Origin of the sequence: Paenibacillus sp. YN15, from assembly GCF_003285005.1 — a bacterium.
In the GTDB taxonomy this organism is placed as follows: domain Bacteria; phylum Bacillota; class Bacilli; order Paenibacillales; family NBRC-103111; genus Paenibacillus_AR.
Genome location: NZ_QMFA01000008.1, coordinates 115,344 through 173,014, shown reverse-complemented (window position 1 = coordinate 173,014; position 57,671 = coordinate 115,344). Strand labels below are relative to the sequence as shown.

The 57,671-nt window shown below is 53.2% G+C and carries 47 protein-coding genes, 1 tRNA gene, 1 other RNA gene and 1 pseudogene; 40 read left to right on the top strand and 10 right to left on the bottom strand.

The features are described 5' to 3' along the window. Nucleotides 1-22: 22 nt before the first annotated feature. Nucleotides 23-1,588: a glycoside hydrolase family 43 protein gene (locus DQG13_RS09665; RefSeq protein ID WP_113019535.1), complete on the bottom strand. Its 1,566-nt coding sequence runs from the start codon at nucleotides 1,586-1,588 to the stop codon at nucleotides 23-25. A gap of 278 nt (nucleotides 1,589-1,866) precedes the next feature. On the opposite strand from DQG13_RS09665, the gene DQG13_RS09660 reads away from it, so the two are divergent. The 19 genes from DQG13_RS09660 to DQG13_RS09570 all read left to right on the top strand — a co-directional run bounded on the left by DQG13_RS09660 (nucleotide 1,867) and on the right by DQG13_RS09570 (nucleotide 27,749). Next, complete coding sequence (locus tag DQG13_RS09660; RefSeq protein ID WP_113019534.1) at nucleotides 1,867-2,817, top strand: ribose-phosphate diphosphokinase; 951 nt, start codon at nucleotides 1,867-1,869, stop codon at nucleotides 2,815-2,817. Between the two features lie 226 nt (nucleotides 2,818-3,043). Continuing rightward, nucleotides 3,044-4,840 (top strand): tetratricopeptide repeat protein, encoded by a 1,797-nt coding sequence (locus tag DQG13_RS09655; RefSeq protein WP_113019533.1) that lies wholly within the window; start codon nucleotides 3,044-3,046, stop codon nucleotides 4,838-4,840. 66 nt (nucleotides 4,841-4,906) lie between these two features. Next, nucleotides 4,907-5,854: a thioredoxin-disulfide reductase gene (gene trxB / locus DQG13_RS09650; protein WP_113019532.1), complete on the top strand. Its 948-nt coding sequence runs from the start codon at nucleotides 4,907-4,909 to the stop codon at nucleotides 5,852-5,854. A 710-nt stretch (nucleotides 5,855-6,564) separates the two neighbouring features. Then, nucleotides 6,565-7,653, top strand: a complete 1,089-nt coding sequence (locus DQG13_RS09645; protein ID WP_113019531.1) for an ABC transporter substrate-binding protein — start codon at nucleotides 6,565-6,567, stop codon at nucleotides 7,651-7,653. A gap of 29 nt (nucleotides 7,654-7,682) precedes the next feature. After that, on the top strand, nucleotides 7,683-8,558 hold the full coding sequence (gene nifH, locus DQG13_RS09640) for a nitrogenase iron protein (RefSeq protein WP_258525587.1): 876 nt from the start codon (nucleotides 7,683-7,685) through the stop codon (nucleotides 8,556-8,558). Between the two features lie 188 nt (nucleotides 8,559-8,746). After that, nucleotides 8,747-8,887, top strand: coding sequence for a hypothetical protein (locus DQG13_RS31190; RefSeq protein ID WP_220094348.1), 141 nt, complete (start codon nucleotides 8,747-8,749; stop codon nucleotides 8,885-8,887). 129 nt (nucleotides 8,888-9,016) lie between these two features. After that, a complete protein-coding gene (locus DQG13_RS09630) occupies nucleotides 9,017-10,504 on the top strand; it encodes a nitrogenase component 1 (protein WP_113019530.1) in 1,488 nt (495 codons plus the stop codon). Further along, a complete protein-coding gene (locus tag DQG13_RS09625; protein WP_113019529.1) occupies nucleotides 10,488-11,801 on the top strand; it encodes a nitrogenase component 1 in 1,314 nt (437 codons plus the stop codon). Before DQG13_RS09630 ends, DQG13_RS09625 begins: the two co-directional genes overlap by 17 nt. Before the next feature lie 248 nt (nucleotides 11,802-12,049). Beyond that, nucleotides 12,050-13,081 (top strand): glycoside hydrolase family 88/105 protein, encoded by a 1,032-nt coding sequence (locus tag DQG13_RS09620; RefSeq protein ID WP_113019528.1) that lies wholly within the window; start codon nucleotides 12,050-12,052, stop codon nucleotides 13,079-13,081. A 237-nt stretch (nucleotides 13,082-13,318) separates the two neighbouring features. Beyond that, the gene (locus DQG13_RS09615; RefSeq protein ID WP_113019527.1) at nucleotides 13,319-15,634 is read left to right on the top strand and encodes a helix-turn-helix domain-containing protein; all 2,316 of its coding nucleotides are present in this window, start codon (nucleotides 13,319-13,321) and stop codon (nucleotides 15,632-15,634) included. Between the two features lie 174 nt (nucleotides 15,635-15,808). Further along, nucleotides 15,809-16,789, top strand: coding sequence for an ABC transporter permease (locus DQG13_RS09610; protein ID WP_258525586.1), 981 nt, complete (start codon nucleotides 15,809-15,811; stop codon nucleotides 16,787-16,789). Nucleotides 16,790-16,808: 19 nt separating this feature from the next. Further along, on the top strand, nucleotides 16,809-17,684 hold the full coding sequence (locus tag DQG13_RS09605; RefSeq protein WP_113019526.1) for a carbohydrate ABC transporter permease: 876 nt from the start codon (nucleotides 16,809-16,811) through the stop codon (nucleotides 17,682-17,684). Between the two features lie 71 nt (nucleotides 17,685-17,755). Continuing rightward, on the top strand, nucleotides 17,756-19,327 hold the full coding sequence (locus tag DQG13_RS09600; protein WP_113019525.1) for an extracellular solute-binding protein: 1,572 nt from the start codon (nucleotides 17,756-17,758) through the stop codon (nucleotides 19,325-19,327). A 93-nt stretch (nucleotides 19,328-19,420) separates the two neighbouring features. Next, on the top strand, nucleotides 19,421-23,203 hold the full coding sequence (locus DQG13_RS09595; RefSeq protein WP_113019524.1) for a fibronectin type III domain-containing protein: 3,783 nt from the start codon (nucleotides 19,421-19,423) through the stop codon (nucleotides 23,201-23,203). A 151-nt stretch (nucleotides 23,204-23,354) separates the two neighbouring features. Next, nucleotides 23,355-24,302 carry an ROK family glucokinase gene (locus DQG13_RS09590; RefSeq protein ID WP_113019523.1) on the top strand — a complete coding sequence of 316 codons (948 nt, stop codon included), beginning with the start codon at nucleotides 23,355-23,357 and terminating at the stop codon, nucleotides 24,300-24,302. A gap of 62 nt (nucleotides 24,303-24,364) precedes the next feature. Continuing rightward, nucleotides 24,365-25,255, top strand: coding sequence for an RNase adapter RapZ (gene rapZ / locus DQG13_RS09585; protein WP_113019522.1), 891 nt, complete (start codon nucleotides 24,365-24,367; stop codon nucleotides 25,253-25,255). Nucleotides 25,256-25,298: 43 nt separating this feature from the next. Next, nucleotides 25,299-26,279, top strand: coding sequence for a gluconeogenesis factor YvcK family protein (locus DQG13_RS09580; RefSeq protein WP_113019521.1), 981 nt, complete (start codon nucleotides 25,299-25,301; stop codon nucleotides 26,277-26,279). Between the two features lie 6 nt (nucleotides 26,280-26,285). Further along, the gene (gene whiA, locus DQG13_RS09575; RefSeq protein ID WP_113019520.1) at nucleotides 26,286-27,215 is read left to right on the top strand and encodes a DNA-binding protein WhiA; all 930 of its coding nucleotides are present in this window, start codon (nucleotides 26,286-26,288) and stop codon (nucleotides 27,213-27,215) included. Between the two features lie 264 nt (nucleotides 27,216-27,479). Next, a complete protein-coding gene (locus DQG13_RS09570) occupies nucleotides 27,480-27,749 on the top strand; it encodes an HPr family phosphocarrier protein (RefSeq protein WP_113019519.1) in 270 nt (89 codons plus the stop codon). 294 nt (nucleotides 27,750-28,043) lie between these two features. On the opposite strand, the gene clpP is transcribed toward DQG13_RS09570, so the two are convergent. Both clpP and DQG13_RS09560 read right to left on the bottom strand, forming a co-directional pair. Further along, complete coding sequence (gene clpP, locus DQG13_RS09565; RefSeq protein WP_113019518.1) at nucleotides 28,044-28,634, bottom strand: ATP-dependent Clp endopeptidase proteolytic subunit ClpP; 591 nt, start codon at nucleotides 28,632-28,634, stop codon at nucleotides 28,044-28,046. 189 nt (nucleotides 28,635-28,823) lie between these two features. Beyond that, nucleotides 28,824-28,898: transfer RNA gene (locus DQG13_RS09560), tRNA-Arg, on the bottom strand. Between the two features lie 406 nt (nucleotides 28,899-29,304). On the opposite strand from DQG13_RS09560, the gene DQG13_RS09555 reads away from it, so the two are divergent. The 13 genes from DQG13_RS09555 (at nucleotide 29,305) to DQG13_RS09495 (ending at nucleotide 44,319) form a co-directional block, all read left to right on the top strand. Then, nucleotides 29,305-30,324 (top strand): sugar-binding transcriptional regulator, encoded by a 1,020-nt coding sequence (locus DQG13_RS09555; RefSeq protein WP_113019517.1) that lies wholly within the window; start codon nucleotides 29,305-29,307, stop codon nucleotides 30,322-30,324. Nucleotides 30,325-30,409: 85 nt separating this feature from the next. Continuing rightward, a complete protein-coding gene (gene gap, locus DQG13_RS09550; protein ID WP_113019516.1) occupies nucleotides 30,410-31,417 on the top strand; it encodes a type I glyceraldehyde-3-phosphate dehydrogenase in 1,008 nt (335 codons plus the stop codon). A 122-nt stretch (nucleotides 31,418-31,539) separates the two neighbouring features. Further along, the gene (locus tag DQG13_RS09545; RefSeq protein ID WP_113019515.1) at nucleotides 31,540-32,724 is read left to right on the top strand and encodes a phosphoglycerate kinase; all 1,185 of its coding nucleotides are present in this window, start codon (nucleotides 31,540-31,542) and stop codon (nucleotides 32,722-32,724) included. Between the two features lie 199 nt (nucleotides 32,725-32,923). Next, complete coding sequence (gene tpiA, locus DQG13_RS09540) at nucleotides 32,924-33,643, top strand: triose-phosphate isomerase (RefSeq protein WP_397333956.1); 720 nt, start codon at nucleotides 32,924-32,926, stop codon at nucleotides 33,641-33,643. 1 nt (nucleotide 33,644) lies between these two features. After that, nucleotides 33,645-35,186, top strand: coding sequence for a 2,3-bisphosphoglycerate-independent phosphoglycerate mutase (gene gpmI, locus DQG13_RS09535; protein ID WP_113019513.1), 1,542 nt, complete (start codon nucleotides 33,645-33,647; stop codon nucleotides 35,184-35,186). Nucleotides 35,187-35,290: 104 nt separating this feature from the next. Continuing rightward, on the top strand, nucleotides 35,291-36,583 hold the full coding sequence (gene eno / locus DQG13_RS09530) for a phosphopyruvate hydratase (protein WP_113019512.1): 1,293 nt from the start codon (nucleotides 35,291-35,293) through the stop codon (nucleotides 36,581-36,583). A gap of 340 nt (nucleotides 36,584-36,923) precedes the next feature. Further along, entirely contained in the window at nucleotides 36,924-37,649 is a 726-nt protein-coding gene (locus tag DQG13_RS09525; protein ID WP_113019511.1) for a M50 family metallopeptidase, read from the top strand. 189 nt (nucleotides 37,650-37,838) lie between these two features. Continuing rightward, complete coding sequence (secG, locus tag DQG13_RS09520) at nucleotides 37,839-38,072, top strand: preprotein translocase subunit SecG (RefSeq protein WP_113019510.1); 234 nt, start codon at nucleotides 37,839-37,841, stop codon at nucleotides 38,070-38,072. Between the two features lie 172 nt (nucleotides 38,073-38,244). After that, nucleotides 38,245-39,051, top strand: coding sequence for an alpha/beta hydrolase (locus DQG13_RS09515; protein WP_113019509.1), 807 nt, complete (start codon nucleotides 38,245-38,247; stop codon nucleotides 39,049-39,051). Nucleotides 39,052-39,321: 270 nt separating this feature from the next. Further along, nucleotides 39,322-42,408 carry a ribonuclease R family protein gene (locus DQG13_RS09510; protein WP_113019508.1) on the top strand — a complete coding sequence of 1,029 codons (3,087 nt, stop codon included), beginning with the start codon at nucleotides 39,322-39,324 and terminating at the stop codon, nucleotides 42,406-42,408. Between the two features lie 199 nt (nucleotides 42,409-42,607). Further along, nucleotides 42,608-43,087, top strand: a complete 480-nt coding sequence (smpB, locus tag DQG13_RS09505; protein ID WP_113019561.1) for an SsrA-binding protein SmpB — start codon at nucleotides 42,608-42,610, stop codon at nucleotides 43,085-43,087. Nucleotides 43,088-43,349: 262 nt separating this feature from the next. Further along, nucleotides 43,350-43,711, top strand: a transfer-messenger RNA (tmRNA) gene (ssrA, locus tag DQG13_RS09500). A 245-nt stretch (nucleotides 43,712-43,956) separates the two neighbouring features. Beyond that, the gene (locus DQG13_RS09495) at nucleotides 43,957-44,319 is read left to right on the top strand and encodes a hypothetical protein (RefSeq protein ID WP_113019507.1); all 363 of its coding nucleotides are present in this window, start codon (nucleotides 43,957-43,959) and stop codon (nucleotides 44,317-44,319) included. 46 nt (nucleotides 44,320-44,365) lie between these two features. Here DQG13_RS09495 and DQG13_RS09490 read toward each other — a convergent pair whose 3' ends face one another. After that, on the bottom strand, nucleotides 44,366-45,970 hold the full coding sequence (locus DQG13_RS09490; protein ID WP_113019506.1) for a recombinase family protein: 1,605 nt from the start codon (nucleotides 45,968-45,970) through the stop codon (nucleotides 44,366-44,368). 155 nt (nucleotides 45,971-46,125) lie between these two features. Here DQG13_RS09490 and DQG13_RS09485 point away from each other — a divergent pair, with 155 nt between their 5' ends. Continuing rightward, complete coding sequence (locus DQG13_RS09485; protein WP_113019505.1) at nucleotides 46,126-46,500, top strand: hypothetical protein; 375 nt, start codon at nucleotides 46,126-46,128, stop codon at nucleotides 46,498-46,500. On the opposite strand, the gene DQG13_RS31475 is transcribed toward DQG13_RS09485, so the two are convergent. Both DQG13_RS31475 and DQG13_RS31470 read right to left on the bottom strand, forming a co-directional pair. Next, complete coding sequence (locus DQG13_RS31475; RefSeq protein WP_258525595.1) at nucleotides 46,501-46,920, bottom strand: recombinase family protein; 420 nt, start codon at nucleotides 46,918-46,920, stop codon at nucleotides 46,501-46,503. Continuing rightward, nucleotides 46,909-47,349: pseudogene (locus DQG13_RS31470) on the bottom strand (recombinase family protein); the annotation flags it as partial. The pseudogene DQG13_RS31470 and the gene DQG13_RS31475, both read right to left, overlap by 12 nt. A 327-nt stretch (nucleotides 47,350-47,676) precedes the next feature. Between DQG13_RS31470 and DQG13_RS09475 the strand changes: the two are divergent. Further along, the gene (locus DQG13_RS09475; protein ID WP_113019504.1) at nucleotides 47,677-48,735 is read left to right on the top strand and encodes a hypothetical protein; all 1,059 of its coding nucleotides are present in this window, start codon (nucleotides 47,677-47,679) and stop codon (nucleotides 48,733-48,735) included. Between the two features lie 206 nt (nucleotides 48,736-48,941). Here DQG13_RS09475 and DQG13_RS31465 read toward each other — a convergent pair whose 3' ends face one another. After that, nucleotides 48,942-49,064: a hypothetical protein gene (locus tag DQG13_RS31465; protein WP_258525578.1), complete on the bottom strand. Its 123-nt coding sequence runs from the start codon at nucleotides 49,062-49,064 to the stop codon at nucleotides 48,942-48,944. Then, complete coding sequence (locus DQG13_RS09470; RefSeq protein ID WP_113019503.1) at nucleotides 49,057-50,040, bottom strand: hypothetical protein; 984 nt, start codon at nucleotides 50,038-50,040, stop codon at nucleotides 49,057-49,059. The genes DQG13_RS31465 and DQG13_RS09470 overlap by 8 nt, the downstream gene beginning before the upstream one ends. A gap of 146 nt (nucleotides 50,041-50,186) precedes the next feature. Between DQG13_RS09470 and DQG13_RS32020 the strand changes: the two genes are divergently transcribed. Beyond that, nucleotides 50,187-50,468, top strand: coding sequence for a DUF7669 domain-containing protein (locus DQG13_RS32020; RefSeq protein ID WP_483874472.1), 282 nt, complete (start codon nucleotides 50,187-50,189; stop codon nucleotides 50,466-50,468). After that, entirely contained in the window at nucleotides 50,440-51,060 is a 621-nt protein-coding gene (locus DQG13_RS31850; protein WP_113019502.1) for a DUF1643 domain-containing protein, read from the top strand. Before DQG13_RS32020 ends, DQG13_RS31850 begins: the two co-directional genes overlap by 29 nt. 1,090 nt (nucleotides 51,061-52,150) lie before the next feature. On the opposite strand, the gene DQG13_RS09460 is transcribed toward DQG13_RS31850, so the two are convergent. Further along, nucleotides 52,151-52,744 carry a sigma factor-like helix-turn-helix DNA-binding protein gene (locus tag DQG13_RS09460; RefSeq protein WP_146767130.1) on the bottom strand — a complete coding sequence of 198 codons (594 nt, stop codon included), beginning with the start codon at nucleotides 52,742-52,744 and terminating at the stop codon, nucleotides 52,151-52,153. Nucleotides 52,745-53,236: 492 nt separating this feature from the next. Between DQG13_RS09460 and DQG13_RS09455 the strand changes: the two genes are divergently transcribed. The 4 genes from DQG13_RS09455 (at nucleotide 53,237) to DQG13_RS09440 (ending at nucleotide 56,503) form a co-directional block, all read left to right on the top strand. Continuing rightward, nucleotides 53,237-54,334: a hypothetical protein gene (locus DQG13_RS09455; protein WP_113019500.1), complete on the top strand. Its 1,098-nt coding sequence runs from the start codon at nucleotides 53,237-53,239 to the stop codon at nucleotides 54,332-54,334. 196 nt (nucleotides 54,335-54,530) lie between these two features. Then, entirely contained in the window at nucleotides 54,531-55,310 is a 780-nt protein-coding gene (locus DQG13_RS09450) for a PD-(D/E)XK nuclease family protein (RefSeq protein ID WP_181592669.1), read from the top strand. A gap of 130 nt (nucleotides 55,311-55,440) precedes the next feature. Then, entirely contained in the window at nucleotides 55,441-55,749 is a 309-nt protein-coding gene (locus tag DQG13_RS09445; protein WP_113019498.1) for a hypothetical protein, read from the top strand. Between the two features lie 325 nt (nucleotides 55,750-56,074). Beyond that, nucleotides 56,075-56,503 carry a helix-turn-helix domain-containing protein gene (locus tag DQG13_RS09440; RefSeq protein WP_181592668.1) on the top strand — a complete coding sequence of 143 codons (429 nt, stop codon included), beginning with the start codon at nucleotides 56,075-56,077 and terminating at the stop codon, nucleotides 56,501-56,503. A gap of 398 nt (nucleotides 56,504-56,901) precedes the next feature. Here DQG13_RS09440 and radC read toward each other — a convergent pair whose 3' ends face one another. Further along, complete coding sequence (radC, locus tag DQG13_RS09435; protein ID WP_113019496.1) at nucleotides 56,902-57,504, bottom strand: RadC family protein; 603 nt, start codon at nucleotides 57,502-57,504, stop codon at nucleotides 56,902-56,904. Nucleotides 57,505-57,671: the final 167 nt, after the last annotated feature.

Below are 57,671 nucleotides of genomic sequence, written 5' to 3'. Positions count from 1 at the left end.
CTCTGCGGATGAATGCGGAGCCTTACTCTGCTGTCGGCAAATACTCGAACCAGTCGAAATCGGCGGAATTGCCGCTCTTTTGTCCGTGGGAGGTGGCGTACAGGCCCATATAGGCGCCTACAAAACCGCCTGCCACATCAGTGCTCAGGATGGTGCCGTCCGCATCGGCCAGCAGAGTCATCCACTCCATTCCGTCCAGACTATAGGAGAAGGAGTAGGCTTGTCCCCGTGCCTCCACCTTCAAGAAGAGGCGCTCGGCCTCCAACGCTGCGGAAGCCAGCAGCTTATCCTGGCCGCCTCTGCGCTCCATCAGTCGGAGGGACCGTTCCCCGTCGAACATTCCGTACACCATACGGAACTGGTAATTGGCGTTTTGCAGCAGGGCCATTCCTGCGGCTTCTCCCTCGGCTTGAGGGGAGAATTCCATTACGGTGCGGGCGCTGAAGCTCATATGCTGCTGTCTGCGGCAGACGAAGGCGGGATTGGCGCAATCCGCCAGAGTTTCCGGCTTCAGCCGGAGCCGCAGAAAGCCGGGGCGCTCCGCCAGGCTCCAGAAATCGCCCCGGGGCGTGCGCAGGAAGTTCCACGTATCCGCCAGCCGCTCCCCGTCGAAGGGATCAAAGCCGGATACTGCCGGAAACGGATGGGCTGGCAGGCGCGGAGCGGGCATCACCGCTTCCACGATGCCTTTGCCGGGATTGACCACCGGCCAGCCGTCCTCCCATTTCACCGGAACCAGGAAGGTTTCCCGGCCCAGATTGCGGTAGTAGCCGCCGTAAGGGCGGGAGGCCAGGCAAACCATCCACCAATCCCCGTCCTGGGTATCGAAAATATCCGCATGGCCCACATTCACAATGGCCGCTTCCCGGCCCAGATGGCGGTGAGTCAGAATGGGATTGCCCTTGTACCCTTCATACGGGCCGAAAACATGCTCGCTCCGGGCAATCGTCACCGCGTGGGTGAAGCCGGTTCCCCCTTCGGCGATCATCAGATAGTAATACCCCCCGATTTTGTACAAATGGGGGCTTTCCTGGGCATGGGCCACCTTCAGGGCTCCCTGCCACAGACTCCGTTTTTCTCCCGTCAGCTTGCCGGTGGACACATCCAGCTCGGAAATCCAGATATCCATATTCTTGGCATGGACCTGGCCCTCCGGGGGAACCCGGTTGCCGGTGTAATAAACCTTTCTGTCATCGTCGAACAAGAGGGACGGGTCAATGCCCGGCGCGTCCTCCAGCCACACGGGATCGGACCAGGGGCCTGCCGGGTCCTTGGTTGTGACATAAAAGTTATGCTGCTCGCCTTGATTATCGACGAAAGTGGTAATCATATAGAAGATGCCCTGATGGTAACGGATGGTGGGGGCCCAAATGGCCTTGGAGGGCAGAATGCCGTCCAGGTTCAGCTGGGAGGGCCGGTCCAGCACATGACCGAGCTGCCGCCAATGAACCAGATCCCGGCTGTGGAACAGAGGTACGCCCGGAAAATATTCAAAGCTGGAGGTCACCAGATAATAGTCTTCTCCCACCCGGCATACGGACGGGTCCGGGTAAAACCCCGGCAAAATCGGATTTTGGTACGTGGCCATCACTTTATCCTCCCTCGCAAGCCTTCCGAAAGAAGGCGGGTTCATGATTTCTTCCTTATTATAATGCAAAGAAGCTATAAAAATTGGTCTTAGTTTGTTCGTTTTCCGAACAAAGTTATATATTCTTTCCCAATCCGACCGCTGTCAATTTTCGGCGACAGATAGGGAAACATTCACTTTTGAGACTAACAAAAGCGCTCTCCAAGATGTATAATAGAATTGGCCGTTCCACCCGGAAGGTCCATGCCACATTGGCAAAAAAGCTCAGGAGGGTAACCATGATTTCCGAAAACGTGAAAATTTTCTCCGGTTCCTCGAATCCGCAATTGGCGGCGAGGATCTGCGGAGAGCTGGGTCGTCCGCTCGGACGGGTCAAGCTGTCCCGCTTCAAAAGCGGGGAGCATTATTGCTTGTACGAGGAAACCATCCGCAACTGCGATGTGTTCCTGGTCCAAACCTTTTCCCGGCCCATCAACGAACACTTTGTCGAGCTTCTGGTTATGATGGATGCCGCCAAACGTGCTTCGGCAAGGACAATCAACCTGGTGATTCCGTACTATGGTTACTCGAGGCAGGAACGCAAAGCAGCACCGCGGGAGCCCATTTCGGCGAAAATGGTGGCGGATGTACTGACCACGGCAGGAGCCGACAGAGTCATTACTATCGACCTTCATGCGCCGGCCATCCAGGGCTTCTTCAACATTCCGGTGGACCATCTGACGGCATTGGATCTGATCAGCGACTACATCCGCAAGAAGAACATCGTGAATCCCATCGTGGTTTCCCCTGATGCGGGACGGGCTACGACAGCCGAGAATCTGGCGAATATATTGAATGCCCCGTTTGCCATTATGATCAAAAAACGCCCGGAGCATAACCAGTCGGTGATTACCCACGTCATCGGCGAGGTAGAGGGGCGCACCCCGATTATTATTGAAGACTTGATTGACACGGGCACAACCATTGTCAATGTGGTGGAAGGGCTGAAGGAGCGGGGCGCCAATGATGTGCTGATCTGCGCCACCCACCCGGTGTTCTCGCCGCCGGCTCTGGAGCGTCTGGACCATCCGAATATTATGGAGGTTGTGATCACCGACTCCATCGCCATTCCCGAGGAGCATTCCTCCCGCTTCCATGTGCTCTCCGTGGCGGGACTTCTCTCCAACGCCATCCGGATCAATACCAGCGGCGGCTCCATCAGCTCCCTTTTCAAATACGGCGGGGTATAAAAGTTCATTTGTGAAGCGTCCTGGGGCGATTTCAGCCCGGGGCGCTTTTTTTGCAAGCTGCCAGGGCTGGCGTTGCTTTTGCAGATCTCATTTTGGCGGGATATGGAAAGGAATTTCCTGAATCCTCCTGTACAGACTCGCCTTTACTTCCAAATGGCACTTGGCTATACTTGATTTTAGCGGGCACAAGTCCCGTATTGAATGTGAGATCCGGAGGTGCCTTATGATGGGCAAGAAAAAGTGTGTGGCGGCTCCAGGAAACCAGAAGATCATCCCACTGCATATGGATGCCACGTTCTTTTTCGAAAGAGCGGTCCGTTCCCTGGACCGTTACCGGTACGATAAGGCGATCAAGTATTTCCGGCGGGCGGTTGATTACGAGCCGGAGAATCCTGTGAATCACTGCAATCTGGCGGGCATTCTGTCCGAGATTGGGAAATATAGCGAGTCCAATCAGATTCTGCAGCGGATTGTGGATGAGGTTGATCCGACCATGACGGAATGCTACTTCTATATGGCCAATAATTTTGCCAATATGGAGGATTTCGAGGCGGCGGAAAAAGCGATTATCCACTACCTGGAGAATGATGAGGAAGGCCAGTTTGTTCAGGAATCGGAAGAAATGATGGAATACCTGAGCTACGAGCTGGAGCGTCCCTCGGAGCCGGCTTTTATCAAGAGCCGCGAGGGGCTGTTTGAGCATGACAAGGCCCGCAGTCTGCTGGAGCAGGGACAATTCGGCGAAGCGGTGAAGCTGCTGAAGCGGGTGATCAAGAAGTATCCCGAGTTTCTGGCAGCCAAGAATAATTTGGCGTTGGCCTACTATTATATGGGGCATTTCACCAAGGCCATGGAGACCATCAGCCAGGTCCTGGACCAGGAAGAGGGCAATCTCCACGCTTTGTGCAACCTGGCGATTTTCTACCAGAATCTGGGGGACCGGGAGCGGCTGGAGCGGTTGGCGGCTCTCCTGCGCAAAACCTGCCCCTACCATCAGGAGCATGTTTTTAAGCTGGCCACTACCATGGGGATTCTGGGAGAGCATGAAGCGGCTTACCAGCTGTTCCGGCGTCTGACCAAAAGCGGTATATGCGGCGCCCAGGAGGACCCGTCCCTCTACCATTATATCGCGGTGGCATGCGTCAATACGGGACGGTATGCCGAGGCCGAGCGCCACTGGCAGCAGGCTGCCCGGCTGGACCCCGCCTCCAAGATTCCGCCCTTCTATCTGACCATGATGGAGCGGCGGGGAGGTCCTGAGGGTTCTGGTCTTGCCCGGCCTTTCCTAAGCTACCATTACCACCTGCCCTTCGAGGAGCAGTTCCGCTCCATGGAGCGGGAGGAAGGGGAGCTGCTGCCGGAGACTCTCTGCAAGGACCCGCTGGTGCGGTCCTCCTTCTTCTGGGCCCTGCGCCACGGGGACATGGAAACCAAGCTGCAGGTGATTCAAGTCTTTGGCCTGATTGCGGACCATGAGGTGAAGGAAGCGCTCAGTGAATTTCTTCTGGACCCGGTGGAAAATGATTATCTGAAGCGCGTCGCCATGTTTGTGCTGCGGACCATGAAGGTTCCCGGACCCTATTCGGCCATGCTGGAGGGAGAGCTTGCGCAGCATCCCGCCCAGCCTTATGCCCCCGGTCTTCCCGGATGGGAGGAGGCATGGACGGAGGTTCTGGATATGGCCTTCTCCAGCATGAACAAGCGGTATGATCTGGTGCAGCAGCATGATCTGGAAACGCTATGGGTGGAATTCTTAACCCGTGTGCATCCGGCCAAGCCGCGTATGGCGAAGCCCGAGGGCTGGGCTGCGGCGCTGGAGTATCTGACGGCCAAGATGCACCGCCGGTCCGTAACGTATGAAGAAATTGCCGCCCGTTATCAAACTTCGGTGAGTACGGCGCGCACCTGTGTGAAGCATATCGACGATGCCTGCGGTCTCCGGCAGAAGATGAAGGCCATCTATGCGGGAGCCTGCCCGGACAGCGGCTTAAGCGGAGCCGCGGCAACAACAGAGGATCAATAAGGGAAGCATAGGCTTACGATGCCGGGTTTGCCTTACGGCAAAACCATTAGGGAGGATGAATCTACTATGTACAAAAGCATTATCATCGGAACCGGCCCCTCGGGGCTGACGGCCGCCATCTATCTGGCCCGGGCCAACCTGAACCCGCTGGTGATTGAAGGGCCTGAGCCGGGCGGACAGCTGACCACGACCACGGAGATCGAGAATTTTCCCGGTTTCCCGGACGGCATCATGGGTCCGGAGCTGATGGACAATATGCGCAAGCAGGCGCAGCGCTTCGGCGCGGCCTTCAAAAGCGGCTGGGTGAAAGAGGTGGAGTTGGGCTCCCGTCCCTTCAAGATCATCATGGAGGGCGGCGAAACTCTGGAGGCCGAATCGGTGATTATCTCCACCGGCGCCTCCGCCAAATATCTGGGCATCGCCGGTGAGCGCGAGAACGTGGGCCGCGGCGTCAGCACCTGCGCCACCTGCGACGGCTTCTTCTTCCGCGGGAAGAAGATTATCGTGGTAGGCGGCGGCGACTCCGCCATGGAGGAGGCCAACTTCCTGACCCGCTTCGCCACGGAAGTGAAGCTGGTGCACCGCCGCGACGAGCTGCGGGCTTCCAAGATCATGCAGGACAGGGCCCGGGAGAATGCCAAGATCACCTGGGGCCTGAACAACACCCCGTTGGAGGTGCTGGCCGGGGACAAGGGCGTAACCGGGCTTAAGGTCAAGAACAACGCTACCGGACAGGAGGAGGTCATTGAGACCGACGGCATCTTCGTGGCTATCGGACATACTCCCAACACCGGATTCCTGGGCGGCCAGGTGGACACCGACGAGACCGGCTACATCAAGGTAAAGCCGGGCACCACCGAAACCAACATCCCCGGCGTCTTCGCCTGCGGCGACGTGCAGGACCACCGCTACCGCCAGGCCATTACCGCCGCAGGCAGCGGCTGTATGGCAGCCTTGGACTGCGAGAAGTTCCTGGAAGGCAGCATGGTGCATGATTGGAGCCAGAGTTTGTAAGCGACAAGTGGTTAATAAAGCAGCCGCCCGGAGTTTGGGCGGTTTTTTTGCTGAGGGGTGAAAGTGTGGTCCCCCGCAGTTTGTCCCGGGAGGGGACTGGAACAGGTCATGGACGCAAACGGACACAGAAGCCGTTATTGGACGAAAAAACGGGTTTTTTTCAGCTGAGTGGACACCAGAGCCGTTATGTGCCGGAAAAAAGCCGGTTTGGACGGAATGTAAGGGAAATAGCGCATCGTGTGTCCGTGAAATCATCAGAAGCGCATATTTTCGGAAAATAACGGAACCTCAGTCCGAAAATCCTTGCTTCACTGTCGGGCGTCGACGCGTCCAGGGTGTATCCGGGATTGACGCGGACCCCTGACCGAATTTTTTATTTCTCAGCCTGCTTGTTGGGCTCCAGCCGTAGGACGAGGAAAAAGTTACAAATTCTTGAAATGATGGCGCAGGCCTATTTCATGCGTTGACAAACCCGTATCCGTAAGATAAGCTAATATACATTAAAACGCATAAGAATTATCGGAATAATAAGTTGACCAGTTAGCTGGAGACTATTCCCTTCCTGACGGAAGAAGGATTAGTCTCTTTTTCATTTTATATAGATGAAATGAGTTCATGCGCCGGAAAAGGAGGGCAGCGAGCGGATTTACTTATGCTTTTATTGTAATAATTTTACTTAAAGAGAATTTATTGAGAAGAGGTGTGTGGAGATGGCATTTGAGAGAAAAAAGCAATGGGTGATTTTATCCGTCATTGCCGTAATTGGCATCGGCATCGGGACGGGAAGCTATTTTGGAAAAACCAAAAAGGGAATTGATATTGAAGGCGCTGCAGGCTTCAAGGACCTGAAAAGCGCAAGCCTTGATCCGGCCCAATCCGGCAAGCCGGTATACACCATCAAAACGGATACCAAAAAAAATTGCTCCTCCACGCCATGGGTGATTGCCGAGAAAAAGGGCTTTTTCGCTGAAGAGGGGATTAATGTGGAATACACAGGAGAGCTGACCACTGCCCAGGTGCTTCCCTCCATCCTGAACGGCACCAATAATGTGTCCACGGCACATGTCAACCAGATTGCCACCTTCATTGCAGGAGGCGCAAAAATAAAAGGCGTCACCATTGGCGGCTCAGAGCCTGTGGAAGGAGTCGATGACAAGTACCATCACATGAAATACTATGTCAGTCCCAAGCAGGGAGTGAAAACCCTGGAGGAGCTGATTCAAAAGAAAAAGGGTGAAAAGATCACCATCAACGGCACTGTTCCCAGCTGCACCACCTTCATTGCCACCAACGCTTTTGACCACCTTGGCTTTAGCCGGAAGCAAATCCAATTTGTTGCCTTCGACAGTGATACGGCAGCATTGCAGGCCAACCAGCAGGGCAATATTGACATTGTCGGCGTCCATCCCCCGTTTTACAAGCTGGCCAATGATTCCGGTCTGATTGAAATTTTTGACACAGCGGATACCGGGTTGGGAGAAGCAGCAGGAACAACCTTTTATTATTTCACGGAAAAATTTATTAAGGAAAACCCTGAGGCGATTCAAGGCTTCGTCAGAGCGGTGAAAAAGGCCCAGGCCTGGATTGTGGATACGAAAAATGAGGAAGAGGCGATTCAACTGACTGCCGATTATATCGGCCAGCCTGTAAATGCCGTTCACTACTATTACAGCGGCAAGGGGTTTCAGGATAAGCTGATTCAGCCGTGGATCGATGACCTGGTGGTGTCGGGGGCGCTTAAGAAGGATCAGCTGAAGGTATCGGATCTGATTGTCACTGATTTTGATCAAGCAAACTAATAAAATACAGCTAAGCGAGGGCGACTGTCATGACAAAAAAACTGAGGCAAATTGCATTTTACGGGAAAGGCGGTATCGGCAAATCCACCACCTCACAGAATACGCTGGCGCAGCTGGCCACTTCCTTCGGTCAAAAGATCATGATTGTCGGCTGCGATCCCAAAGCGGATTCCACCCGGCTGATCCTGAATACCAAGGCCCAGCAAACGGTGCTTCATCTGGCGGCCGAACGGGGCACCGTGGACGATCTGGAGCTGGAGGATGTGGTCTCCACAGGCTTCGGCGGCATCCGCTGCGTGGAATCCGGCGGTCCGGAGCCTGGAGTAGGCTGCGCCGGGCGGGGCATCATTACCTCCATTAACTTTCTGGAGGAGCAGGGCGCTTATGACGACATGGATTTCATCTCCTACGACGTGCTCGGCGATGTGGTTTGCGGCGGGTTCGCCATGCCCATCCGGGAAAACAAGGCGCAGGAAATTTATATTGTCTGCTCCGGTGAGATGATGGCCATGTATGCCGCCAATAATATTGCCCGGGGGATCTTGAAATACGCTAACAGCGGAGGCGTCCGGTTGGGCGGGCTCATCTGCAACAGCCGCAATACCGACCGGGAGGATGAGCTGATTACGGAGCTGGCCCGCCGTCTGAATACCCAGATGATTCATTTTGTACCCCGCAACAATGTGGTGCAGCATGCCGAGCTGAGGCGGATGACCGTTACCCAGTATAATCCGGGCCATGCCCAAACCGCCCAATACAAGCAGCTTGCGGAGAAGATTCTGTACAATGAGATGATGACCATTCCCACCCCCATCGATATGGATGAGCTGGAGCGGCTCTTGATCGAGTTCGGCGTGGTGGAGGATGAGGAGAAGGCGCTGGAGGAGCAGGAGGTTTACAAATAAGCGGAGGGAACGGGAAGCATTCTGGGGAAGACCAAAAAAGGGATTGATATTGAGGGAGCCATCGGCTTTAAGGACTTGAAGAGCTCAGGGTTTGACCCAGCCAAATCCGGCTCGGAACCAATCACATTGGAGGCGCCCATATTAATACTCTTGCCACCTATATTGCAGCAGGAGCGAAGATTAAGGGTGTGACGCTGGGGGATGTGGACCCGGACCCCAATTCCGATGTTGATCCGAAGTACCGCCATTTGGTGAAAAAGAAGAACGGCGCCAAAATTACCATCAACGGCACCGATCCCAATTGCACCACCCGTGGCTGGATGATTTGATGGCCACGGGACATTTGAAGAAGGGACAATTGGCGGTTGATGATCTGATTACCAAGCAATTCGACGATTGAGTGCAAGGAGAAATCTGGTTACAGCCAGGCCAACATACGGGAGAGGGAGGCTGCACAAATGGCAATTAATTTGAAACGGTCACAGGTGATTATCCGGGAAAAGCGGTTGAAGTCGGTGATAGGGTATAGGGGCAGCATTAAGGATTTGGCGGAAAAATCCCAATCCGGCTGCCTGAAGAACGCCAACCGGGGGTTCAGCCAGGCCACCAACTGCAACTCCGGCTGCGCCCAAGGACACTTGTCCAGCATTACCGATACGGCCATTGTCAACCATGGTCCTGTCGGCTGCGCCGGGGATGTGGCGGGAGCCAATGCGGGCTTTCAATGGGGCCAGCATATCCGGGGCTGGGATAAGAAGAACGTCCAAATTATCAATACCAATATGACGGAAAAAGCAGTGGTGTTCGGCGGGGATAAAATTCTGAAGGAAGCGGTCCACGCTGCCTATGAGCGGTTCCATCCCAGAGTCATCTTCGTTACCACCTCCTGCGCTTCGGGGATTATCGGGGATGATATTGAAGCGACCTTGAAGGATGCGGAGGCGGAGGTGGGGATTCCGGTGGTTCCCGTATTCTGCGACGGCTTCCGCTCGCAAATCTGGGCCTCCGGCTTTGATGCGGCTTTCCATGCTATTTTGACTCGTGTGATCAAACCGCCTGAGAAGAAGCGTCCCGAGGTGGTGAATGTAATTAATTTTACGGCCAGCGGACGGGCGGCGGTGACGGAGATTTTTGGACGGCTGGGACTGGTGCCCCAGTTCGGTATCCCCTACAGCTCCATTGAACAGATTGAGCGGTGGTCGGAATCGGCGGCTACCATCAGCATTTGCGGCACCCTGGGCGGCTATCTGGGGAACGGGCTGGAGCAGAAGTTCGGCGTCCCTTATGTGACGGCCCTCCAGCCCCATGGAATCAACGGCTTTGACGACTGGCTCCGAAAGCTGGGCAATGTGGTGGGCAAGCAGCAGGAGGTAGAGGCGTATTTGGCGGAGCAAAAGGAGCTTGCCGCCCCCGAGCTGGAGGAAATTGAGCGCAAGCTGAAGGGGAAGCGGGTGGTGGTGGGCATGGGCCCCAGCTTTGCCCATAATTATATCCGTTTTTTGGAAGATTTTGGTATGAACGTGGAATGGGGCTTCTCCTGGCATTATGATTCCAAGCATGACCACGGGGGCTGCCCGTCCTGCACCCTGGAGCTGTCCAAGCGGGAGAAGGATATTCCGGTGAGCGTCAGCGACCAGCAGAATCATGAGATTATCAACCTGCTGAAGAAGGTAAAGCCGGATATTTACATCGGCCGGCATCCCGGCCAATCTGTATGGGCCACCAAGGTGGGCATTCCCACCATTATGGTCAGCGACGAATACAGCGCCTTCGGCTATCAGGGGACGATTGATTTTGGGCACCGGATTATTGATACTCTCGCCAATAACAGCCTGGCGGTTAATCTGGCCAAACGGATCAGGCTGCCCTACACCGATTGGTGGTATGATCAGGACCCCTTTACCTTTATGGAAAGCGAGAGCAAAAGCCATGTCACAATCAGTTGAGCAAATCCGCCATGTCTGCGCCCTGGGAGCCTATGAATCGGTGCTGGCCATCAAAAAAGCGGTGCCCATCGTCCACTCCGGCCCCGGCTGCGTCTCCAAGCTGATGATTACCCTGGGAACCCAAAACGGGCATCAGGGCTCCGGCTATGTGGGCGGGCACGCCATTCCCTGCACCAATGCCTCGGAGCATGAGGTGGTGTTCGGGGGCACCAACCAGCTGCGGCAATTGATTACCAATACCTTTGATGTAATCGACGGGGATTTGTTTGTGGTCCTGACGGGCTGCACCTCGGACATTATCGGGGATGATGTGGGGGAGATTGCCCGGAAGTTCAAGAAAGAGGGAAAGCCCATTATCTATGTGGAAACAGGCGGGTTCAAAGGCAGCAATCTGCTGGGGCATGAGCTCCTGCTGGACGCCATTATCGACCAGCTGCTGGAGCCGCAGCCGGTAGAGCAGGGACTGGTGAATGTCTGGTCGGTGGTGCCGTATCAGAATACCTTCTGGGCCGGGGATATTGAGCAGTTGAATAAGCTGCTGGCCTCCATCGGACTGAAGCCCAACGTCATTTTCGGCCCCGACAGCCGTGTGGAGGCGGTGCGGGATATTCCCAAGGCCCAGTTCAATCTGGTGCTTTCCCCGTGGATCGGACTGCGGGCCGCCGAGCATCTGCAGGAGAAGTTCGGTACGCCGTTCTTTCATTATCCCGCTCTTCCTATTGGGCCGACGGAGACGTCGCGGTTTTTGAGAGCGGTAGGGGAATTCGCCGGAGTATCGCCTTCCGTTGTGGAGGGGGTCATCAACCGGGAGGAAAACCGCTACTATTATTATCTGGAAAGGGCGGCGGATACGCTGCTGGAGACCCGGCTCTTGCCCAGGCGGTTCATCACGGTGGCGGACAGTCTGTATGCGCTGGGGATGGCGCGGTTTTTGACCAATGACCTGGGGCTGATCCCGGAGAAGCAGTTTATTACCGAGGATACGCCCCAGCGGTATCAGGACGGGGTGGCGGCGGAGTTTGCCAAATTCAACAACGGCATTACGGCGGAAACGGTATTTTCAAACGACGGGGGCTTTGTGGAGGAGGAGCTGCGGAGGATCAAAATCCGCAGCCGTCCGCTGATCCTGGGCAGCTCTTGGGAGCGGGTGGTGGCCCGGGAACTGAAGGCGTACCAGTTGTCCATTGCCGCCCCCGTAGGCAACCATCTGGTCATGAGCAAGTCCTACGTGGGCTATGACGGCGGCTTGCATCTGACCGAAGATATTTATTCGGTGGTGCTGAACGATTTTATGTGACAGGTATGCCTCGCTATAGGGGCGCGATTAGACGAGAAGGCAGTTCCCGTTGGCGGGGCTGCCTTTTTTGGGTGGGAGGCGTTTATGCCAGCCGTGACGCTTCCTTGATCTTGGGACAGTACGATATCCTCCGACCTTCCGGTCCGGGAAGAACTGGGAATGCGGCGGCTCCAAAAAAATGACGATTGAAACGAAACCGGCTTTTGCTTACAGTTGGAGCCGTACACAATACGGGAGGAGGAACAGGAATGTCGCGCAGCTTGGCTGCAATAATCGGGCAGGTCTCGCAGGCCACAAGGCGGATGCCGATGGCGGAATGGAACTGGAGCGAGGGTGTGGCGCTGTACGGTTTGGTTTCGCTGTGGAAGGCCGCGGATAACGATTCGCTGCTGCAATATTTGAAGGCGTGGATTGACGGGCAGTTGGCGCGGGGCCAGGTGTTTGAAACCGTCAATGCCACGGCGCCATGCTTTTCGCTCATTGAGCTGTATGTGGCTTCCGGGGAGCCGCGCTACGCGGAGATCATCAAGTCCAGGGTGGAATTCCTGCTCCGCCGGGCAGAGCGGCTGAAGAACGGCGCGTTTGAGCATACCCTTGTGGAAACCAGCTTCGGCGGGCAGATGTGGGTGGATACACTGTTTATGGCCGGTCTGTTTCTGGTCAAGGCGGGGCTTCTGCTGGAGGACCGGGAGGCGGTGGAGGAGGGGCTGAACCAATATTTCCTGCATGTGCGCCATCTACAGCAGGAGAATGGTTTGTATTATCACGGCTGGGATGAGCAAAAGAATGGGCCCATCGGCTGCTTGTGGGCGCGGGGCAATGCCTGGGCGGCCATTGTGTCGGCGGAGCTTTTGACGCTGCTCCCGGAGACGGAGCCGGCGCGGAAGCAGATCAGGGCCATTCTCGAGCGGCAGCTGGCAGGCTTGTCGCGTTATCAGGACATCTCCGGCTTATGGACAACCGTCATCGATGTTCCGGACACCTATGTGGAAACGTCCGCCGCCGCAGGCATTGCGTATGCGGTAAAGCGGGCGCTGCGCTTCGGCAACGCGGATGAGGCGTATGGGGAGATGGCCGACCGCGCTGCCCGCGCCGTATTGTCCCATGTGGACTGGGAGGGTGTGCTCCGCGGCGTATCCGCCGGAACGGGGGTACAGAAGCATCCCGGTGAATATCACGTTATTGCCCAGCATCGGGCGGAAGGCTATGGGCAGGGTTTGCTGCTGATGCTGCTGTCGGCGATGCTGGCCGAAAGCGGCAGTATACCCGTAAAGCGGTGATATGGCGGTCTCCCCTCCCCCGATGAACAACCGGTCAGGCGCAAGCCGGTCCGCAATAAATGGATGTGAACCAAAGCCCGGGGCTGTCCCGGGCTCTTGGCCGTGCAATCCGCCTGCCAGGCGCTATGTGAAGCGGCGATATCCGCGTTTACGAAAAGAAGACGATATAGATGAAAACGTTTTTTTGTTATAATAAAGCGGCAAAAAGCCTGCGGAGAGAAGAAGGGGGAGAGTCTTATGGAACTTGTCCGCAAACTGGTCCGGCAGCGACAGCTCGCCTTGCTTTTGCTTCTTTCCATTGTGCCGGTGCTGGGGTTCGGGACGTTCAGCTATTATACGAGCCTCCGGCTGATCGAGGCGGAGGTGAAACGGACCTCCAAGGTGGCCATTGCCCAGATGAAGGAGCAGGTGGACCAGCTGCTCCGGCAGACTGAGGAGGTAACGGGTCAGCTATCGCTGCAGGCGGGAATGCTCCAATTCGTCAAAATCCAAGAGACACCGCTGCTTGGCACTCTGCTGGCGGCCAATGACATCAGACGCGATCTGGCCAATTTCTCGGCCTCGATCCATGCGGTGGATTCGGTTTATCTCTATCACCGGAAGCAGCAGCTCGTACTGACATCGAATGCGCTGCTGGACCTGGACAGCTTTCCCGATACCTCCTGGCTGCCGTCCTTGCGGCAAGCGGCGGCGGAGCGCAAATCCAAGCTGTGGATTACTCCCCGGGCTATCGGCCCCGAGGCAGGCAAAGGCCCGGAGGCGCTCACCTACGTGCTTCCGCTGCCTTACTTCTACGAGGAGCCCGATGCGGCGCTTATCGTCAATGTCAAAGCCGCCGTTATCGCCGACATGATCCGGTCCTTTCCCTTCGACAGCCGGGGCGGCTTGCTTGTCTTTTCGCCCGCGGGGCAGACGATTGTGCAGGCAGGTCAGCTGCGGCTTGAGACACCCGACGCCATCGGCGCCATGCTGGCCGGGGGAGCTGCGGCGGGAGGCAGCCGTCCGGTCAAGCTGGACACGGAGGCCGGAGCGATGTATGTGACCACCGAACGCTCGGCGGCATACGGCTTTCTCTATGCTATGCTGATTCCCGTGGATGCGGCGTCCCGCAACGCGCAGCTGCTCAGGCTATGGATGGTGGCCGCAACGGCGGCGCTTTCCCTGCTGTCGCTGTTTGTCGCCTATTTCAATGTGCGTCAATTCCAAAGCGGCTTGCGGAGAATCTTCCTGACGCTGCGGGGCAAGGGCGAAGCAAACACGGAGGAGGAGCAGGAGCCCTTCGATGCCGACTACGCCGAGGGCTTCGTCCGCATTGAGAAGCGCATTGCCGCGCTGCTCAAGGAAATGGGCGAGGTGCGCTCGCAATGGAAGAGCCAGCTGTCGGTGCTGCGCGACCATTTCCTATTGTCCGCGCTGTTGGGCAACCATGCCGGCATGGACCCGTGGCTGCGCCAGAAGCCGGCGGAGACGACGCTCTTTCCGGACCCGGTTTTCTGCGTGCTTGTGGCGGAGATGGATGCCACCGGCGAGAACGCCCGCTTCCGCAGCGGGGAGGATGCATGGCTGTTCCTGTTCGCCGTGGCCAATATCAGCCAGGAGCTCTTGCGGGACAAATTCGCCACGGAAACGGTCATTTCCCGTCAGCATGTGGCCGTTATTCTGAATATGCCGGAGCATGAGGCTGACCGCGAGGCGGTCCGGGCGGCGGAGAAGATTCGTTTCGCGGTTTCGTCATATCTGAAGCAGACGGTGACCATCGCCGTCGGCAGGCCGGTTGCCGATTTCCGCGAGCTGTCCGTCTCGTATCTGGACGCGCTGCATGCGCTGCAGGAGCATTGGCCGAAGGCGGGAAACGAGGTGGTGCGCGGGGGCCAGGAGCCCCAGGCGCCGGTCTCCGTGCCGTATCCGGCCGAATGCGAAAGCGCGCTGCTGGCGGCAATCCGCGAAGGCGACTGCGGGCAGGCCGCGCGGGAGCTGAATGCTTTCTTCGACGGGCTGAACGGCAGCCGCCTTCCCTTTGCGCTGATCAAAACATATGCCATGCAGCTGCTCGTTTCCGTCATCAGGCTGCTCCAGGAGTACGATCCCGACCTTACGCGGACGTTTCCTGGGCGGAGCCTGTACGCCGAATTTGCCCAATTGAACGCGTCCCCTTCCATGTGCGGCTGGTTCAGCGAAACGGTCATTGCACCGGGAATTGACTTTCTGAACGGATTGAAGCGGCTGCGGATGGAAACGATTATGGAGCGGACAAAAAAACTGATTGAGGAGCGGTACCGGCAGGATTTGTCGCTCCAGCTCGCCGCCGAGCAGCTTGGCATCAGCCCTTCGTATTTAAGCGAGCTGATCAAGCAGCATTGGGGAGAGACGTTCATTGCGTACGTCACCCGCTACCGGATTGGCAAAGCCAAAAGCCTGCTGCTCAAAACCGAGCTGAACATCGCCGATATTGCCGCCGAGATCGGGTATGGCAATGCAACGCATCTCATCCGGGTATTCAAAAAATCGGAAGGTTTGACGCCGGGGGAATACCGCCAGCGCAACCGTTCCTGATGGTCCCCGAAACGCCGCCGCCCTTGAGGCTCCGGCGTTTTTTTCATATTTGCAGGCCACGAAAATGTGATGATTGTGTTGGTATTCCCCGGGCCGTAAGCTAATGACATCGGCAGCCGATAGACCCAGGATATCTTCAAGACACGCAAGGTTGCATAAAGGAGGAGCGAAGTCATGCATAAAGGAGGAGCGGACAAGATGGAAATCCGGAGCGCGCTTCCGGAAGCCCGCAATCCGGGCACGGCAGCCGGATGGCAGCGGCAATGGCGCGTATACAAGCAGCACCGTGCCCTTATCATCATGCTGCTGCCCGGGCTGGCGCTATTTCTGCTGTTCAGCTATGTGCCGATGTACGGTGTTATCATTGCGTTTAAGCACTTTCAGATTACGGAGGGCATACTGGGCAGTCCTTGGGCCGGTTGGGAGAACTTCCAGCGGCTGTTCCAGGGGAACGGCTTTATGAACGCATTGCGCAATTCAGTGGTGATCGCTTTTCTGAAAATGGTGTTTGTTTTTCCGGCCCCCATTGTGCTGGCGCTGCTGCTAAACGAGCTCCGGATCACCTGGTTTCGACGGACGATCCAAACGGTAACGTATTTGCCCCATTTTTTCTCGTGGGTGGTGCTGGCCGGCATCCTGTTCCCGTTTCTGGGCAACGACGGCGGCTTCAACAAGCTGCTGGGTGTGTTCGGCATCCCGCAGCAATTGTGGCTGCTGGAGCCGGACTACTTTTACGGAATGGTAGTGCTCACCAACATCTGGCAATCGGCAGGCTGGGGTTCGATTGTTTACTTTGCCGCGCTGGCCTCCATCGACCCGAGCCTCTATGAGGCGGCCATTGCCGACGGGGCAAGCCGCTGGCGGAGGATCTGGCATATCAGCCTGCCGTCCATCGCCCCCACCGTCATTATTATGTACCTGCTGAACATTGGCCATTTCCTGTCAGTGGGCTTCGACCAAATTTACAACCTGGTGACGTCGCCTACCTCGGGGGTGGGGGAAATTCTCGATACCTACGTGCTGCGCCGGCTGTTGACCATGGATTACGAGCTGGGCACCGCAGCGGGGCTGTTTAATTCCACGGTAGGGCTGGTCCTGGTGCTCATTGCCAATACCCTCGTCAAGCTGTACGACAAGGAGCGGGGACTATGGTAACCGAAAGGAGGTGGATGGGATGAAAGCAACTTGGAGCGAGCGGATCTTCGATGTGCTGAATGCCGCGTTATTGACGGCTTTCGGGTTAACCACGCTGTATCCGCTGCTATACATCATTACATTGTCGCTCAGTACGCCGGCGGATGCGCTGGCCATGAAGTTCTACTGGTTCCCGCTGCATCCTACGCTGATGTCCTACCAGAAGGTCCTGGCTCATCCCGATCTGCTGGCGGCTTACAGCAATACAATCATCCGCACCGGCGTCGGCATTGCCATTTCTCTGACGATGACGGCGATGATCGCTTATCCGTTGTCCAGACGCACGTTTCCGCACCGGAAGCTGATCATGAAGCTGTTCGTTTTCAGCATGCTGTTCAGCGGAGGCACGATTCCGATGTTTTTGCTGGTAAAAAACCTCGGTATGCTGAATACCCTGTGGGCGCTTGTTCTGCCCGGGGCGGTGTCGGCCTTCAATATGATTGTGATGCGCAATTTTTTCGAGAGTATCCCCGGGGAGATCATTGAGTCGGCGCGCATAGACGGAGCGGCGGAAATGCGGGTGCTTCTGCGGATTGTGCTGCCCCTGTCCGTACCGGTTATGGCCGTTATGGCCCTTTGGGTGGGTGTGGCCCACTGGAATCATTGGTTTGATGCGATGATTTACACCCAGGATAACCGGTGGCAGGTGCTGCAGCTGTTCCTGCGCCGAACCGTCGTGGATGCCACGGTGTCGCTGACACCCGGAGAGGATATTAACCGCATCCGCGAGGAGTATACGCCGGAATCATTGAAGGCGGCCACCATTGTGGCGGTGACGCTGCCGATTCTATTTTTGTACCCGTTCATTCAGCGGTATTTCGTTAAAGGCATCATGCTCGGTTCGGTCAAAGGCTAAAGTGGTCCAGCAGCCTGGCGGCCCGCAACCGGCATGCCGAATAAAACCATTTTCATACAGGGGGTTACGGGATGTTTGCAAAAAAAGGGGTAAAAGGGTGGTTATCACTGGCGGCCGTTTGCTCGCTGGCGCTTACAGCGTGCTCCAACGGAGGAGGGGAAGCTGCGCCGTCCACGGCTTCGCCGGGCACGGCAACAACTGCAGCGCAGGCCAAGCCGATGGAGATCAAGTGGATGGTGCCTTCGGCGGATTTGACCGCCAATTCCCATGCCGTGCAAGCTTTGCAGGAGAAATTTAACGTTAAAATCAACTATTATTCGATTCCGCAGGCCGACTACGTGCAGAAACAGCAAATTTTGCTTACCTCCGGCGACGTGCCTGATGTCATGTTCATTTACGATCCCAACCAGCTGTTCAAATACGCCAGTCAAGGGCTGCTTGCCGAGCTTCCCCTCAACACCATCGAGCAGAGCGCCCCCAAAACCAAGGCGGTGCTGGACAGCTTCGCCAAGCAAGGCTGGTTCTATACCAACCTGAACGGCAAAAATTACGGCTTGCCCACTACCTATTTCACGGGCCAATTCAACGCGAAGCAGGGCTGGCGGGTGGACTTGCTGAAGAAGGCGGGCGTGGAAAAAATCCCCGAAACCATCGACGAAATGACTGCCGCATTCGCCAAGCTGAAGCAAATCGGCGTGTACGGCATGTCCACTAACGGCAACTCCTACTACTTGCAGTTCTGGTCCGTATTCGGCGCTTACGGCGTTATGCCGACCCAATGGATGCTGAAGGACGGCAAGGTGGTCAACGGCGCGGTTGTGCCAGAGGCGAAGGAAGCGCTGACGCTGCTGGCGGACTGGTACGCCAAGGGGTATATCGATCCGGAATTCGTCACGGGCAAGGACCTGGACAAAAAGCTGGTGGAGGGCAAAATTGCATATACGCACAATACGAGCATGGCCTCCTTTGACCTGAACAATCCGCAATCAGTGATCAGCTCGATGAAAAAAGCCAACCCGGATGCGGACTTCCTGGTGGCGCCGCTGCCGAAGGGTCCGCGCGGAGAACAGGGCGGCTGGGCATGGGGAACGGCTGGCAGCGCTTTTGCCTTCGGCAAACACATGGAGCAGCAGCCGGAGAAGGTCAAGAAGGTGCTTGAAATTATGGAGGCGATCCGCAACGATGAGCAGGTGTTCCTTGATGCCGCCGTCGGCGTCAAGGGCAAGCATTGGGATTACAGCACACCCTCCGATCCGCAGAGCGGCATCAAGTTTCTTCCCCCTTACGATGACACTGCCAAGCTTGCCACAGAAGGGCTGAGAAACAATTTCGACACACTCTTTGCCGGAGGACCGGCTCCCGTTATTTTCGAGAAGGCGCTGGGCAAAAGCAGCGTCGAGCTCTTGACTCGCTATAACAAGCCGGTCTGGGATATCTTCGGCAAGTCGGACGTATTGCCTTCATCCGGGAAATATTGGGGCGATCTGACCAAGCTGAAGCTGGATGCCTACGTGCAGATTGTGCGCGGCGATAAACCCGTATCGTACTTCGACGAATTCGTCAAGCAATGGAACGACATGGGCGGCGCGCAGCTGGAGAAGGAAGCCAACGAGCTTTACAAGTCGGTGCAGGGTGGCAAATAAGGAACGGCGGAAAACGGCGGCGCGCCGCAGTGCGCTGCCGTTTCCTGTTCCGCCGGAAGCAGGGGCGGGACACCCGGGAAAGGAATGGGAGAAATGGAAGGCAAACCGATTATTCTGAAGGACCGGCTGAATGTGGCCGGATATGCATGGCCTCCTGCGCTGCTCAGCTTTGCCTGGGCGGAGGAGAAGGAAGGGGAGCTGCCGGTCTGGCTGGCAGACGGAGAAGGAGAAGCTGTACCGTTCCAATGGCGGCGGACGGATTCCGGGATGCAGGTATGTCTGGTTTCCGACCTGCCCACAGGAGCCGGGAGAAGATTCGAATGGCACAGCGGAGAGCCGCCTGCATCGGGAACGAAATACGGCCGGGTGGCCGTGGTGCGGGAAAGCGGGTATGCGAAGGCGCATAACGGACGGCTGAACGTGCGGTTCGCCGAGGGGCGGCTGGCGGACGGCCGGCTGTTCGCGCTGTGTTTGGCGGGCTTTGAGGCGGAGGGGGTTGCCCGCATTGACGGGGGCGGCCGCAAGCTGCTTGCTGCAGAGGGCAAGGTTACGGCGGAGGGGCCGGTATTTGCGGAATGTGAATTTGTGTGCCGGTTCGAAGGCGAAGCGGAATACCGCGCCACGGTAACGGCTGCCGCCGGTTTGGAGTACATCGAGCTGCGGGAGCGGATGACCGGCTTTGCCTCTGGCGAAGGTGCAATGCTTCGGATTGAATGGGGTTCGTTTGCCCCGGGGCGGCGGTATGCGAAGCCGCGGGGAACGGAGCCCATCGACCGTTACCTGGACGGAAGCGGCATGCTGCCGTTCCGGCTGAAGCCTTACGATAACGCGGTCTGCTGGCAGCAGGCGAAGGCGGCGGCTTTTAGGGATGAACGGATCGCGGCTGCTGTATTCGTCAAGGACAGCGGGTTCTGGAACGATGGCGGATACGCTTTATGGGGGTCGCCGGAATCGCTGGCGGTTCGCTTCCGGTGGTCGCGGCGCTCCCGGACACTAAGCTGGGAGTATCCCCTGGCGGCGGGAACCCGCTCCACGGCGGTGGCGCTGTATCCGGCGGAACGGGAGCTTGGGGCGCCCGACGGATCGTACGCCGACGGACTGTGGCTGTGGCACGAGTTTCTCTCGCTTAATAAGGTGAAGGATTGGATACTTGACTGGGAGGAAAGGCAACAGGACTATCCGCGGTTGTTTCGTGAGGAGCGGCTGCCGCCGCGGATGCACAACTGGTTCGGCTACAGCACGGTCAAGCCGGCGCCGGAGGATATGGAGGCGGTTGTTGGCCGTTTGTCGTTCTGCCTGCACAGGCCAGGGGAGATGAGCCCTGTGGCGGCGCGGGAGTTTTATACCTGGACAGCCGCCTTCGATCTGGCCGCCCCGGCTATGGCCCCGGACCAGTTCCGCCGGCTGAAGGCCGCCTTTGCGTTTATGGCGTACGCCCATAATGAGGAGTGCTTCATGCCGGTGCTGAATATGCTGGCCGGACATCCCAACTTCCTCGTGGATGTGAGAAGCGTGCCCGCGTTGGCGTCGGCGCTGTTTCCCGGCCATCCCGAAGCGCGGCGGTGGAAGGAGGATTTCGAACGGGCCATGGCGCGGAATGCCAAGTACCATGTGCGGCCCGATGTGGCTTCCTGGGGTGCAAGGGGAGGGAGACATACGGAAAATTTGGCTTGTTACACCCTCTACAATCTGAGGGCCATGCTGAGTCCGGTTACGGCGATCCGGAGAGTGTATGGAGAGCATCCGGTTGCTTATCCCAATTACCTCAAATGGCTGTCCTGGCTGGTGAATGCGCTGACTGCCCCTGTGGAAGGCCGCCGCCATGTTCCCCCCCAGGGCGCCCACGCAGGCGGTCATGTGGATGATTATGCCGCTCCGCTGGAGCTGCGCGTAGCGGCTTTTGGCCTGCGCGCCATTGAGCCGCTGCTGGCGGAGCATCTGATGCGCATAAGCCCCGCCGATGCCCGGGGCTACGCGGAACGGCAGCCGGATACGGACATTTGGCGGGCCGCATACGATGCCCCCTTCGACAGCAATACGGGTACGCGGCCGCCCCTGCATTCGGCGAAGTATACAGGGTACGGCTTCGTTCTGCGGGCTGCGGTGGACGGGACGGCGGAAGCCTCCGTGCACCTGCAGCAGATCGATGAAGGTCCCAACTACCGCTGGGGGCGTTCGGGACAAGGGGGCTGCGGTGTCATCACCTACTATGCGGACGGCAAGCGGCTCAGCTTCAACCGCAAGGAGGATGTAGGGGACGATAACATGGGCGATGTGCAGGCCTGCTGCAATTTCGGCGTTCTGTACGGCCATGAGTTCCGCAGTGTGGGCCGCCGCGAGCTGACCGAGCCGCTGCTGGATTTGGGCTTTGCCCAGTTCGCCTGCGTGTTGGCAGGCTCGTATGCCAGCCCGGCTTATCATTCGCGGAGCGTGCTGATGTCCGGAAGCGACTATATTATTGTCTACGATCAGGTGGGCGACATGCGGGTCAGGGGGCGGTTCGCCTGGTTTGTCCATGAGCGGGAGCCGTTCCCGACCATTTGCCAGCTGAAGCCCGGCGTACCCGGCTATGATGTGGCCCCGGGTATTCCCGCCGAGCTTGGGCCGGGCGCTTACCGCAGCGTCAACGATGGATCGAAGGGAAAATATTATGACGGCAGCGGCCACTTCCTGACGCTGGTTTCCCCCCACCGCAAGGGCGACTACGGCTATTTGCTGGGTGTGGAAGCAACGTCGTACGGAGCCGTTGTGACGCTGAATGACCGGCGGGACTATGTATTCCGCGACGAAGCCGCCGTGGTGTTCGAGGAAGGTGCCATTTCCTTTGCTGGCCATGCAGGCATTATCCGCCTGTACAGCGCGGAGAAGGCGGAAGCGGCTCTGTTCATCGGGTCGCGTATCGGGGCCGCAGGTGTTCTCCTGGAGGTTGCCCACTCCGGTCCTGTGGAGAAATTGGCAGCTGAACTGCCATCCGCCGGCTTCTCCTTCGTCCGCAATGGGGCAGAGCTCAGTGGTGGGTATGCCGGTTGCGGCGGGGTCGCCGTGAAGCTGACGCTGCCGGAACCGCTGTGCGGGGGGGCATACCGGCTGTATGTCGATGGTGTTCCGCTGGAACTGCCGGATATGGGGGGCCGCTGCATCTCGTTCCGTCTGCCGGAGGGGCGCGGCCGGTGGGAATGGACAGACCGGCTGCCGGTTCCGGCTTCCGTGCAGATAACAGGCTACCGGGCTGCTTCAGGATGGGCTGAGATAATCTGGGAGCCGTCGGCATGGGCGGAAAGCTATGAGATTGCCGTCAGCAATAATGGCGGCACCAGTTGGAGCAACGCTGAATCTGTTGTTCCGGACATTGGCCGTTCCTTGTGCTGGCGGCTTGCGGGGGCTAATGGCACGAAGCGCCATGTGCGGGTCCGGGCGGTAAACCGTGACCGGAAGGGGCTGTGGAGCGAGGATTATCCCGTATACCTGACCGGGGAGCCTCCGGAACGGGCAGACGGATTGCGGGTTGCGCGGACGGAGGGCGGCTTCCGGCTGACATGGGGCTGGCAGCTGGGTGCAACCGGCTACCGCTTGTACCGCCGGGAGCAGGGCGAAGACAGCTTTGCACTTATTTATGAAGGGGAGCAGCCTGCATACGATGATGAGGCCGCGGCTGCCGGGCGGGGTTATGAATATTGTGTTGCCGCCTGTAACGGCAACGGCGAAGGCGCCGCTTCTCCTCCCCGGGACACCGCCTCCGGCGGTTTGGCTGATTGGGACCCGCGGCCGGATGAACCGTTCCGCCGGTACACGCGCAGCCACGAATACGGCTACAACGGATTTGACCATTGGGCCAATGACAATAAGCCGGTGCTTTTGCCGTACCCGGAGGAGTAAAGCTTTAGGCAGGAGCCGCCGTCAAGGCGGCTTCTTTGCCTTGTCCGGACGCCGCGGCGGATGGCACAGGATCGGTTCTTGACCTGCCGGAGGCCTTGGCTTATAGTGGGAACAGAAGTAAAACTACTAATTGTTTGAGGTGACGGTCTCGATGTCGGATAAGATTTATGTGGGTGTGGATTTGGGCGGAACCACCATTAAGGTAGGCGTATGCGACGCGGAAGGCAAGCTGGTGCATACCTATGAAGCACCGACGAAGGCGGAGGAAGGCGCAGAGGCGGGAATGGGACGGATCGCCGATTATGTGCGGACCGCCGTGGCCGAATCCCCGTATGAATGGGAGCAGGTGGCAGGGGTAGGCGCAGGCATGGCCGGATTTTTGGACATCCCCAAGGGCTTCATTAAGTTCTCCAACAACCTGAACTGGCGCAATGTGCCTGCCAAGGAAATTTTGGAGGAAAAGCTGGGCGTGCCGGTGAAGATCAACAACGACGCCAATGTGGCGGCGCTGGGCGAGGCCTGGGGCGGAGCAGGACGGGGCATCGACAATTGCGTATGCTACACGCTGGGAACAGGCGTAGGCGGCGGTATTATAATTAACGGTAAAATTTACGAAGGCTTCGGCGGAATGGCCGGGGAGCTGGGCCATGTGTCCATTGTTTCCGATCTGGAGGCTGTTGCCTGCACCTGCGGCCAAAAGGGCTGCCTGGAAACAGTGTCATCGGCTACAGGCATTGTGCGGATGGCCAAGGACGCTGTGGAGCGGGGCGACCGGACGGCGTTGGCGCTGGTGAATCCCATTACCGCCAAGGATGTGTTCGATGCAGGCAAAGCCGGAGATGAAGTGGCCCTGCGGATTATTAACCGGGCTGCGTATTATCTGGGCCGCGCTATGGCCGGTATGGCTGTAATTGTGAATCCGCAGCGGTTTATTGTTGGCGGCGGCGTATCCAAGGCGGGGGATATTCTGTTTGAGCCCATCCGGGAAACCTTCCGCAAATATACGCCGGAGCATGCCCAGACCGGCGTGGACATTGTTCCCGCAACCCTTGGCAATGATGCCGGTGTGGTGGGCGCAGCCGGTTTAATGCTGGAATAGGCGCCGGTTATACATTGCCGTCCGCATTGCATAGAATGTTAGGAAAGAGGAGGAAGCCCGCCATGGAGGACCGGATGGAGCAGGCGCTGCTTGTCATCATAACCGGCATGTCAGGCGCCGGCAAAACCATTGCCGTGCAAAGCATGGAGGATCTGGGTTTCTTTTGCGTAGATAACCTGCCTCCCGTCCTGATTCCCAAATTTGCCGAGCTGATCCAGCAATCCAACGGAAAAATCGGCCGCGTAGCCCTTGTGATTGATCTTCGGGGCAGGGAATTCTTCAAAGCGTTGTCCCAATCGCTGCAGGACTTGAAGGATAATTACACCATCCGTTCCGAGATTCTGTTTCTGGATGCCACGGATACGGTGCTGGTGCAGCGTTATAAGGAAACCCGGCGCAGACATCCTCTGGCCCCCGGCGATGCTCCGCTGGAGGGAATCAACCAGGAGCGCAAGCTGCTGGAGGAGCTGAAGGGCCTGGCCAACCAGGTGATTGATACCTCGGGCCTGAAGCCGGCTCAGCTGAAGGAGCGGATTGCCGGCCGTTTTACCAATGTCGAGGAAAGCAAGCTGTCGCTGAACGTGATTTCCTTCGGCTTCAAATATGGCGTGCCAATTGATGCGGATCTGATTTTTGATGTGCGGTTTTTGCCCAATCCCCATTATGTGGAGGCATTGCGCCCCAATACCGGCATGGATTCGGATGTGTATGAATATGTGATGAAGTGGAGCGAAACCAAGGAGTTTCTGGCGAAGCTGCTGGATATGCTGCATTTCCTGATTCCCCAATACCGCAAGGAAGGCAAAAGCCAGGTGGTTATCGGCATCGGCTGTACCGGCGGCAAACACCGTTCGGTGGCCATTGCCGAATATTTGGGCAAGATGCTGGGGGAAAGCGAGACGGAGGCTGTCCGGGTGCGCCACCGGGATGCGGACAGAGACCGCAAGGTGTAGGAAGCGCGGCCTGGAACTCGCGTATTCAGATTGGAGTGGTTAAATGCGACAGCGCAATGGCCGGTTACCGCGGATCGTAGTTATCGGCGGAGGAACGGGATTATCCGTCATGCTGCGTGGACTGAAAGAAAAACCTCTGGATATCACCGCCATTGTCACTGTTGCCGATGACGGGGGAAGCTCCGGCATTCTCCGCTCCGAGCTGCAGATGCCGCCGCCGGGGGATATCCGGAACGTTTTGAATGCGCTTGCGGATGTGGAGCCGATGCTCTCCCGCATGTTGGAGTACCGGTTTACTGCCGGGAATGGATTGGCAGGCCACAGCTTGGGTAACCTAATTTTGGCGGCGATGCATGACATCACGGGAGATTTCGTCTCCGGCATCAAGGCGCTGTCCCGGGTGCTTGCCGTGCGCGGCCGGGTGCTGCCCACCGCCAACCAGGCGATTGTCCTGAAGGCGGAGATGCAGGACGGCACCATCGTGGAAGGGGAGTCCAAGATTCCTCTGGTCGGCGGCCGGATCAAGCGGGTATTTCTGGAGCCGGAGAATGTGGAGCCCTTGCCGGAGGTGCTGGAGGCCATTCGGGAAACGGATGCGATTCTGGTGGGGCCGGGCAGCCTGTACACCAGTATTTTGCCCAATCTGATTGTGCCTGGGGTGGCAGATGCCCTGGTGGAGTCCGATGCCATCAAGATCTTCATCTGCAATGTGATGACCCAGCCGGGGGAGACCGACGGCTATTCCGTCAGCGATCATCTGCAGGCGATTCACGATCATGTTGGTCATCACTTGTTCGATTATGTTATAGTGAATAATGGCGACATTCCTCCCCAGGTGGAGTCGAAGTATGCCGAACAGGGCGCAAGCGCTGTAGAACTGGATCTGGATGAGGTGAAGCGCCGAGGCTATCAGGTGATTGCCGACAAGCTGGTGCTGTTCCGGACCTACCTGCGGCATGACGCCGAACGGCTCAGCCACCATATTTATCAGCTGGTGGAGAGCTGGATGTCAAAGAAGAGGTGAGAGGCCATGTCCTTCGCGGCGCAGACGAAGAAGGAGCTTACGCTAATGGAGACAGAGGCCTGCTGTGAGAAGGCGGAATTATCCAGCATGATCCGGATGAACGGCGCGGTCCAGGTATCCAGCCAGAAGGTGGTGCTGGATATTTCCACGGAGAACGCGGCCATCGCCCGGCGGATTTATTCCCTTCTGAAGAAGACGTACCATATCCACATTGAGCTTCTGGTCCGCAAAAAAATGCGCCTGAAGAAAAACAACGTCTACATCGTCCGCATCCCGGCCGGGGTGCAGGGTATTCTGTCCGATCTGAAGATCGTATCCGTTGGCTTTCAATTTACAACAGGCATCGACAAAAGCATCATCAAGGGCAACTGCTGCAAACGTTCCTACCTGCGGGGGGCTTTTTTGGCGGGAGGGTCGGTAAACAACCCCGAAGGGTCCTCGTACCATCTGGAGATTTCGTCCATGTACGAGGAGCATTGCCAGGCTCTGGTCGAGCTGGCCAACCGGTTTCACCTGAACGCGCGCTGTATTGAACGCAAGAAGGGATTCGTCTTCTACATCAAGGAAGGCCAGAAGATCATCGAATTCTTAAGCCTGATCGGCGCTCATCAGGCATTGCTGCGGTTTGAGGATATCCGGATCATGAAGGATATGCGCAACTCCGTCAACCGCATTGTCAATTGCGAAACAGCCAATCTGAACAAAACCATCGGCGCGGCGCTGCGGCAGATTGAGAACATCAAGCTCCTGCAGCGGGAGGTGGGGCTGGAGAGCCTTCCGGAAAAGCTGCGGGAGGTGGCGGAAATCCGGCTGCAGTATCCCGACGTGAATTTGAATGAAATCGGCGATTACTTAAAGGGAAATGTGAGCAAATCCGGCGTCAATCACCGCCTTCGCAAAATAGATGAAATGGCGGAGAAGCTCCGCCAACCGTAAATACCGGCCCAAAAGGCACCCAAATTAGCTTATGACGGAAGCAATCGGGAACATGAAGCTGAAAATCGGTTCTTTCTCTAGTGTACTTCCGGAAATGATGCTATAATGGTAGAAAATCGTGTTCTTTTCTGTTGTCTCATTTTAATTTCCATAATGTGACAGAGGTTTTTTGCGTTTTCCAGCTTGGATTTCCTCTTATGAGGCGCAAGCGCTTCAACTCATATAATAGATGGAATAAAGTCATTTTTTAGGGGGTATTGGTTCATGTCGAGGCGTCCCGTCGTCGTTAAGTTGAAAACAGGTCTTCATGCTAGGCCCGCCGCCTTGTTCGTGCAAGAAGCTAATAAATTCTCTTCCGAGATTTTCGTGGAGAAGGATGATAAAAAGGTGAATGCGAAAAGCATTATGGGCATTATGAGCCTTGCCATCAGCACCGGCACTGAGGTTCACATCAGTGCGGAGGGAACGGATGCCGAGCAGGCTGTTAATGCGCTTGTCACTCTGGTCAGCAAAGAAGAACTGGAGAATCAATAACAGGCGGTTGATCTTCCGATTCATCAACCAACACCAACCAGGCTTCCTGCATAGGGAAGCTTTTTTTCGCCTGAACGTTTAAACCCCCAGCCGGGATGATCCGGCTAGGGGTATTTTTGCTGCCGCGGCGGAGCATTGCCGCAGGCGTATCACCATGGAGCGGGACGGCTACTTTGCCGCCGTCCCTTCCCCTCCGAACAAATAGGCATGCAGCATGTCCCGGCCAGCATTCCGCTCAAAAAACCAAAAACCCCCGATTGAAAAATCGGGGGTTGGGGTATAGGGAAAGCAGGTTTATTTGGCGCGGGTCGGCTCAATGACTTTATCAATCAGGCCGTACTTCAGCGCTTCTTCTGCGCTCATGAAGTTGTCGCGGTCGGTGTCTTTCTCGATGCGCTCGAAGGGCTGTCCGCTGCGCTCCGCCAGAATGTGGTTGAGCTTGTCGCGCATCTTGATGATGCGGTTGGCGCGGATTTGGATGTCCGAGGCCTGGCCTTCGGCGCCGCCCAGCGGCTGGTGGATCATCACTTCGCTGTTGGGAAGGGCGAAGCGTTTGCCCTTGGCTCCGGCAGTCAGCAGGAATGCGCCCATGGAGGCGGCCATACCGACACAGATGGTGGAGACATCCGCTTTGATGAACTGCATGGTATCATAGATAGCCATACCGGAGGTAATGGAACCGCCGGGGGAGTTAATGTACAGATGGATGTCCTTCTCAGGGTCCTGGGCATCCAGGAACAACAGCTGGGCGACGATGGCATTGGCTACAGCATCGTTGATCGCGCTGCCCAAAAAGATGATGCGGTCCTTCAACAGGCGCGAATAAATGTCATAGGCTCTTTCGCCTCGTCCGTCTTGTTCTACGACCATAGGTATCAAACTCATGTTGCAATTCCCTCCTTTAAAATTGTTCATCGTCATGAGGAGCATATGCCGGTGTGAAGGGGCTTCCCTTCACGTTAAGACCATATTAAGTCAATGAAGGTCAAAAGTCAATTAAGGTCAAAGAAATCTGCAAAGCGGCGGAAAATGCGAAAAACAGCCTTGCGGCTGCTTGATGTTTGGAAGGAATTATGGCGCACCCGCGAGGAATTGAACCTCGATCTCAGGCTTCGGAGGCCTGCGTCATATCCATTGGACCACGGGTGCATGTAAGTGAATCGGACCGTCTTGCCTTAGCAGGCGATTTTGGCGGCAAGTGTTATTATATGATAGCCCGGAGCAAAATGCAAGTGCTTGTTTCGAAGAAAAGCGGCATGCGGTTTTGCCAAGGCGGGAAAGAGCCGATGGAGAGTTCCGGCGGTGTGGCTTTCCGGCATGATGCCGCTTACACTCTTGGGAGCCCTGCTTTTGCGGAAAATCGGCCTGTTTCAATTCGCCTAAGGTTAAAAAGTTTACAATTGAAAGCGCCGCCGTATTCTTGCATTTTCCAAGGAAGAGGAATACAATGTAAGAGGCTAGAGAGTCCTGTCGGATGGCCCCGCCATCTCTAGCTGGGACTAAAGATGTAAGAGCGGGACAATTCCGGTCCAATACCCTGTCCAGGAGTGAGAAGATGAGGTCCGTGCTCGATATTCAGAAGCAGCTTCTGCCGGATTTAATGGACACCATGAGGAAGCGCTACACGATCCTGCATCACATCATGCTCTCCAAGGTGGTCGGACGGAGAACCCTCGCTTCCTCGCTGGATATGACGGAGAGAGTGTTGCGCAGCGAGGTGGATTTTCTCAAAGCCCAAGGCCTTCTTGAAGTGGAAAGCTACGGCATGCGGATCAGCGATTCCGGCCGCAGCCTGCTGGAAGCCATCGAACCGATGGTGCGGGAGCTGTTCGGGCTCTCCGAGCTGGAGGATCGGCTGAAGGCGCGTTTCGGCATGGAGCAGGCGGTAGTGGTTCCGGGTGATTCGGATACTTCGCCGTATGCCAAGATTGAATTGGGACGGGCCGGCGCGGCGGCAGTCCGCAAGGCGGCAATCCGGGAGGGCGTCATCGCCGTTACCGGCGGGTCTACCATGGCGGAGGTAGCCAGCCATATGGGCCCCAGCCCGCAGCTGAAGGCCAGCCTGTTTGTTCCGGCGCGGGGCGGCTTGGGAGAAAGCCTGGATTTTCAGGCCAACACCATTGCCTCCACCATGGCCAAGAAGACCGGTGGCCAATACAGGCTCATGCATGTCCCCGATCATCTGGGGGAAGAAGCGTATCTGTCGCTGATTCAGGAGCCCCATATCCAAGAAATTGTCCAGGTTATCCATCAAGCCAGAATGCTTGTGCATGGAATCGGGGAAGCTAGTGTTATGGCCAGAAGAAGGAAGATCGACAGCGCCACCATTGAGTCCCTGAAGCGGGAGGGAGCGCTGGCCGAAGCGTTTGGCTATTATTTTGATGCGTCTGGCAAGGTGGTGCACCGGATGCCGACGGTTGGGCTCAAGCTGGAGGACATCCAGAAGACCGAAGCGGTGATCGCAGTGGCCGGCGGGCGTTCCAAGGCCCCCAGTATCGCCGCCGTCATGAAGTTCGGCTGCCATGTGCTGGTGACCGATGAGGCCGCAGCCATCGCCATTTTGGACGCCAACTAACTAGAGCGCAGCGCCAAGAGCGTTATCCTGACGGATCTAAGGGTTCGTCTTGAGATAATAATTTATTTTTAGGAGGAAATGAACAATGAGTGTTAAAGTGGGCATTAACGGTTTTGGACGTATCGGCCGTCTGGCATTCCGCCGCATTCAAGAAGTAGAAGGAATCGAAGTTGTTGCAATCAACGACTTGACTGATGCGAAAATGCTGGCTCATCTTTTGAAATATGATACTACCCAAGGTCCTTTCAAGGGCGAAGTTGAAGTACATGACGGTTTCTTCAAGGTTAATGGCAAGGAAGTCAAGGTTCTGGCCAACGCTAAGCCGGAAGAGCTTCCTTGGGGCGAGCTGGGCGTTGAAATCGTTCTGGAGTGCACAGGCTTCTTCGTAACTCAAGAGAAGGCTGAGCTTCACCTGAAGGGCGGCGCTAAGAAGGTTGTTATCTCCGCTCCTGCAACCGGCGAAATCAAGACTGTTGTTTACAACACCAACCATGAAATCCTGGACGGCTCCGAAACTGTAATCTCCGGCGCATCCTGCACCACCAACTGTCTGGCTCCGATGGCTAAGGCTCTGAACGACTCCTTCGGCATTGTTCAAGGCTTGATGACCACCATCCATGCTTACACCGGCGACCAAAACACTTTGGACGCTCCGCACCGCAAGGGCGACTTCCGCCGTGCCCGTGCAGCTGCCGAGAACATCATCCCGAACACCACCGGTGCCGCCAAGGCAATCGGCCTGGTTATCCCGGAACTGAAGGGCAAGCTGGACGGCGCTGCTCAACGTGTACCGACTCCGACAGGCTCCCTGACCGAGCTGGTAACTGTTCTGGAGAAAAAGGCTACTGTTGACGAAATCAACGCTGTGATGAAGGCTGCCGCCAACGAATCCTTCGGCTACACCGAAGATGAAATCGTGTCCTCCGACGTAATCGGCTGCACCTACGGCTCCCTGTTCGACGCTACTCAAACCAAGATCCTGACTGTTGGCGACAAGCAACTGGTTAAGACCGTTTCCTGGTACGACAACGAAATGTCCTACACCGCCCAATTGATCCGTACCTTGGAATACTTCGCAAAGCTGGTCAAGTAAGACCATAGTTGGTGAACAACCAGAGAGCGGAACAGACGAGGGTCTTTTCCGCTCTTCAAACTGAATGAAGGCGTCTTTATCGGACGCTTGGTTTTTTCACTTTTAAGGCGGAGGTTAGACAAATGAACAAGAAGAGCATTCGTGACGTGGCCGAGCTGGCCGGCAAGCGCGTGTTTGTCCGCGTTGACTTCAACGTACCGCTGGAGAACGGCGTCATCACCGACGACACCCGTATCCGGGAAACCCTTCCCACCATCAAGTACCTGATCGAAAAAGGCGCCAAGGTGATCCTGGCTTCCCACATGGGCCGTCCCAAGGGCGAATTTGTGGACAGCATGCGTTTGACTCCCGCCGCCGTTCGTCTGGGCGAGCTGCTGGGCAAGCCGGTTGCCAAGGCTGACGAAGCTGTAGGCGATGCGGTGAAGGCGCAAATCGCAGAACTGAAGAACGGCGACGTGCTGGTTCTGGAAAACGTCCGTTTCTATAAAGGCGAAGAGAAGAATGATGCCGAGCTGGCCAAGCAATTCGCCGAGCTGGCTGACCTGTTCGTGAACGATGCCTTCGGCGCCGCTCATCGTGCCCATTCCTCCACCGCTGGCATTGCACAATACCTGCCGGCCGTATCCGGTCTTTTGATGGAAAAGGAACTGGATGTGCTTGGCAAGGCTCTGTCCAATCCGGAGCGTCCTTTCACCGCTATCATCGGCGGCGCCAAGGTAAAGGACAAGATCGACGTTATCGACAACCTGATCAACCTGGCCGACAACCTGATCCTGGGCGGCGGTCTGTGCTTCACCTTCCTGAAGGCCCAAGGCTACAGCATTGGCGCTTCCATGCTGGACGAAGAGAAGATCGAGCTGGCCAAGACCTTCATCAACAAGGCCAAGGATAAAGGCATTAACCTCCTGATCCCGGTTGACGTTGTGGTTGCCGACAAGTTCGACGCCAACGCCGAGACCAAGATTGTTGACGTGGACGCTATTCCTGACGGCTGGCTGGGCCTGGATATCGGACCGAAGACCTCCAAGCTCTATGCCGACACCATCAAGAACTCCAAGCTGGTAGTTTGGAACGGACCGATGGGCGTATTCGAAATGGAAGCTTTTGCAGCCGGCACCAAGGCTGTGGGCGAAGCTTGCGCCGAAACCGCAGGCTATACCGTTATCGGCGGCGGCGACTCCGCAGCTGCGGTTGAGAAGTTCAACCTGGGCAGCAAAATGGATCACATCTCCACCGGCGGCGGCGCTTCCCTGGAATTCATGGAAGGCAAGGCGCTTCCGGGCGTTGTTGCTTTGAACGACAAGTAATACCTTCCCCCAAAAGTGAAGAGAAGCTCTGTAGATTAATCCGATTACTTTCGGGGGAGCCCCCGGAAAACATGAATGATTGGGTCCCCGCAAAGTAATCGGAACATGCATCGAGGACTAAGCTTCACTTTGTGGGGAATTTATGGATAAGGAGGGGACCTCTGTGAGCAGAACACCTATTATTGCCGGCAACTGGAAAATGTTCAAAACCGTCAAGGAAGCGGTAGCCTTCGCTGAAGAAGTGAAGGGCAAGGCGGAGCTTGCAGGCGTGGAGAGCGTGGTATGCGCCCCGTTCACCAACCTGCCGGCCCTTGTACAGGCTTTCCAAGGCACCGCCATTAAGGTTGGCGCGCAAAATCTTCATTTTGAAGACAACGGCGCCTACACCGGCGAAATCAGCGGGATTATGCTGAAGGATCTGGGCGTGGAGTATGTCATTATCGGCCACTCCGAGCGCAGAGCTTATTTTGCGGAAACCGACGAAATCGTCAACAAGAAGGTTCTGGCAGCCTTCAAACACGGCTTGACTCCGATTCTCTGCGTAGGCGAGAAGCTGGAGGAGCGTGAAGCAGGCGAGACCAAGGAAGTGTGCCGGGTGCAAACCGTGGCCGCTCTGGCCGGTCTGACTGCCGAGCAAGCCGCCAAAACTGTCATCGCTTATGAGCCCATCTGGGCCATCGGCACCGGCAAGTCCTCCACTGCAGAGGACGCCAACGAAGTCATCAGCTATATCCGCAGCGTGGTGGCCGAGCAATTCAACGGCGAAGTGGCGCAGGCTATCCGTATCCAATACGGCGGCAGCGTAAAGCCGAACAACATCAGCGAATATATGGCCAAGGCCGATATCGACGGAGCCCTTGTAGGCGGCGCCAGCCTGGAGCCGGCTTCCTACATCGCGCTGGTGGAAGGAGCGAAGTAAGATGGCAAGACCCAAACCGCTGGCATTGATTATTCTGGACGGCTTCGGACTGCGCGACGGCGTTCAGGGCAATGCTGTCGAACAAGCCAAAAAGCCCAACTACGACCGCATCAAGGCCGAATATCCGTACACCACCCTCACCGCTTGCGGCGAGGCAGTAGGTTTGCCGGAAGGCCAAATGGGCAATTCTGAAGTTGGACACTTGAATATCGGCGCAGGCCGGATCGTGTATCAGGACCTGACCCGCATTACCAAGTCTGTCCGCGACGGAGATTTCTTCGACAATGAGACCCTGTTGGGCGCGGTTCGCCACGCCAAGCAAAACGGCACCAAGCTTCATCTGTACGGACTCTTGTCCGACGGCGGTGTGCACAGCCATATCGCGCATCTGTTCGCTCTTCTGGAGCTGGCCAAGAAGGAAGAATTGAAGGAAGTGTACATCCATGCGTTCCTGGACGGCCGCGACGTTGCGCCGGACAGCGCCAAGAAGTACATGGAGCAGTTGGTTGCCAAGACCCAGGAGCTGGGCGTAGGCCACATCGCCACTGTTCAAGGCCGCTACTATGCCATGGACCGTGACAAGCGCTGGGAGCGGGTGGAGAAATCCTACCGCGCTATGGTGTACGGCGAAGGCCCAACCCATACCGATCCGGTTAAGGCTATTGAGGAAAATTACGAAAAGGCCGTCTACGATGAGTTTGTGCTGCCTACCGTCATTGTGGACGGCGAAGGCAAGCCGCTGGCTAAAGTGGAGTCCAATGATTCCGTGATTTTCTTCAACTTCCGTCCCGACCGGGCCATTCAGCTGTCCCTGGTGTTCACCAACGAGGACTTCCAAGGCTTTGACCGCGGTCCGGGCCGTCCTCAGAACCTGCATTATGTGTGCATGACGGTTTTTGCCGAAACGGTGAAGGGTTATGTCGCCTACTCTCCCAAGAACCTGGACAATACTCTTGGGGAAGTGCTGGTGCAAAACGGTCTGAAGCAGCTGCGTACAGCGGAAACGGAAAAGTATCCTCACGTGACCTTCTTTTTCAGCGGCGGCCGGGATGTGGAGCTGCCGGGTGAGAAGCGCGTGCTGATCAACTCGCCGAAGGTTGCCACTTACGACCTGAAGCCGGAGATGAGCGCATACGAGCTGGCGGAGTCCACTGTGAAGGAAATCCAGTCCGGCGAGCATGACGTGATTATCCTGAACTTCGCCAACGCGGACATGGTCGGCCACTCCGGAATGCTGGAGCCTGCCATCAAAGCGGTGGAAGCCGTTGACGAATGCCTGGGCAAGGTGCTGGACGCCATCCAGGCCGCAGGCGGGGTTGCGCTGATTACAGCCGACCACGGCAATGCCGAAACCGTCCGCAACCCGGATGACAGCCCGAACACGGCGCATACGACCAGCCCGGTTCCGTTCATTATCACCGACCGGACGTACACTCTGCGCTCCGGCGGCATCCTGGCGGACATCGCACCGACCATGCTGGACATTCTCGGCCTTGCGGTTCCTGCCGAAATGACAGGCACCACCCTGATCGAAAGCAAGTAAGCTTGTGAGCAAAGGCTTAGGCCAGACCGGGGGCTTGCGCTCGAGAGCAGTCTCCGGCGGCGCGATTTACACACATAACTTAAAAGAAGGAGCGATTACCCATCATGACCATTATCTCCGACGTATACGCACGGGAAGTATTGGACTCCCGCGGCAATCCGACAGTAGAAGTAGAAGTATACCTGGAATCCGGCGCAGTAGGCCGCGCTATCGTTCCCTCCGGCGCTTCCACCGGCGCCCACGAAGCTGTTGAGCTTCGTGACAACGACAAGTCCCGCTACCTGGGCAAAGGCGTTCTGAAGGCTGTTGAAAATGTGAACGACGTGATCGCTCCGGAAATCATCGGTCTGGACGCTCTTGACCAAGTGGGCATCGACACCAAGATGATCGAGCTGGACGGCACCCACAACAAAGGCAAGCTGGGCGCCAACGCCATCCTGGCTGTTTCCATGGCTGTAGCCCGCGCTGCTGCAGACGCGCTGGACATCCCGCTGTATGTTTACCTGGGCGGCTTCAACGCCAAGACTCTGCCGGTTCCGATGATGAACATCGTAAACGGCGGCGCACATGCCGACAACAATGTAGACGTGCAAGAATTCATGATCCTGCCTGTTGGCGCTGAGTCCTTCAAGGAAGCTCTCCGCACTGGCGCAGAAATTTTCCACAACCTGAAGTCCGTTCTGAAGGAAAAGGGCCTGAACACTGCAGTAGGCGACGAAGGCGGCTTCGCTCCGAACTTCGGCTCCAACGAAGAAGCCCTCTCCACCATCATCGCCGCTATCGAGCGCGCTGGCTACAAGCCAGGTGTTGATGTGTTCCTGGGTATGGACGTTGCGTCCACCGAGTTCTACAAGGACGGCAAGTACCACCTGGAAGGCGAAGGAAAATCCTTCACCTCCGCCGAGTTCGTTGACCTGCTGGCCTCCTGGGCTGACAAGTACCCGATCGTTACCATCGAAGACGGCTGCTCCGAAGATGACTGGGAAGGCTGGAAGCTGCTCACCGAGAAGCTGGGCAACAAGGTTCAGCTGGTTGGCGACGACCTGTTCGTAACCAACACCACCCGTCTGGAGAAGGGCATCGACGAAAACATCGGCAACTCCATCCTGATCAAGGTTAACCAAATCGGTACCTTGACTGAAACCTTCGATGCCATCGAAATGGCTAAGCGCGCCGGCTACACTGCTGTTGTTTCCCACCGTTCCGGTGAGTCCGAAGACAGCACCATCGCTGACATCGCCGTTGCTACCAACGCCGGCCAAATCAAGACTGGCGCGCCTTCCCGTACTGACCGTGTAGCCAAGTACAACCAACTGCTGCGCATCGAAGACGAGCTGTCCTATGTAGCTCAATATGCCGGCAAGAAGGCATTCTACAACCTGAAGAAATTCAAGTAATATAATGAACTTCGCCTCGCGGCGGAGTTGACGGCATGCGGCGGGATTTCCTGCCGCATGTTTTTTGTTTGCGTGGCGGGGGTTAGATGGCGTGGCGGATGAGCATAGTGGAGAGGCATGGCGGATGATAGGAGAAGGCGGGTTTCCGCTAATGCCGGGGGACGGCGGGGATTTGGCGAATAGCGGAAAATCGGGTCCGCTAATTTGGTCGAGTGGCTGGGGGGAACGAACCGGTATTTGCATCCTTTTCCCATATAAGCTAGGATAAAGGAAACGGCGGCTAAAGAGGCAGAGGCAGGTGCGGCGGTCATGCCGAATACCTGCAAGGGAGGAACAATAGATGAGCAAATGGATGCTGACGGTGTTGTTTTTGATTGGCTCGGTGTTTGTCACCAATCTCATTCCGTTCTCCTCCTTCTTCCGCTATCTGGATACGATGATCCATGAGTTTGGCCATGCCGCGGCAACGCTGCTGTTATCCGGCAAGGTGATGTACATTGAGCTGTACGCCGACCACAGCGGTGTTACACGCAGCCTGATCACCAAACCCTGGTCCCGCATCCCGGTGGGGCTGGCCGGTTATATGAGCGCCTCTCTGTTCGCTTGGCTGCTCTTCGCCCTGAATGCCCGCAGCCGCCAAAAGCAAGGCTTAATTGCCGTTACACTGCTGGCTGTGGTATCTCTGGCCTTGTTCGTGCGCAACGGCTACGGCATGATGTGGCTTACCGGCTTTATTGCCCTCAACGCGGTCGTACTGGTGTGGGGCAGCCGGGTTGTGCTGAAATGGTACTATCTGATATTGGCATTTCTGACGCTGGAGGAATCGGTTTCCGGTGCGCTGTATATTCTGATTCTCGCTCTAAACAGACCTGGCCAGGCAGGTGACGCCACCCTTCTGGCCCAGGCCAGCGGCATCCCCGCTCCGGTGTGGGGCGTCTGGTTTCTCCTGTTTGCTCTGTGGTGCGCCAAACGCGCGCTGCAATGCTTCTTCGGCAAACGCCGCTCCCGCTCCCATCCGGGTGAACGGGAAATGGGCAATGCTTATGGCGGTTATGAGCGCCGCTGAGGGCGGCTTTTGAAGAGGAAAACTCATTGTTGTATGCGGGAGAAAATAGAGTGACGCCTTCCAAGGCTGGAACTTGTCCCAGGCGTTGTAATTTCAAACCTGTTGTGGTACAATACTCTTGCTGTCTATAACTACGACACTTTGTTTGGGCCTGCTGAAGGCTCTTGAAACTTTGGGAGGTACACATTAATGGTTGTCTTTTTGAAGGTAGTCCTGCTTATCGTATCCATCGGTCTGATCGCGGTTGTTCTGCTTCAGAAGGGCAAAAGCGCAGGATTGTCCGGTGCCATTACCGGCGGCGCAGAGCATCTGTTTGGCAAGCAAAAGGCCCGCGGCATGGATCTTCTCCTCTCTCGTGTAACGATGGGACTGGCCATTGCTTTTATCGTAGTGGCTCTTCTGGTTGCTTACTTCGTGAAATAAGGATTGGATTCATTACCCAACATAGATGATACGCAGCAGGGGAATACTCCTGCTGTTTTTATTTATTCGTAAATAGAGATGGGCACACCTTGCTGGGCGCGGGAATATATTGCTGTACAGCTACTACGTCCGCTAGAGAAGCAAGGGGCACGGAGAAGGAGGAACGGAAACGATGCAAACGATCACCGCGGAAGCGCAAGTTCTGGCCGATAAAGGGCCGGCAGACAGACAGTTTGGCACACCGGAGCCGTTTTTTCTGGAGGGTTGGGGCGAGCACAAGGGTACGGTGGCGCTTTTGATCCACGGGTTTACCGGATCGCCTTCGGAATTCCGCCGTCTCGGCTATCATCTCAATGATTTGGGATACACCGTAAAAGCCATTCTGCTGCCAGGTCACGGCACAACTCCGGAGGATATGATCCGGACAGGCTCCCGGGATTGGTGGAGCTGCGTGAGGGACGAGTTTGCTGTTCTGGTTAGGGAAGGGTATGACAAGGTCATTCCCATCGGCCATTCCATGGGCGGACTGCTGTCCCTGAAGCTGGCTATGGAGGAGCAGGTGCCGGGGGTCGTGACCTTAGCCACTCCCATCCACTTGGGGAGCCGGACGCTGATGTTTGCCCCGTGGGTCCAATTCTTCATCAAATATGTCTCCAAACGCCGTCCTGCCGGATGGGAGAACATGATCAATGAGTCTCTGGCGTATGACCGGACTCCGGTTCCTTGTGTCGTCCACTTCCGCAAGCTGCTGTTCCACGTCAAGAAGAAGCTGGACCGCGTCAGCGTGCCTCTCTTCATTGCCCAAGGCGAGCTGGACCGGGCCGCATTGCCAGCCAGCGCCCCTTACATCTACAGCAGGGTCTCCTCGCAAAAGAAGGAAATGAAGGTCTATCCCAACAGCTCCCACGGCATTCTGCTGGACTCCGACCGGGAGGAAGTGTATCAGGATATCAGCATGTTTATCGCCCAGCTGGGATAAAAGAGCGGGTTTGTTTCATGTGCCAAGAGGGTATAAGAGTATTAAATGAATGAACGAATATTTCGTGCCCACAGGCCGGATTTCTACATAAGCGATGTAAGAAAATAGAGTCCAAACGTAGGCTTTCGGGTAAAGCCTGCCGTTGGCATGTACAGAGGGTTTTTGCTATGGAAAAAAATTGCCTTGAGGTTCCGTACGGCTTACGCCTTGCCTTCGTTATTCTCCGGCAGATGTGTGCATACTAAATACAAAAAGGGAAGGGTGACGCGTTTGGTTACGGAGCAGCAATTGCTTGACTTTATGCGGGAAACGGCGTACAAGCCGTTGACATATCAGGAGCTGGAGAAGCATTTTGAGCTGGAAAACGCCCAGGAATTCCGGGATTTTTTGAAGCTCTTGAACGCTCTGGAGGAAAGCGGGGAAATCTACCGCACCCGTACGGAACGCTACGGGATTCCGGAGCGGATGAATTTGTTGAAGGGCCGGATGCAGGTTCATGCCAAGGGGTTCGGCTTTCTTTTGCCGGAGAATAAGGATCATCCTGATGTGTATATCCACGCCAATGACATGGGCGGCGCCATGAACCGCGACACGGTTCTGGTGCGGGTCAGCACCAAGGGCCCGGCAGGCGGGCGGATGGAAGGGGAAGTAGTAAAGATTGTGGCCCGGGCGGTCACCCAGTTGGTGGGCACCTTCGAGAACCATGAAACCTATGGCTTCCTGCTGCCGGATGATAAGCGGATTATTCGGGATATTTTTATCCCGCAGGACAAGATGAATGGGGCGGTCACCGGCATGAAGGTGGTGGTGAAGCTCCTGACTTATCCGGAAGGACGGGCTGCCGCTACCGGCGAGGTGGTGGAGGTGCTGGGACACAAGGATGATCCGGGTGTGGACATTATCTCGATCATCCGCAAGCATCAGCTGCCGGAGTCCTTCGCGGAGGATGTACTGGCGGAAGCGGAGCAGGTGCCGGATGCGATCCGGGAGGAGGATCTGGTTGGCCGCCGGGATCTCCGGGGCAAGCGGATTGTGACCATTGACGGCGAGGACGCCAAGGATCTGGACGATGCGGTGAATGTGGAGCGGCTGCCCAACGGGAACTATAAGCTGGGGGTACATATTGCCGATGTCAGCTATTATGTGACGGAAAATTCCGCATTGGACCGGGAAGCGTATATGCGCGGCACCAGTGTTTATCTGGTGGACCGGGTGATTCCCATGCTGCCTCACCGGCTGTCCAACGGCATCTGCAGTCTGAATCCCCAGGTGGACAGGCTGACCATGTCCTGCGAGATGGAGCTTGACGCCAACGCTAATGTGGTGGATCATGATATTTTTACCAGTGTGATCAAAACGACGGAGCGGATGACCTACACCAATGTCCGCAAGATTCTTTATTATATGAAGAATAAGGATGGTTCCGACAAGGCGGAAAGGGAGTTGTCTGCGCCCTATGCTGCGGAGGCGGCGGTGGAGCTGAGCATTCCGGAGGCCGGGCTGCCGGATGTGTATCCGGATGGTTTGGCAATGGAAGCCGGCGCCGATGTTGAGGGGAAAGCTGTTGGTGGAGAGGCTGAAGGCCAGAATGCTGAAGCAGCGCTGATGGAGGAAGGCCGGCAGCTGGCGGAGCGGTATGCCGGGCTGCTGGATGATTTCCTGCTGATGGAGGAGCTGGCTCTGAAGCTGCGGAACAAGCGGATGCGCCGGGGGGCTATCGATTTTGACTTCCAGGAATCGAAGATTCTTGTGGACGAAAAGGGCAAACCCACCGCGATTATCAAGCGGGAGCGCACTATCGCGGAGCAGATCATTGAAGAGTTTATGCTGGCGGCCAATGAAACGGTGGCGGAGCATTTTTATTGGATGAAGGTGCCTTTCCTGTATCGGATTCACGAGGAGCCGGATTCGGAGAAGCTGCTTCACTTTATGGAGTTTGTGGGCAACTTCGGGTACACGGTGCGGGGCGGTAAGGGCAACGCGGTTCATCCCCGGGCCTTGCAATCCATTCTGGAGGAAATTAAGGACACCAAGGAAGAAACGGTAATCAGCACGGTGCTGCTGCGTTCGATGAAGCAGGCCCGTTATGAAGCAGAGAGCATGGGCCACTTTGGTCTGGCGACGGAATTTTATTCCCACTTCACCTCGCCTATCCGCCGTTATCCCGATCTGATCATTCACCGGGTGATGCGGGAGGTGCTGGAGAAGGGCGGTCTTACTGATGCGCGGCACGAGTATCTGAATGCGCGGATGGGCGATATTGCCCGTCAATCCTCGGAGCGGGAGCGGATTGCCGTTGACGCCGAGCGGGATACGGATGCCCTGAAAAAAGCCGAGTTCATGTTGGACAAGGTGGGCGAGGAGTTCGAGGGGATTATCAGCAGTGTGACCAACTTCGGGATTTTTGTGGAGCTGGGCAATACGGTGGAGGGGTTGATCCGGCTGAGCGACCTGGCCGATGATTATTACCACTTCCATGAGAAGCTGCACGCGCTGGTAGGCGAACGCACCTCGCGGATATTCCGCATTGGCGATGAGGTGAAGGTGCGGGTGGCGCGGGTGAATATGAGTGATCATACCATCGATTTTGAGATGGTGGATATGAAGCCGCGGCAGCAGCGGCCCGGCGGCGGTTTTGGCGACGGGCGGCGGAAGCAGGCCGCCGACGGGCGGGGCAAGGGCGGCGCTGGGAAGCGCGCTGCCGGCGGGGTTAACAGTATGCAGGGCCACCGCGAGCCCAAGCGGAAGAAGGGGGCCGGCCACGCGGGCAAGAGTGGCCGGGGCGGTGGCGGTGGCGCCGCAGGTAGCGGGGCGCCGTTGTTGTATACGCCGCCGGTGGACGGCGGGGCGGCGGTAGAGCGCGCCGCAGCCGAGGGCGGGCGCGGCAAGAAGGGCAAGCGCCGCCAGGGAGGCGGCATCCGGCTCACGCCGGTGGAGGGCGGCGACGCCGGTGTAGCGCCGCATGGAGCGGCTGACGCAAGCTTTGCCGGCGGCGGTAGCGCTGCTGCGGAGGCAGGCGTGGCGCCGCCAGGGGAGCGCCCTGGCAAGAAGCGCAAGCGCAAAGGCGGCGCCATGGAAGCCGGTGCGGCTGGCGGCGGCAGCGCCGTTGCCGAAGGCGGCAAGGCGGCGGGAGCAGGCAAGCGCAGCGGTGGTGAACGCCGCGGCGGCCGCGGACGGCAGGAGCGGGAGCCGGTCCCCCGCTCCTGGGAGATGATCAGCAGCTCCGAAGGCCGTCAGGATCATGGTCAGGAATCCCCCGGTGAAGAGGGCGCTCCACGCAAACGCCGAGGCACCGGCTTCGACGGCAACGGCGGTACGCCATTCTATGTGGGGGCCATGAAGAAGCGGAAGAAGTAAGCCGTTGTGAGCTGAACAGCCGGATTGGCGTGACTTTCAGGAAAAAACGGATATAGCCGTCTTTCGGAGGCGGCGGAATCTTGATTTATCGGGCGGGAGTTGCTACAATTAGCTCCTGGGTGCTTCATTGCGAAGCATTCGATGATCAAGCTTCCGACCGCCTCCTTGCCGGCTGCCGGAGGATGGGAGTGTGGAGCAGATGGGCAAGAAACATGATGACAAGGTGCTGGCCCAGAACAAAAAAGCATCCCATGACTATTTTATTGAAGAGACCTATGAATGCGGCATGGTGCTGAGCGGCACGGAGATTAAGTCCCTGCGCAGAGGCAAAGCCAATATTTCGGACAGCTTCGCTACGATCCGGAATGGCGAGGCTTTCATTCACAACATGCACATCAGTCCTTTTGAGGAAGGCAACCGCTTTAATCCCACCGACCCTACCCGGGCGCGGAAGCTGCTTCTTCATAAGCAGCAGATCCACAAGCTCCTGGGCGAGTCCAAGCGGGATGGCTACACGCTGGTGCCTCTCAAGGTCTACATCAAGAACGGCTACGCCAAGCTGCTGATCGGCCTGGGCCGCGGCAAGAAGCTGTACGACAAACGCGACACCGAAGCCAAGCGGGATGCAGCGCGTGATATCCAACGGGCCCTGCGGGAACGGCAGAAGGTTGCGCGATAAGTTAGTCGGAATCATTTTATTCTCGGATTTGAAACACCAGCGGTATCTCCAGCCTTTGCCTTGTCAACGTCCGGGTATGCTTCCATGCACCACCTTAGCGTTCCTAGCAAGGCTGTGATATAATAGTTTTACATCGGATCATGCTTAAGCGACTTCGCTGCAGCATGGGACGGTGAGCATCCGGCTCAGATGAGCCTGGTTAATCCAACTGCATGTGACGCGGTGCCATCCGGCCACCGGTCAGGCAGGACGATCCCTTCGCGGGGCCGTTTTTGGATTCGACGGGGGTAGTTCGAGCATGGGTAGCGGGTAGTGGGGAGCGTCCGCTTTATCAACGCTAAAGCCTATTAAACGGCAAACAACAACCTTCTCTGGCTCTGGCCGCCTAATAACGGTCACCAGGCTCTTACTCTCTATCGCCCATGTAGCGGGATAAGGGCTCAACTTTAGTGGGATACGCCGTCTAGTCTCCGCCTGGGGCTAACGGAAGAAGACAATCAGGCTGACCCAACGGGGACCCGGTTACGGGGGGACCCTCGGGTGACATCAAAACCGTGACTACACCCGTAGAAGCCTGTGTGGCGTTGCCTTCGGACAGGGGTTCGACTCCCCTCGGCTCCATTTTGCTTGTGAGAGAGTGTCCTAAATGGATGCTCTCTCTTTCTGTTTTCAGCTTGTTTCGTACTATTCATGGAGGCTGAAATTGCTTGCTACTGCTGACTTTTTTTGATAATAGGTCATCGAATCCGAAGAAATCTCTCATGTTATTTGAACTCAATGCATTCTAAGCACCATGAAATAAGTATGTCGCCAGAATACATAATCATGGTAAAATTGTATTAATTACGGATGGTAAGAGGGGGATGCATGTGAAGATTACAATGGAAATGAGCAAGGGAGCATATGAAGTAGCTAAGATGGTCTATCGCGGACAAATAACCAGAACTAAAGGTAAATTCAAGATCAATGAACTGACAGGTATGAAAGAGGGTTCGGCGCAAGCATTTATAACCATATTTCTTGCTATGATGGATGGCAGTGTATACAAAAGAGCGTTTAATAATGAGACTAACCAATTCCTGTTTGAATGTATAAGGCAAGACTTCGGCGAAGATTATTTTCGGAAATCCTTACTTGCTTCCCAGAAGCATATAGACTACTACTCAACGCTTGGTAAAGGGAATTTGACGGGATTACAGCAAATAGTACATCGAATGCAAAAGCAGCTATAGAGACAAAAAAGAGGAGCCATAACAGTGTATGGCCCCATTGATCAGACTACTTATTCGGCCAATCAGCGACTATAACCTTCCTATAGAGTACTTCCTTATCATGAGCAATTTCCAATGTTATTTGGACAATCTTTGTCTCACGGTGAACTATAACATTGGATATAAACTTGGGCACTAGCTCATGCAGTGACTGTGGGTTTGGTGACTCCTCATCTAATACCGTTAACAATCTTCGAATATCCTCCTTCAAGGTGACTAGAATATGCTCTGACACATCTCTACTGTGATTAGAGAGGGTATTCGCTGCATGTAGTTCTGTTTGTTTAGCTTGCAGTTCGGCTTTCATCTCGTTTATGGCATCTGAGTAATAAGCTTTGCCACGGCCATCGGCCACTTCCAGTTCCATTTGCTTAATACGCTTCTCTAGAAACTGTATCTCCGATTCAAGCTCATTGACGTTAACTAGCTGTGTCTGGTCTGCCTGATATCTTATGAGTTCCTCTTGAAGTTGCTGGTTTATGGTTAGCCCAATAAGAAAGGTGCGCAGCTTATTTGCTACCAGAGTTTCTAAAGTCTCTTTTCGCCACCCGACATACTGGCAGAAGGCTTTCCCCTTCCTCATATATCCACCACATAGGTAGTATTTCTGCCCGCCATGAACCTTAGTTGTTGATGTGGAATTACCAACCAACCTGGAGCCGCATTTATCGCAGAAGAGCATTCCTCGCAACCAGAATGGAGAATGAGGCTTTGTCCTAAAAGGATTGTGAGTTTGCCCGCCGCCATTATGCCGCTCTTTCGCTTTAGATTGGCAAAGCTCAAACAATTCTTTTGTTATGATTGCAGGATGTGCATTCTCCGCTATGATCCATTCGGAGCGGTCGCGCCACTTAACTCCTTTCGTTTGATATTCCTGCTTGTTCCAGCATCTGCGGCCAATGTAAGCCTCATTATAGATGATCGCTCTGATAGTACTGGCAGACCATTGCCCTCCCTTCTGAGTAGGTACGTTCTTCTCATTAAGTATGTCGGAGATTTTCTTGTACCCAACATTCTCATACGCATACTGGTTAAAAATCCACCTAATAATATCGAGTTCTTCCCGCGGCCCATGAACCCAAACTGCCTTAGTCTTCTGATTCCCCAGCGCTACATGCTCCGTCCGATAACCATATGGAGGAGTGCCGCCATTGTTATAGCCCTGTTTGGCATTCTGAGTCATTCCCTTACGTACTTCTGTAGCCAAGTTGGTGTTGAAGAACTCGGACATAATCTCCAACATGCCTTCCAGGAGCTTATCCTGTGGGGTATCAGCCTCGGTCTGTTCGGTCACTGAAAGTACCTTGACTCCGCATTTGGCAAGCAGAGACTTATAAATGACATGATCATCGCGATTGCGGGAGAAACGGTCAAACTTGTGAACCAGAATAGCCTCGAATGGCCGACTGGAGCGCTTGGCTATTGCAATCATCCTTTGGAACTCTGGGCGGTCATCGGTCTTAGCAGATTTCCCTTTCTCAATGAACTCATTTACGATGATATGCCCGCGTTCCTGACAATACTGCTGGATGGCTTTCATCTGCGCGGGGATGGACAATTCTTTTTCAGCTTGGTGTTCAGACGATACACGGACATAGACGGCTACCTTCATTTGGACACAGCTCCTTTTGTATATGGGTTTATGGGCATAAAAAAAGCAGGTATACCACTTGGGCATACCTGCGTAAAGCAACACTATGAAAATAGAGGAAATCATAAGCTACTCGTTGAATTGATGATTATCATAAATCGATGCTGGGGGAATAAATGATGGCGGAACTGGTTACTGAGCTTGATGAAGTGGTAGTAAACGTGAAGCAGTTCAATGCTGACCTAGCCAACGGGGAATACATTGAAGGAAAATTAATTGCAGAGAAGCTAAGTGAATTTAAGCATTGGTATTACATCTCGGAATTGGACATGTTTGGTCCAAGTAAGTACATAGGATATAAAACCATGATCTGTAAAGATTACAGTGTATATAATGATGGCAGAGAAACGGAGAAAGTTCTTAAAAAGTGGTTTATGATCCTTGCTGAGGATGACAGTCTATATACGTCGCTCTGGGTAAAACTGAATGATCTCCATTATGAGCACGGGAAGAACCTTCGGAAGAATGCCGAGATACATATACTCAAGTAGTTACTTTGGGGCGCTTAGCTTCCTTAGGGATACTTCCCTATGGGCTGCGTCCCAAATTTCTTTATCAATGATTGCAGGATGGCACTCCTTGGTCACAATCCATTCCTCAGGTGGATTCTTATGACCATCAACCTCTGATTTCTTGTTCCAGGTTCGGTATCCCAGGTAAGCATGATTGCTTAACAGAGAAAGAACAGTGGATGGCCGCCATACCTTGCTGTCGATCTTTTGTTGATTGAGGAAGGTAGCAATTCTCCTGCCACCCCAGCCTTCAGCAGCTAATTGGAAGATGAGCTTCACTGTCTCCACTTCGTGGTCTGGCCCGTATTCATACGTTACCTTTACTCCATTCCTCTTAAGCCGATAACCATATGGAGCCCTGCCGCCGCAATGAAATCCTTGAATGGCATTTTCGCGCATGCCTTTCAGGGTCTCGTGCTTTAAGTTCATGTTGTAGAATTCAGATATAACCTCCAGCATCCCCTCTAGTAGCAGCCCATGGGGAGTATCTGGTTCAGTGGGTTCAGATGCCGATAAAACAGAAATGCCCTGCTTTTTGAGCAGGGCTTTGTAAATGATATGATCTTGTCTGCTTCGGCTGAATCGGTCGAACTTATGCACTAGAATGGCCTTGAAGTCCTTATCTGGCTGCTTTGCCGCGGTAATCATTCTCTAGAATTCAGGTCGATCTGCCGTCTTTGCAGACTTCGCTTCATCCACATATTCTTCAATGATAGTCCACCCTTTATCTGATGCATAGCGTTGTAAAGCCTCCCTTTGGGCGGGGATGGATAATTGCCGTTCAGCTTGTTGATCAGATGATACACGGAGATAAATAACAACATTCATTTGGTAATGCTCCTCTCAATTTCGTATTGGTTGTTGCTCTAAGGCTTAACTGCCCTCCTCTCTGATTTTCCAGCTCATCTCACCCTCTGGATTACTCGCTGTAAACGCAAAAAAAGCCCGACTCCATGAAGTCAGGCTGTGTAGATGCCCCCGTGGGCGGTTTAAGAGTATAAGTAAAACTTCTGTTGGTAATACCATGGGTTAGGAATATAATGGATTACAAAAGAGTATAAGGAAGAAAATAATGATAGATGAATCAAAGATGTTCCATATATATTGTACGATTACAAAGTAGGGAACTGAACAAATCTACAAAGGGGATGCAACATGGCAGAGAATTTATTTATTTTAGGCGCAGGTGCTTCATTTGATGCGGGAGCTCCACTAATGAATGGTTTCTTTGACAAGGCCTATGAGCTACTTGGGAGTGGCATGGTGCAATCTTTTGAAGTAGATTTCAAAGATGTTTTTAAATTGTTAAAGGAATTACGACTTGTATATGCCAATTCACATTTGGACCTGCATAATATTGAATCACTGTTTGGTGCAATTGAAATGGGGAAGATAATTAATTTACTTGGACTAAGAACTGGGGATGAAATTGAAAAAGTAAGGAAATCATTAGTCAGGCTTATAGTAGCTACACTCGAAGGAAGTATGCAATTTCCGAAAAGTGAAGGATCATTAAGGCCTACTGAATCATATAGTCGGTTTGCAAAATTAATAAGTGAAAGATTACGTTCAAGCTCAATAATTACATTTAACTATGATATAGGTCTTGATTATGCACTAAACTTCCATGACGTTCCATATACTTATTGTATTGACCAAGAGGGTTCTATAGGGGAAGTTAAATTAATGAAATTACATGGTTCAGTAAACTGGGCGCTATGCAGAACTTGTGGAACCATACTCCCAATTCCAATAGCTGTCACCAAATATTTGTCGAGTATTCCTGGCCGCGGAGGGCCCCAAATACAATTCACTGATAAGATAGCACGGCATGAACATAAACCCTGTAAAGGGGGCATATCGGCTTGTGAAGATGTCCCTGTAATAGTACCTCCAACTTGGAACAAGAAAGATTACCATGGGAACCTCACAAATGTGTGGAAGCAGGCTGCAAAAGAACTTAGTCAAGCAAGGAATATCTATGTAATTGGCTATTCCTTGCCCGAAAGTGACGCTTTTTTCCGATATCTATTTGCTTTAGATACATTTGATAATGACACTATAAAGCGTTTTTGGGTCTATAACCCCGATAGTAGCGCTGAAACGAAATCAAGGTATAACTCACTATTAGGTAAAGGGATTAGCATTCGATATGAGTATAAGGAAAAGAAATTTGCGGATGCTATCGCCGATCTTACAAATATGAAAGGGTAAGGTAATGGTGCAGAGAAATCTCGTAGGGAAAAATTTCACGGATGAAAGCATTTAGGTGCCGCCGTTTGCATCTTTGAGGAGAGGAAGTGGAGCTACAAAAAGCTGGAGCAAACTGATTACATATTTGAACCCAACTCGGTATTAGTTATTGCCCGCTTTCAATTAACAATAGGAGAGCACCTTGTTTGCCAGGTGCTCTATTGGTATTATCTACGTTGCTTTAGTACCGTTCTTAAGCCAATTAGAGCCAGAATAAGTATAGCAGCTACAAGGCTTGAGGGAAGGGCAAAAGCTTGCCCACTTCCAATTGCTATTCCAATTTTACTCATGGATATTCACCTCCTCTCCCGTAGAATGAGCAAGGAGAGAGGGCAGGGAAGCGATAATTTGATTCCACTTCTCTCTAGTTATAGGCTCAGACAAGAACTGAATGAGCTGTTGACGAAAACCGCCACTGATTAGAACAAGCAGTACATATCTGTAGAACGATGGCTTGTCTGTAGAGAACTTTATATGAAAGTAATCCTCTAAGCTTTTAATGTTGTTACCGAAGAAGGGAATGTCATATACGCTGCTAAAATGGGTTTCAAGGTCCGACCAATAATTCTTAAGCAATTGTATGAGTTCATACGCTTCTTGATAGTCCAGTTCAACGGAGTGTCTAACCGCATTCTTCCACAACATTTGTTGCAGCCATGCATTTGTAGACTTAAGGATCGTATCGGCTGAGGGTTCCAATTCTACATTGGATTGTTGAGTGAAGAGGCTAAAGACTTCCTGGGATATGGTTCCCTTCAAAATAATATCAGAGATAAACTTGCTTATAAGTATTAACCGCTTAGCATTTTCCTGTGCCTTGATTCTTTGCTTTTCTTCAAACTTTTTTGAAGGCCGCCCGATTGTTTTTGGCGCCTTTTTTGCCTCGTCTATTGCGATATCATCAATGACCTCTGGGTAGTCAGGATGAGCAGTATATCCTGCAACTTCATCAAGTGTGTTCATAATCCGATTATGAAATTCAATAAGCCGAGCCTTTAGCTTGTTCCATTGTACGGGATATCCCTTCCAATAAAGGATGAAAATGAAGTCCTTCTGGTGTTTACAAATCCTATTAGCCTTTAGCTTGTCAATTAAGATAATAGCGTCAATTGTCCGCTCAGCGTAGTGGGTAACGACACCCTGGTAGAACCCTAAACTAACACGATCTCCTGCGATAAGACCATATTCAACATACCGCTCAATCATATTGCTGCTTATTGATATTCTGTGCTCCCGAACTCGTTCAATCAGTTCCTCTTTCAACATTGTTTTCACCTCTTGAACCGATTGTAGCTCGCCTAATATTTGAAAACAATGGATGTTGAATGCGGAAATGAAATAGACATTTACTCTAATCAAAGACTCACTCACAATAGTCACGTACTATTCAGAAAACTAAGGTGCATGGTAAAATGAGGAAAATAAAATTGGAGTGGTCCGAGATGAGGAAAGTAACTTGCAGAGATGAGTTACTGATTGCAACAAGATCGATAATTTATGCCAAGGGAGATAATCGTTTTACGATTAAGGAAGCTATTGAGTATATGGAGAGAAACAATACGACCTATGCTGAATCGACTATCAGTACTCATCTCACTTCTAGGTGCTGTAGTAATGCCAAGAAACATCATGCTGTTACATATAATGATTATGAAGCTCTAGGTAATGGTGTATACAAGCTCATCAATTTATAGGAGTGAGCAATTAATGAAATCAAATTCGGCGAGATCCAAAGAGTATTATAGACTTATAAGAATCAAACCAGATGACTACAGTTATACAGTTGGAAAGCACAGATATGTATTGAAGTTCGAATCTATCGTACCAAGAAACGGCATGAGTGTAGCCATCATTCAGATGAATGGATCAAGTACAGATTGGAAGAATGCCACTAAACTAGATTGGAGTCCCGATCCCACTATTGGTAAGGTACTATGTTGGTGCAATGAGAATAAACAAAAAACCTTTGATAAAATCTACTGTCTAAACCTGTGGTCATATGCTGACCCCCATCCACGAGGTCTCAGGGGAAAGGAGAATGCTGAACTTAATCATGCCGTGAACGATAGATGGATTGCTAAGATATGCAAGAATGTCGACTATGTAATCGTCGCTCATGGGGATTGTAATGGTGTGGATTCAACTGTCTTAAAGGAGCGTAAAAAGCAATTATATAAGCTCCTTCAGGGTTGTAATCTTTATCATGTTGGGGATCTTACCAAGAAAGGGAGCAACCCAAGACATGGCCGCGGGTGGAATGGTAGTCCTTCTCTAAATCTTTTATAAAGTAGTTCTCTGAATTACTATAAAGTAAGCCAGTCAAGGCCGCGGAGCGTTCATTTTAGCCTTGACTAGCGGTTCATATCTCCGACACTTTCCCATCCCCCAGCCCATTGGCTGGGGACGGCCACGCCGAGTGTGGATTGTTAAGGCAGCGCCTTAACGGGCCCCTCAGGGGCGGTGGGGTGGTCTGTTCTAGATGAATTGGCCCCAAACGCCTGAAGAACGCTACCTTCTCGACGTAGCCGCCAGCGTCATATCTGATTCAGTACAATGGATGCTCGAAACCGCGGCGGCCCAATATTCCATGGATGCATATTGATAGTAGCTGGACCATGCAATCTCTATAATCAGTGACGTTTCTTAAAAGAGAAGCACTGCGAACGGATGCAGTGTACCTCCTCATCCATGAGAGAGATGAGGGCAAAAGAAAAATGAGATTACCGAGATGAGCACTACTAACCGCCATTCAATTATAATTATCGCGCTTAAGGGTACAATGGACCGTTACTGCGTCAGCTACAGATTGGTTTTGAATAAAGAATATGAATTTCATCCGTAACGCTGGTTCGAGTCCGATATGTTGGATGTTGGAGCCAGATGTGCGACAACATCCCTGGATACATTCAGCCTTGCGCACGGGATTCATACAAACAGACTACATTAGATTAAAGCCACAGAATCTGCGAGTCTTGACGAGCAGATGTCGGATTCATGAATAAGTTCGGAAATAAAAATGGAGAAAAGCGGGGAGTGGCAGCGAACAGACCTATCCCTTTTCCATTCATTGGATGCGTGAGAATAAGGACCAGCAGCCTTCATCCATAGGGTACAGCAGGGGATCAATCACGCTCCGCGGGGGATAGAATGCTTGCGGGCATCCCCTCCTAAGAGGAGTCGGGGATTTTAACGTTGTGCTACCGCAGATACGGTTCGGATGATGGGTTATTCCTTCTCCTTTTAAAACCCAGATTGACAGCGATACTGTCTGCTTTATTCGACAGTATCAGGTGTATTCTAATCTCTTCTATTTTTACCCTTATACATATATTAACTTGCATAATGGCAGAAAAGTGTCAGATGACCGCATAAATTCTTAGCTTACTTCTGCTTGATCGTCACGCCATTTCCTTGCGGCTGCTCTACTTCGCCGTGTATAATTCTTGACGCTGTCCAACGAGATATCCAATTTTGCTGCTATCTCCATTTCTGAGTAATCCTCATACTTCATAATTAAGACCTCTGAGTGGAGAGGGTTTACTAGCCGAATAGTCTCAACTGCCTCCCATGCTTCCTCCATCAGTTCTCCCTTGCTCACTATGGCCTCTTCTTTCTTCTTATGAATGGTTTTTAGGCGGTTGTATTTATGCCCCTTTTGAGCATTTCTATCATATTTGTATCCCATATATTTAAGTAAGTAACGATGCTTAAGATTCCTATACAGGGCTGCATAGTAATAACGCTCCCATTCATCCCCAATCAGGGAAGTGCTATGCTCCTTGAAGAAGGTCCTGACGATCCTTATGGATTCGAGATATGCTTCTTGCTGAAGGTCCTTTGAATCATGATAGGAGGTACGTAACTCAAATATGAGCCTTCGTATAACCATCTTGTTTACTTCCTGGGTGGTTGGGTGCAAGAATATCTCATTAATGAAGTCAATGTCTTCTGGTTTCTGATTTTGCATCATGAATGTCACCTTTCTGTCTCAGCCACCCTTTGAAATGATGGCCAGCCTGCAACTCACATAGTTAGAGCTGTTTGGGCGTCTATTTATTGCTGTTGCTATACCTTTAACGCCTACTGTGAGATATGTCAAGAAAAATCTGAGAACATCTTAGCATGCTTCATCCTTTAGTATTATGCTGCTTTAGTTTCTATAATTTAGTGAATTTCAGGCCATTTTCTAGACCTTGACTTTCTTTGACCTATACTGTATTCTTCATATTAAGAGCGTAATGCTCCAGCGAAATGGATGACCGCTTGTAGCGGTGGGCGTAAAATGATTAGTGTAGGATAGATTAGGGCATGAGGCCCTATATGGATAGTAGGATATGTGCGTAGGATTAAGGCCATGGAACCCTTGAGAAAATGTTCCATTCTTTCCCGCGCCCATGTCGTTTACAAACGGACAGGCCTGCGGGTCTGTCCTTTCGCTATTTATCCTATAGGAGTGATTCTCATGGAAAAGACGAAGAATGAATCTGCATTTATCTTGCTGACAGCAAACGCACAGAATTTAAGGAATGCGGCTGAACGCTTGGCCGAAAACAAGTTTTATAGGAAACGCAATGAATTAAACGAGATTCTTCGTTTGAAGACGCCTCTCAAACGGCTGGCAAAGTCACTGATTGAAGGGGATTTTAAACCTATACCAAAGCCACCTAAGGCAAGATTAAGGCATGTTAATGTATCTACTGAGCATGCCACTGTCACATATGCAGTCACCAAAACCATTGAAAACTACATTAGCCTTTTCCACATCAGCCTGGACAGGAATGAGAGCTACAAGGAAGCGTTAGGCGCGTTTTACATCAGCGAGGGTTCCATTACCAGGTATTTGAAAAGGTTTGATTATCAGGTGCTGGTCAATGTACTTGAAAGACGTATAACCGATAAGGAGTTTCTCGTATTGGTTCGCTCTTTGATGGTAGAGGAAGAGTTTGTTCGTCTGGATTTAGATGAAGAGAAGGGGTCCCCGCTCATCAGACTCCTATACCACATGCTGTTGGATGATGTTCAACGTATCATTGATCTGGGTGGCGGCCAAATTTTATCTGATGAATTAGGTAAGTGGTCTGCATATTTCGAGTCAAGGGAGACAGCAAGGAATGCTTTTTTTGAAATCTTCATTTACCTTCGTGAAATCGGATTGGCGATCACCATAAACCAGGATGATGAAATCGTACAAGAAGATGTTCTTCGAAGGGAGAAGCTCCGAACTTCTTTAGATGAGGAACCAAAAGTATTTTCACCTGAGGGTACAAAAGAAGATTTGGTAAAGATTCACAAGGATAATGAGGATGACGAGGGCGATCCAGAGTATGCATGGTTGACTAAAGATTTGGACATCGATGAAGAACTGGATGATTACGAGTATGATCCAGACGCCTATGAATGGTTGGATGATGATTGTGACTTTGATGAGAAATGGAATGATGGCGGAGTACTAATGAAGCAAGTGCTTGATGAACTGAAAGAGCATAAAAAGTTACAGGCGGCGATTGTAAGGGCTATTGATCTAATTATTAAAATCATGGATGACAAAGGCATGATATAACATTCTTACATTCGAGAAGGAGATAACTCCTATGGGTTTTCGGATTACTGTGCAATTGAATCTGATCAGGATATGTATTCATACTCAATTCTTCTAACCAGCAATGCTTATTTTGTAAAGAGCCACTTGATTTGTCGGTGAATGAGCGGTCGATGATAGTGGCTTTGACACTAAAATTTTGTTTGGGGTGAATTCATTGTTTAAACGTCTTTACCATTTGCTTTGCAACTCGGATAGAAATCAGCAGGAAGACTATCTTACTGAAATATTTGCAGAGGTGCTTAGCAAGGAAGGGCTATTACACGATTTTATGAATACCTATTCCGAAATCAAGTTGAGTCAGCTTAGTATCCGCGAGATTACTACTCAGAAGACGTATGCAAAGCAGGAAGATCATCATACGGATAGCAGGCCTGATATGATGATCCGTTTCTCAGATAATGGGAATCCACATGTTTTGTTTATCGAAAATAAGCTGGGTACAGGTGAAGGGAACATACAGTTAAAAAGATATGCTGATCATCTGCGGAGTTATGAGCTAGATGGCTGCCAAACCCATCTTATCTACATAACGAAGCTACACGATCCCAAGCAGAAGAAAGACATTATCAGCAGCGGTGCGAACACCTCATTTCATCAGATTAGATGGTTCCAGATATACAACTGGCTTAAAGACCATAGAAGCGAACTTGTTAACTTGTTTCTTGAATATATGGAGGAGATACAATTGAACGATAGCAGACGTTTCGTGCCACAGGATATCTATGCCATTCAGCACATGGAACGGTTAGTACGTATGATGGATGCTTGCCTGGAGGGAAGAGTTGAAGAAATTGTAACAACTCTTTTTAATCGATCGACTGGCTGGACAAACCGATTTGACCAACTTAAAAAGCATAACCGATACATGAAGTTAAATGCACAGGCTAACTTAACCGAGGTCAACTTCGGTTTTTATATGACGGATAATGAATGAGGCTGTCGATTAATTCTAGTGGCTGTGGAAAACTCTATTTTCAAGCCTAAAATGGATGCAAATAAACCGTTTTTCCCTTTTGAAATCGATTAATCAAGCTAATTTTAGAGGTGATTTGAGGCTTATCCACATGACCGTCGAATTAATCGACAGGCTCAATGAATATCCCTTAGTATCGGTATTGTTTCAAGTGAATCCCAGATGCCCAGACCGTGTAGATTTGATCAAAATCATGAGGGCATTTGTTGATACGAACAATGGTTGGGAATCGCAGGATTTGGATGATAGCACTTCATGGGCGATGATTTATCATGAGAAAAGCCTTCTCGACTTCCTCTCTGCTGGTGATCAAATCGATGCCATTCAAGATTTCTTCATATTGAGGCTTAAGGAGTTGTATGCATTAAAGCAACAACATCCCGAATTTGCCTGGAAATAAAAGCAGTCACAAATGAGAGGTAACCCATGCCATTCAATTCTATACCATCTTGTAACGCAGCTAGTGTATGCCTTATCCCTCAGGGAGTAACCCGAATCGGTTGTTTTCCTGGAAAAGCATGATTAGTACATGAACCTCAGGAAGGGTAAGGGGTGAGGGTCTTTAAGTGCTTTATACATGTGTATTGAGGTAGTAAAAAGGATGAAAATTTAGTTATTTATTTAGTCAATATTTGTTGCTTTATTTGAATGTAATGGTTATGTTAAGGGAGAAAGTTGAGGTTCTCGGGGGAGGAACCCACTTATTCTTCAAAGGGTTGATGCCTATGTACGTACCTGATTTGGATTATTATAAGGATTTTGGTTTTCGCAGCGATTATATTCATGATCCCAATAATGTCATGAGCATTTATAACGCTAGAAGGGATTTGATGATTGCTCCAGATCAGCTTCCCTTGCACCAGCAGGTAAAATTAAAAAGAATACATGACAATCTGACTCAGGAACAGCTTGGTAAGATCGTTCGTCTACCAGCATCTACAATTAGCCTTATTGAACGGGGAGAAAGGCGAATCATGAAGAACCGCTGGAAAGAGTTCGAGACCTACCTTTACGAAATGTGGTTCTGCGAGGGGGAACTGCTGGATAGGTTTAACCTTGAGGAAGAGTATTCTATTAAAGAAATTGAGGAACAAAGGGCCTATTGGAAAAAAGAACTTAACGATGACCCTGAATTATGGGATGCAGTTCAATGAGTTAGTAGAGTGAGCGGGGGGAATTATAAAAAGCAAGGTTTTGGGGAAAGCAGCGTAGTGAGTTTTCAGGGGGACAATAGAGAAGAGCCAACTGAAACGGCTGGCTCTCTCAAAATGTTAATTCTTAAGGCACACTTTCTCAACTTCTCTTGAATCTACCAACCAACACAACCAATTGCTGCTGCATTCGAGATTTCCAAGGGAATGACCTCCATTTTTTTGTGATGGGAGTACTGCGAATGATGCGGATGACATTAGTAACTTGCGAGCGCAGCGAGCTGGTTACGTAGGCCGAAGGCTGCCTACATTTAGAGCCGACTAATGCCAATCCTTTAAGTAGAAGTAACGAGCATGTAATATCAGTCAACCCCTGCCTGGTATTTAGCCAAAATAATACCTCATATTAACCCTTTTTCTTTCAGCGATACATAGTCTGATCCACTTATTACGAGATGATCAAGAAGCTCTATCCCAACGATTTTCCCAGCTTCAGCAAGTCGATTTGTTAGTTGGATGTCCTCCTGAGATGGGGTAGGATCACCTGAAGGATGATTGTGGACGCAAAGAATGCTTGCCGCCGACTGTCGTATTGCCGCGTTGAATACCTCCCTTGGATGAACGATGGTCGCATTAAGTGAACCGATGGAGATTAGCTCTTTGGAAATAACCTTATTTTTTGTGTCCAGAAGTAGGATATAGAAGAATTCCTTGTTCTCCATACCGATTTCAAAGCGCATAAGCTCGAATATGTCCCGCGGGGAACGGATTACGGCTTGCTCTGCTCTTGGTACAAGTATTAACTTCGCCAGTTGAACAGCTGCAATGATTTGGCGGCTTTTTGCTTTGCCGATTCCTTTAACCTTCATAAGCTCTTGCTCTGTTGCATGCCATAATTGCTGTGGGGATTGAAATTGGTCGGTTAATTCTTTAATTAAATAGCTGTTCGCAGATTCGTGTATTGTGTCCGCAAGAATGGATTTAAACAGGCTATTATCGCTCATAGGAAATCCTCCATCTATTCATAAAATGAAGAAGGAGGCTCAGTGGCCTCCCCTTGTGAAATGCGCATGATTAGATTAGAATTATATTAGGTGATTTATCTTGCTGCTCCCTTGTGGGCAGCTTTTTCTTTTTCTGTAATCTGTATTTCTGTCATAACCAGTAAGGC

What these genes read in the sequence shown, in the direction of transcription:
- DQG13_RS09490 (WP_113019506.1), bottom strand. Translation starts at nt 45,970, where the DNA reads ATGAAGGTAGCCGTCTATGTCCGTGTATCGTCTGAACACCAAGCTGAA.
- DQG13_RS09610 (WP_258525586.1), top strand. Translation starts at nt 15,809, where the DNA reads ATGCATAAAGGAGGAGCGGACAAGATGGAAATCCGGAGCGCGCTTCCG.
- DQG13_RS09475 (WP_113019504.1), top strand. Translation starts at nt 47,677, where the DNA reads ATGGCAGAGAATTTATTTATTTTAGGCGCAGGTGCTTCATTTGATGCG.
- DQG13_RS09630 (WP_113019530.1), top strand. Translation starts at nt 9,017, where the DNA reads ATGGCAATTAATTTGAAACGGTCACAGGTGATTATCCGGGAAAAGCGG.
- DQG13_RS09445 (WP_113019498.1), top strand. Translation starts at nt 55,441, where the DNA reads ATGACCGTCGAATTAATCGACAGGCTCAATGAATATCCCTTAGTATCG.
- DQG13_RS09545 (WP_113019515.1), top strand. Translation starts at nt 31,540, where the DNA reads ATGAACAAGAAGAGCATTCGTGACGTGGCCGAGCTGGCCGGCAAGCGC.
- DQG13_RS31475 (WP_258525595.1), bottom strand. Translation starts at nt 46,920, where the DNA reads ATGCGCGAAAATGCCATTCAAGGATTTCATTGCGGCGGCAGGGCTCCA.
- nifH (WP_258525587.1), top strand. Translation starts at nt 7,683, where the DNA reads ATGACAAAAAAACTGAGGCAAATTGCATTTTACGGGAAAGGCGGTATC.
- DQG13_RS09485 (WP_113019505.1), top strand. Translation starts at nt 46,126, where the DNA reads ATGATGGCGGAACTGGTTACTGAGCTTGATGAAGTGGTAGTAAACGTG.
- DQG13_RS09455 (WP_113019500.1), top strand. Translation starts at nt 53,237, where the DNA reads ATGGAAAAGACGAAGAATGAATCTGCATTTATCTTGCTGACAGCAAAC.
- DQG13_RS09580 (WP_113019521.1), top strand. Translation starts at nt 25,299, where the DNA reads ATGCGACAGCGCAATGGCCGGTTACCGCGGATCGTAGTTATCGGCGGA.
- whiA (WP_113019520.1), top strand. Translation starts at nt 26,286, where the DNA reads ATGTCCTTCGCGGCGCAGACGAAGAAGGAGCTTACGCTAATGGAGACA.
- radC (WP_113019496.1), bottom strand. Translation starts at nt 57,504, where the DNA reads ATGAGCGATAATAGCCTGTTTAAATCCATTCTTGCGGACACAATACAC.
- DQG13_RS09600 (WP_113019525.1), top strand. Translation starts at nt 17,756, where the DNA reads ATGTTTGCAAAAAAAGGGGTAAAAGGGTGGTTATCACTGGCGGCCGTT.
- DQG13_RS31850 (WP_113019502.1), top strand. Translation starts at nt 50,440, where the DNA reads ATGGTGTATACAAGCTCATCAATTTATAGGAGTGAGCAATTAATGAAA.
- DQG13_RS09645 (WP_113019531.1), top strand. Translation starts at nt 6,565, where the DNA reads ATGGCATTTGAGAGAAAAAAGCAATGGGTGATTTTATCCGTCATTGCC.
- DQG13_RS09655 (WP_113019533.1), top strand. Translation starts at nt 3,044, where the DNA reads ATGGGCAAGAAAAAGTGTGTGGCGGCTCCAGGAAACCAGAAGATCATC.
- trxB (WP_113019532.1), top strand. Translation starts at nt 4,907, where the DNA reads ATGTACAAAAGCATTATCATCGGAACCGGCCCCTCGGGGCTGACGGCC.
- DQG13_RS09555 (WP_113019517.1), top strand. Translation starts at nt 29,305, where the DNA reads ATGAGGTCCGTGCTCGATATTCAGAAGCAGCTTCTGCCGGATTTAATG.
- gpmI (WP_113019513.1), top strand. Translation starts at nt 33,645, where the DNA reads ATGGCAAGACCCAAACCGCTGGCATTGATTATTCTGGACGGCTTCGGA.
- DQG13_RS09590 (WP_113019523.1), top strand. Translation starts at nt 23,355, where the DNA reads ATGTCGGATAAGATTTATGTGGGTGTGGATTTGGGCGGAACCACCATT.
- DQG13_RS09440 (WP_181592668.1), top strand. Translation starts at nt 56,075, where the DNA reads ATGTACGTACCTGATTTGGATTATTATAAGGATTTTGGTTTTCGCAGC.
- DQG13_RS32020 (WP_483874472.1), top strand. Translation starts at nt 50,187, where the DNA reads ATGAGGAAAATAAAATTGGAGTGGTCCGAGATGAGGAAAGTAACTTGC.
- DQG13_RS09460 (WP_146767130.1), bottom strand. Translation starts at nt 52,744, where the DNA reads ATGATGCAAAATCAGAAACCAGAAGACATTGACTTCATTAATGAGATA.
- gap (WP_113019516.1), top strand. Translation starts at nt 30,410, where the DNA reads ATGAGTGTTAAAGTGGGCATTAACGGTTTTGGACGTATCGGCCGTCTG.
- DQG13_RS09605 (WP_113019526.1), top strand. Translation starts at nt 16,809, where the DNA reads ATGAAAGCAACTTGGAGCGAGCGGATCTTCGATGTGCTGAATGCCGCG.
- smpB (WP_113019561.1), top strand. Translation starts at nt 42,608, where the DNA reads ATGGGCAAGAAACATGATGACAAGGTGCTGGCCCAGAACAAAAAAGCA.
- DQG13_RS09615 (WP_113019527.1), top strand. Translation starts at nt 13,319, where the DNA reads ATGGAACTTGTCCGCAAACTGGTCCGGCAGCGACAGCTCGCCTTGCTT.
- DQG13_RS31465 (WP_258525578.1), bottom strand. Translation starts at nt 49,064, where the DNA reads ATGAGTAAAATTGGAATAGCAATTGGAAGTGGGCAAGCTTTTGCCCTT.
- secG (WP_113019510.1), top strand. Translation starts at nt 37,839, where the DNA reads ATGGTTGTCTTTTTGAAGGTAGTCCTGCTTATCGTATCCATCGGTCTG.
- tpiA (WP_397333956.1), top strand. Translation starts at nt 32,924, where the DNA reads ATGTTCAAAACCGTCAAGGAAGCGGTAGCCTTCGCTGAAGAAGTGAAG.
- DQG13_RS09515 (WP_113019509.1), top strand. Translation starts at nt 38,245, where the DNA reads ATGCAAACGATCACCGCGGAAGCGCAAGTTCTGGCCGATAAAGGGCCG.
- DQG13_RS09625 (WP_113019529.1), top strand. Translation starts at nt 10,488, where the DNA reads ATGTCACAATCAGTTGAGCAAATCCGCCATGTCTGCGCCCTGGGAGCC.
- DQG13_RS09595 (WP_113019524.1), top strand. Translation starts at nt 19,421, where the DNA reads ATGGAAGGCAAACCGATTATTCTGAAGGACCGGCTGAATGTGGCCGGA.
- rapZ (WP_113019522.1), top strand. Translation starts at nt 24,365, where the DNA reads ATGGAGGACCGGATGGAGCAGGCGCTGCTTGTCATCATAACCGGCATG.
- DQG13_RS09665 (WP_113019535.1), bottom strand. Translation starts at nt 1,588, where the DNA reads ATGGCCACGTACCAAAATCCGATTTTGCCGGGGTTTTACCCGGACCCG.
- DQG13_RS09620 (WP_113019528.1), top strand. Translation starts at nt 12,050, where the DNA reads ATGTCGCGCAGCTTGGCTGCAATAATCGGGCAGGTCTCGCAGGCCACA.
- eno (WP_113019512.1), top strand. Translation starts at nt 35,291, where the DNA reads ATGACCATTATCTCCGACGTATACGCACGGGAAGTATTGGACTCCCGC.
- DQG13_RS09660 (WP_113019534.1), top strand. Translation starts at nt 1,867, where the DNA reads ATGATTTCCGAAAACGTGAAAATTTTCTCCGGTTCCTCGAATCCGCAA.
- DQG13_RS09525 (WP_113019511.1), top strand. Translation starts at nt 36,924, where the DNA reads ATGAGCAAATGGATGCTGACGGTGTTGTTTTTGATTGGCTCGGTGTTT.
- DQG13_RS09570 (WP_113019519.1), top strand. Translation starts at nt 27,480, where the DNA reads ATGTCGAGGCGTCCCGTCGTCGTTAAGTTGAAAACAGGTCTTCATGCT.
- DQG13_RS09470 (WP_113019503.1), bottom strand. Translation starts at nt 50,040, where the DNA reads ATGTTGAAAGAGGAACTGATTGAACGAGTTCGGGAGCACAGAATATCA.
- clpP (WP_113019518.1), bottom strand. Translation starts at nt 28,634, where the DNA reads ATGAGTTTGATACCTATGGTCGTAGAACAAGACGGACGAGGCGAAAGA.